A 57,001-nucleotide genomic window follows, 5' to 3' on the forward strand; every position below is an offset into this window, starting at 1 on the left:
CCACGAAAGGACGCGGCTCTTGCACCCGATCCTTGATCAACGACTTCACGCCCTGCCCAATCAACAGCGCGGCGAAAAGCAGCATCGCCAGACCGATGGCCGGCTTCAGCCGAAAGCGCAGGCACCACAAAAACCAACCGCAGAGGATCGCGCTGGTCAGAATGCCCCACGGCGAGGTCACGGTTTCGGTCACCCAGTACAGCGCTTTCAGCAGCCGGTCATTGCCGCCGGGTTGCCAGTGCCAGCCGGATACCCAGACCGCCAGCGGCATCAACAGCAGCAGCAACGCGCCGCCCGCCGTGCGTTTTGCTATCTCATACATTCCCGTTTTCCTCTGCGTGAATCAGGCTGCAGTGTAACAAGAGTGCAATATTGATAACACGCGAAAAATTAAACAGATAGACAACCTATCGCAATAATAGGTGGCCAGAAAACGCCATCTGCTGGTTTGCTGAGCACCGCCCGGCAAGAAGTTGTGGCAAAATAGCCGATAATTAACGAAATAGAGATCGGCGTAGCACGTTTTAGTCTTGGTCAATGCACTGACCGGACTTAGGATGCGCGACAATGATTGAATCGTAGGTTTTTGTGGAGAGTGACATGCAGCTTAAACGGGTGGCAGAGGCTAAACTGCCGACACCTTGGGGCGATTTCCTGATGGTAGGATTCGAAGAACTGGCGACCGGGCACGATCATCTGGCGCTGGTATTCGGTGATATTTCCGGTGAAGCGCCGGTGCTCGCACGCGTGCATTCCGAATGTCTGACCGGCGACGCGTTGTTCAGCCTGCGCTGCGACTGCGGTTTTCAGCTGGAAGCCGCGCTGGAGCAGATCGCCGAAGAAGGCCGCGGCATCCTGCTTTATCATCGCCAGGAGGGCCGCAATATCGGCCTGTTGAACAAGATCCGCGCCTATGCCCTACAGGATAAGGGCGCAGACACCGTGGAAGCCAACCATCAGCTCGGCTTCGCCGCCGACGAACGCGACTTCACCCTGTGCGCCGACATGTTCAAACTGCTGGGCGTCGACGCGGTGCGCTTGCTGACCAACAACCCGAAAAAGGTCGAGATCCTGACCGAAGCCGGTATCAATATCAGCGAGCGCGTGCCGCTGATCGTCGGCCGCAATCCGAAGAACGAACACTATCTGGCCACCAAGGCCGCCAAAATGGGCCATTTGCTCGACCAGAAGTGATCGCCGCCACGGTGAAAACCATCAGGGCGCCTTGCGGCGCCCTTTTTACTGCCCGATTTACAGCATTTTCCTGATTACGTAGTGCAGGATGCCGTCGTTTTCGTAGTAGGTCAGCTCATTGCCGGTATCGATGCGGCAACGGGTATCGATCACCTCCTTGCGCCCGTCGGCATAGGTGATATGTACCGGCACCGTCTGGCCCGGCTGCAGCTGTTGCAGGCCGCCGACGCTGATCTGCTCGTCCCCGGTCAGCCCCAGCGTTTTGCGCGTCACGCCCTGCGGGAACTCCAGCGGCAAAATACCCATGCCTATCAGGTTGGAGCGGTGAATACGCTCGAAGGATTCGGCGATCACCACCCGCACGCCCAGCAGGCGCGGCCCTTTCGCCGCCCAGTCGCGGCTGGAGCCGGAACCGTACTCTTTACCGGCGATCACCGCCAGCGGCACTTTCTCCTGCTGGTACTGCATGGCGGCGTCGTAGATAGACAGTTGCTGCTGCGACGGAATATGGCGGGTATAGCCCCCCTCCACGCCCGGCACCATTTCGTTGCGGATGCGGATGTTGGCGAAGGTGCCGCGCATCATTACTTCATGGTTTCCGCGGCGCGAACCGTAGGAGTTAAAGTCCTGCGGCGCCACGCCGTGCTCGCTCAGGTAACGCCCCGCCGGGCTGTCGCGCTTGATGTTGCCCGCCGGCGAGATGTGGTCGGTGGTCACCGAATCGGCCAGAATCGCCAGAATGCGCGCGTCCTTGATGTCCTGCACCGGATCCGGCTTCACCTTCATGGTGCTGAAAAACGGAGGATGGCGGATATAGGTAGAATCCTCCTGCCATTGATAGGTCGCCGAACCGGTCACCTGGATCGCCTGCCAGTTGGCGTCGCCATCGAACACTTCGCCGTATTCTTTGTGGAACATCTCGGTGCGCACTTCTTCCACCGCCTGAGCAATGTCCTGGCTGCTCGGCCAGATGTCCTTCAGGTAGACCGGTTGACCGTCATTGCCCTCGCCCAGCGGCTCTTTGGTCAGATCGATCTTCATGCTGCCCGCCAGCGCATACGCCACGACCAGCGGCGGTGAGGCCAGCCAGTTGGTTTTCACCAGCGGGTGGATGCGCCCTTCGAAGTTACGGTTGCCCGACAGCACCGCGCCCACGGTCAGATCGCCCTCTTTGATCGCCTGCTCGATAGGATCCGGCAGCGGCCCGGAGTTGCCGATACAGGTGGTACAGCCATATCCCACCAGGTTGAACCCCAGTTCTTCCAGATAAGCGGTGAGCTTGGCGCTGTCGAAGTAGTCGGTCACCACTTTGGAACCCGGCGCCAACGACGTTTTTACCCAAGGCTTGCTGCGCAGCCCTTTCTTGACGGCGTTTTTCGCCAGCAGGCCAGCCGCCATCATCACGCTCGGGTTGGAGGTGTTGGTGCAGGAGGTGATCGCCGCGATCACCACCGCGCCGTCGTGCAGCTCGTGCTGCTGCCCATCCAGCGTAAAGGGTTTGCTGTCTGCCTTGGTCTTGTGGCCGCCGATATCCAACTCGGTAGCGGCCCTGAACGCCTGCGGCACATTCGGCAGCGCGACGCGATCCTGCGGGCGTTTCGGCCCGGCGAGGCTGGCCTCGACCGTCGACATATCCAGCGCCAGCGAGCTGGTGAATACCGGCTCATCCCCCGGGTTGCGCCACATGCCCTGCGCCTTGGCGTAGGCTTCCACCAGCGCGATTTGTTCGGCGCTGCGGCCGCTGAGTTTCATGTAGCCGAGCGTGACGTCATCTACCGGGAAGAAACCGCAGGTGGCGCCGAACTCCGGCGACATATTGGCGATGGTCGCCCGGTCCGCCAACGGCAGATCGGCCAGACCGTCGCCGTAAAACTCGACGAACTTGCCGACAACGCCGTGCTTACGCAGCATTTGAGTGACGGTCAGCACCAGGTCGGTGGCAGTAATGCCCTCACGGAGCTTGCCGGTCAGCTTAAAGCCGACGACGTCCGGGATCAGCATCGACACCGGCTGGCCCAGCATCGCCGCTTCCGCTTCGATACCGCCGACGCCCCAGCCGAGAATGCCCAGGCCGTTGATCATGGTGGTGTGGGAATCGGTGCCCACCAGCGTATCCGGATAGGCCACGCGGCGACCGCTTTCGTCGCTGTGCCACACCGTTTGGCCGAGGTATTCGAGGTTGACCTGGTGGCAGATGCCGGTGCCCGGCGGCACCACGCGGAAACGGTTGAAGGCTTTCTGCCCCCAGCGCAGGAAGGTGTAGCGCTCGTGGTTGCGCTGCATTTCGATACGAACGTTGTCTTCGAAGGCGTTGTCATCGCCGAATTCATCGACGGTAACCGAGTGGTCAATCACCAGATCCACCGGTGACAGCGGGTTCACCTGGTCGACATTGCCGCCCAGCCGCCGCACCGCTTCACGCATCGCCGCCAGATCCACCACCGCCGGAACGCCGGTAAAATCCTGCATCAGCACGCGCGCCGGACGGTAGGCGATCTCACGGTCAGCATGGCCGGTTTGCAACCAGGCGACGATGGCCTTGAGGTCGTCAACCTGCACGGTATCGCCATCCACATGGCGCAGCAGGTTCTCCAACAGCACTTTCATTGATTTCGGCAACCGGTCGATATCACCCAGCTGCTTCGCCGCCAGCGGCAGACTGTAGTAGTAATATTCGCTATTCAGCGCAACCAGCTTATCCAGACTTGTTTCACGAAGATCGGACGACATAGCTCCTCCATTTCTTATTGTGATTAAAACAGGGTAATCAGTGAGGTCTTGTTTAAAGATACCACAAAGATAAGTTAACGTTTTGATAACAACACGATTTGATCACAGCGATAGGTGAGAACAATCAGCGGACAACATGTGGCGGTGACTCAATCACTTAATCGAATATGCCCTATGGTCTCTGACAGGCCTTCAACAACATGCTCGCCACTTATCTCGCCATTAAGCTGGTCCTGTGAGCCCAGCAGATTGCACGGCCGCTTTACTCGCAACTAAGACTATCCGGGAGAAAAACGTGGCAGAAACTAAAATCAATACACTTTCCACTGTTGAGGAATTAAGAACGACAGAACCCGACATGGATGGGCAAGTCGTGTTATTACGCAGCATCACCGATCGAATACTGCATTATGTCCATAAGGCCGGCGATAAAGCGCCAGATGATGGAACATTGGTGGTCGTTACTGCAAGCGGCAAACGCTGGCGGTTGGTCAGGGATGGCGACACGCTCCAACTCGCCTGGTTTAAAACCGCTGTCAACAGTTGGGACAATGCAATGGATGCGCTGCTCGGGTTCGCCGCAACCACCGGACGAAACGTTGCTAAAATCGTCTTTCCTCGTGGAACAGTGCAATTCAAGAAACCGATCATTCTGGATTATCGCAAGAACTGGTTCTTGGAGGGGCAAGGTGGGCACGGCGCTTCCGGCAGCGTACTCGATTTCAATATTCCTCGCAGTGCCGGCTATGGTGAATACGGCGCGATTCACTGTTGGGGAGAGCCTTTCGGATTTCAGCAGCTCACGCTGCGTGGCCTGATGGTGCAAGGCATCGGCACCCGCATCGTTGATCCTGCTCAGGATGAAGCCAGCCGGGCCTACTGTCACGGCGTTTATTGCCGCACCACGGGCACTTTGTGGGAGGACGTCGCCATTCAAAACTTCCGCGGTGCAGCACTGTACCTAGACAACGCGTTCGACAATAACTTCAACCGGGTCTCGATGTTTGCTTCCGGCCGAATGAAAGAAGGTTACAGTTACTCGAATCTGGATGATGTGGCCAATCCTGAGGCAACCGCTTATCCACCCTTGCTGATCACCAGTACTCGCCCGGGCGATCAAAGCAATTTCAACCGCTTCTTTGACGGCTCCATCGAGCTGAACAACGTAACGCCGTTTGTCGAGGTTAAAGGCGGTATTCAGATGCATTTTACGCGCCTGCACGCGGAACGCCCTGGCGGTAGTCTGGCTGAAGGACACTGGCCGCTAGGTACCTTCATGAAAGTGGGTGGCGAGGTTTGGCTCACTGAATGCGGCATCAGCAACTTCACCCGCGCCATCGCCTATGGCCCTTACGCCCAAATGGTGATCAACGGCTGCAATCGCCTTTCAGGAGATATTCATCCTTACGCTCCCAACGCCACCGGTAATGCGCGCCTAAAACTCGATAACAGCATCTGTAACGGCGTCTATATTTCAGACAGCATTCAGGGTGACTATCAAATCAGCAATTGCGTGCTGCAATACCTCAGAACGGCCATCATTTCAGGCTCGACATTGGTTACCAACTGCCGAATCAACGGCGATCTGAACGTTGCCGCTGCGGCACATGCGCCGCTAGGCTCTGCGGGAGGACTCAAAATAAGCAACAGTCAGGTTATGGGCAGCATTATCGCCGCAGCAACGGCGCAAAGGATCAGCGTTGCCGGCTGCCATATTTTTGGCGATCTGATATTACCCGGCGCCAACTGCAGTGCTGTACATAACGTAGTGCTCGGTACAGAATCCATCGCGGTAACGGGCAATAACATCAGCATCGGCAAGACGTCCCCAGCCGTCATTTATGTCGACAACAGCTATAACGAAATCACAGGAGCTGTTCAAAGGGGAACGTTAATTCTCAAACGTTCTTCGTTAGCAGCGCAATCTCCAGGCTGGATCTGCACCTTCGGCGGCGCAGCAGGCGCAGGTCTAAAAGTGGCTCCACTAGCAGCATTAGGCGCCGAAGAATGAAAGACTAAATCTGACTAATGTGGAAAAGGACGGGAAGGCATTTGCCTTCCCGTCCTTTGCGTTTATTCAGCCCACATTTTGCTTATTTTATCGGCAGCTTGATGTCCTTGAACATCGCTTCAATTTCTTCGTTGGAGCGCAGCGCCACTGCGCTGTCGACCACGTCGCGCGTCAGGTGCGGCGCGAAGCGCTGAATGAAGTCGTACATGTAGCTGCGCAGGAAGGTGCTGCGACGGAAGCCGATTTTAGTGGTGCTGTAGGTGAAGATATCGCGCGCATCCACCGTCACCAGATCCGGATCCTGCACCGGATCCACCGCCATGCTGGCGATCACCCCTACCCCCAATCCCAAACGCACATAGGTTTTAATCACGTCGGCGTCAGTGGCGGTAAAGACGATGCGCGGCGTCAGGCCGGCGCGGTTGAAGGCGGTGTCCAGCTCCGAGCGGCCGGTAAAGCCGAAGGTGTAAGTGACGATCGGGTAAGCCGCCAGTTCTTCAATGCTGATGCTGCTTTTGCCCGCCAAAGGATGATCGGGCTTCACCACCACCGCACGGTTCCAGTGGTAGCACGGCAGCATGATAAGATCGTCATACAGGTGCAGCGCTTCGGTGGCGATGGCGAAATCAGCGGTGCCCTTGGAGACCGCTTCGGCGATCTGCGTCGGCGAGCCCTGATGCATGTGCAGCGAGACACGCGGGTAACGCTCAATGAAGCCTTTGATCACGTTGGGCAAGGCGTAGCGAGCCTGGGTATGCGTGGTGGCGACGTACAGCGAGCCTTTATCCGGGTAGGTGTGTTCACCGGCGACGGCCTTGATGGCGTCTACCTTGGACAGCACTTCACGCGCGATGCGAATGATTTCCTGGCCGGCGGGGGTGACCTGGGTCAGGTGCTTGCCGCTGCGGGCGAAAATCTGGATGCCCAGCTCATCTTCGAGCATGCGCACCTGTTTACTGATGCCGGGTTGAGAGGTATAGAGCCCTTCTGCCGTCGAGGAGACATTCAGGTTGTGGTTAACCACTTCCACAATGTAACGAAGCTGCTGCAATTTCATATCTTATACCATCCTAGGTTAAACACTGCGGCTTACCCGCAGCCAGGTATATCGGTGTCGCCCCGGTATGCTGAAACTCACAAGCCATAAACCCCGTGTTCTACCCTGATGGTGAAGAAAACGCCGTTGTTAATAAGCTTTAATAATAAAAAAACTTTTTATATAACCACTATACCACGATGCAGCTTCAAGTATAGATCCGCGTCACACTATGATAACGATTATTTTGCATGGGTATCAACGTGAAACGGCGGTGTCGGAGGGATAAAAACAGCAAAGGATAGATCCGTTTACCCCTTTTCACCAATAAAAAAACCAGCCGCCAGGGCTGGTTTTTCATCTTGCGGGCAGGACATCAGCCTTACTTCTTGCCTTCGACCCACTTGCCGTCCACGTAGAACGCGGACCAACCGGTCGCCTTGCCGTCTTTTTCAGAGGAGACGTACTGCTGCTTGGTTTTACGGCTGAAACGCACCAGGGTTTTGTTGCCTTCGGCATCCGCCACCGGCGCATCGGCCAGGTAGCGCAGTTTCTCCGGCAGACGATCCTTGAAGCGAGCCAGTTCTTCCACCAGCGGCGCGCGGGTCTCGCGCGATTTAGGGAAGGTGTTGGCCGCCAGGAACACGCCGGCAGCGCCGTCACGCAGCACGAAATAGGCGTCGGACTTCTCGCACGGCAGCTCCGGCAACGGCACCGGATCTTCCTTCGGCGGCGCGACATCGCCGTTACGCAGGATCTTGCGGGTGTTTTTGCAGTTCTCGTTGGTGCAGCCCATGTACTTGCCGAAACGCCCCATTTTCAGGTGCATTTCCGAGCCGCACTTGTCGCACTCCACCACCGGACCATCATAGCCTTTCAGGCGGAACTCGCCCTCTTCGATCTCATAGCCGTCACACGCCGGGTTGTTACCGCAGACGTGCAGCTTGCGCTGGTTGTCGATCAGATAGCTGTCCATCGCCGTACCGCATTTCTGGCAGCGGCGGCGGGCGCGCAGCGCGTTGGTTTCCGCGTCGTCGCCTTCGAGGATGTTGAGCACTTCCGCTTCCGGCACCAGGTTGATGGTGGTTTTGCAACGTTCCTTCGGCGGCAGCGCGTAGCCGGAACAGCCGAGGAAGACCCCGGTGCTGGCGGTACGGATGCCCATCTTGCGGCCGCAGGTCGGGCAGTCGATGCTGGTCATCACCATCTGGTTAGGCCGCATGCCGCCTTCTTCCGGATCCTTCTCCGCCGTTTCAAGCTGCTCGCTGAAGTCGACGAAGAATTCGTCCAGCACCGCTTTCCACTCGGCCTGGTTGTTGGCGACCTCATCGAGGCCGTCTTCCATGCGCGCGGTGAAGTCATAGTTCATCAGCTCGCGGAAATTTTCTTCCAGGCGATCGGTGACGATCTCACCCATTTTCTCGGCATAGAAACGGCGGCTTTCCACCCGCACATAACCGCGATCCTGAATGGTCGAGATGATGGAGGCGTAAGTGGACGGACGGCCGATGCCGCGTTTCTCCAGCTCTTTCACCAGCGAGGCTTCGCTGTAGCGCGCCGGCGGCTTGGTGAAGTGCTGGCTCGGGATCAGTTTCTGCAGATCCAGCTCGCTGCCGATTTCGACGAACGGCAACGTGCGATCTTCATCGCCTTTGCGCAGAGCCGGCATAACCTTAGTCCAGCCGTCAAAGCGCAGCGTACGGCCCTTGGCGCGCAGCTGATAATCGCCGGCTTTCACCGTCAGCGTGGTGGAATCGTATTGCGCCGGCGTCATCTGACAGGCAACGAACTGACGCCAGATCAGCTGATACAGCTTCTGCGCGTCCGCTTCCATGTCTTTGAGCTGCTCGGCGAGCACGTTCACGTCCGAAGGACGGATCGCTTCGTGCGCTTCCTGCGAATTCTCTTTGCTGCTGTACTGATTCGGCGCCTTCGGCAGGTATTTATCGCCGAAGTTGTCGCCGATGTAGCCACGCACCATGTTGAGCGCATCCTGGCTCAGGTTGGTGGAGTCGGTACGCATATAGGTGATGTGACCGGCTTCATACAGCCGTTGCGCCATCATCATGGTTTTCTTCACGCCGAAGCTCAGGCGGGTGCTGGCGGCCTGTTGCAACGTGGAGGTAATGAAAGGCGCGCCCGGCTTGCTGCTGGTCGGTTTGTCTTCGCGATCCAGCACCGTGTAGCGGGCTTTTTCCAGCAACTTGACCGCGGCGTGCGTCTGCTCGCGGTTGACCGGCTTGAACGGTTTGTCGTGCGCATGGGTCACTTCCATCTGCAGCGCGGTGTCACCCTTCGCCAGCAGATCGGCATGCAGCTCCCAGTACTCTTCCGGCACGAACGCCTTGATGTCGCGCTCACGCTCAACCACCAGGCGCACCGCCACCGACTGTACGCGGCCGGCGGACAGGCCGCGGGCGATTTTTTTCCACAGCAGCGGCGAGACCATATAGCCCACCACGCGGTCCATAAACCGGCGCGCCTGCTGCGCGTTGACGCGGTCAATGTTCAGCTCGCCCGGCTGTTTGAACGCCTGTTGGATCGCGTTTTTGGTGATTTCGTTAAACACCACGCGGCTAAAGCGTTTGTCATCCCCACCGATCACTTCCCGCAGGTGCCAGGCGATGGCTTCCCCTTCGCGGTCAAGGTCGGTTGCGAGATAAATGTGGTCGGCGTTTTCCGCCAACGATTTTAACTCGGCGACCACTTTTTCTTTACCCGGCAGGATTTCATAATGCGCTTTCCAGCCGTGGTAAGGGTCGACGCCCATGCGATTTACCAGCGCCGCCTTCTCATCTTTTTTAACTTTTTTCTTGGCTTTGTCTTCGGTTGAGTCAGCGCTCTTTTTGCTGGCTGAGCCACTGGTCGGCAAATCACGGATATGACCGACGCTGGACTTCACCACGTAGTCACTTCCTAAATATTTATTAATAGTTTTGGCTTTTGCCGGGGACTCAACTATTACGAGAGCTTTACCCATATTTACCTTTACCTAATTTATTTCTTCTAAAAAGAAGTCTTTTATCTCGCCGTGCCGCGGCAATTCGTGTCTCTTTTTTTATATTGCGGCAGTCTGGCAAGAGATCAACAGATTTTTTTCTTTTGGTTGCCCAACTGCTCAACCTGAACGCAAGTTGTTGATCCTGCCTGCTATTCACCCATGCCCCAGAAGTATGGCTGCGTGATTTTTATTCATGGCGTAAACAAAACCTTCCACCCGACGCCGCAAAATCCCACACTGTACCTGATAAAAAGCGTCACGCAACCTAATTAGCACGGAAAGGCAGATTTCGCCAACCGGCCGCCGCCCATGGCCATCCAGACGGCAAATAAACCTTAGTCGGTTTGCGGATAAAAGCGAACCGGCGTTAGAATATGCGCAGCGTTTTTTGTTTGGAGTCTAATAAATGCACAAGAATACTGCACCTATCGGCCGCGAGGCCCTGCTGGCGGAAGCAAATAACATCATCCGCCAACACGAAGATTATCTGCACGGCATGATCGCCACCGACGTTGAACAAAAAAGCGGCGTTTTAGTTTTTCGCGGCGAATACTTTTTAGATGCCGATGGATTGCCCACCGCCAAAACCACCGCCGTATTTAATATGTTTAAACATTTGGCTCACCTGCTTTCGGAAAAATACCATTTGGTCGATTGAGAAAACAAAACGGGGGCGCCTGGCCCCCCGTTGATTCCTGCTCTTCTCGCCTTACAACAACGGCTTTTCCCCGCGCTGCCACCAGCGCAACAGCAAACGATCGACGCTTTCCGCCGCGCTGCCGGTGAAACGATCCATCAAACGTTTACGACGCGCATAGCGCACGGCGATCACTTCGTGGTTATCCAACTCGGCGATCAACAAATCGTCGCTGGTGCCGATGGCGTCGATCAGGCCTTTCTCTTTGGCCTGGGTCCCGAACCAGTGCTCACCGGTGGCGACGCTGTCGATGTCCAGCGACGGGCGCTGCTCGTGCACGAAGCGTTTGAACAGCTCGTGCGTTTCGTTCAGATCTTCGCGGAACTTCTCGCGCCCCTGCTCGGTATTTTCACCGAACAGCGTCAGCGTACGTTTAAACTGCCCGGCGGTATGCAGCTCCACGTCGATGTCGTTTTTCTTCAGCAGGCGGTGGAAATTCGGGATCTGCGCCACCACGCCGATGGAACCGATGATGGCGAACGGCGCCGCCACGATGCGATCCGCGACGCAGGCCATCATGTAGCCGCCGCTGGCCGCCACTTTATCCACCGCCACCGTCAGACGGATGCCGCCTTTGCGCAAGCGCTCCAGCTGCGAAGCCGCCAGGCCGTAGCCGTGCACCACCCCGCCCGGGCTTTCCAGACGCAGCAGGACTTCATCCTGCGCCGAGGCCACCGCCAGCACCGCGGAGATCTCTTCGCGCAGCGACGTCACCTCGTGCGCATCCATGCTGCCCTTGAAGTCCAACACGTACAGGCACGGCTTGGCCACTTCCACCGCGCCGGATTTGGCGCGCTGCTTCTTCAATTTGTCATCAGATTTGGTCTGCTTCTTGAACTGTTTCAGCCAAACCTTTTGCTCGGCAGTATCCATACGCGCCAGGCGCATATCGCGCTGCATTTCGCGATACTGCTCACCGAGATCGGTCAACTGCAGCTCCCCTTTCTGACGGCTCTTGCGTTGCCCCAGACTGACCGCCAGGATGGCCAACGCGGCGATGGCGAGCACCACCGTGGCGACCTTGGCCAGAAACAGGCCATAAACAGATATAAACTCCACAGATTCCGCCTTTATTTACAGGTTGTTAGTATGATTCTTTCCATTTTAGCCAACCGCAGCGCCTGCTGTCGCGGCTAAATGAAAATTCATTGCGTTCTGCACGTCACTATGGGGACGATTCAAGGCCGAACCAAGCCGCCGCCGCGCCGCTTTTGTTACAAAAGAATGCCATTTCAGCCTGCTACGCATTGAAAATGCGTACGGATTAAGGCATATAACACCCATTATTCATCAATATGATGAGACAGATTCGCTGCGCGGCCCGCAGAAGGTCGAGCTCTCGCTCCCGCCCTGACCGCGCGTTTCACCCTTGCTCCCCACGATACGCGGGAGAACAGCCACCCAGGCGAGGATTTATCGTGCATTACCAACCCAAACAAGATCTGCTCGAACAACGCATTATTTTGGTCACCGGCGCCGGAGACGGCATCGGCCGCGAAGCGGCGCTGACCTACGCTCGCTTCGGCGCCCAGTTAGTGCTGCTGGGACGCACCGAGAGCAAACTGCTGGCGGTACAACAAGAGATCGCGGCCCAGGGCGGCGCCCCGGCCCTGGTGGTCACGCTCGACTTGCTGCACGCCACGCCGGAGCAATGCCGGCAGATAGCCGACGATCTGGCACGCCAAATCCCGCGCCTGGACGGCGTGCTGCACAACGCCGGCCTGCTGGGCGACATTGCGCCGATGGCCGACCTGTCGATAACCATGTGGCAAGAGGTGATGCAGGTTAACGTCAATGCCACCTTTATGCTGACTCAGGCGCTGCTGCCGCTGCTGCTGAAATCCCACGCCGGGTCGCTGGTGTTCACCAGTTCCAGCGTCGGGCGCACCGGCCGCGCCGACTGGGGCGCTTATGCGGTGTCGAAGTTCGCCACCGAAGGCATGATGCAGGTATTGGCCGATGAATACAAAAATCGTAATTTGCGGGTAAACTGCATCAATCCGGGCGGAACTCGCACCAAAATGCGCGCATCCGCCTTCCCGCACGAAGACAAAAACAAGCTGAAAACCCCGGCTGACATCATGCCGCTGTACCTGTATCTGATGGGCGAGGACAGCCGGCGAAAAACCGGCATGAGCTTCGACGCCCAGCCGAACCGCAAACCCGGCGCGGCCGAATAATAAGGAGCGTTTCATGGCGGAAGATCGTCATCAACAGCGCCAGCAGCGCCTGAAAGAACAGGTCGATGCACGCATCGCCGCGGCGCAGGACACCCGCGGCCTGCTGCTGGTGTTTACCGGCAACGGCAAAGGCAAAACCACCGCCGCCTTCGGCACCGTCACCCGCGCGGTCGGTCACGGCATGCGCGCCGGGGTGATCCAGTTCATCAAGGGCGAGTGGCCCAATGGCGAAAAGAATCTGCTGCAGCAACATGGCGTTGAATTTCAGGTGATGGCTACCGGCTTCACCTGGGAGACGCAGAACAAGGCAGGCGACACCGCCGCCTGCCAGGCGGTGTGGCAGCACGGCAAACGCATGCTGGCCGACAGCGGCCTGGATCTGGTGCTGCTGGACGAAGTGACCTACATGTTGACCTACGGCTATCTGGAGCTGGAAGAGCTTAAAGAAGCGCTGCGGCAGCGCCCTGCGCACCAAACGGTGATACTGACCGGGCGCGGTTGCCATCGCGAGCTGCTGGAAATGGCGGATACGGTTACGGAGATGCGGCCGGTGAAACACGCGTTCGACGCGGGCATCAAGGCGCAACAGGGGATCGATTGGTAACAAAACGTTCTGGCCCCGAACGGGGCCAGAATGACGGGATTAGCTGCGTTTGCTCGGTTTGCCCGATTTACTCGGTTTGCTGCCCGGCGCACTGCGACGGCCGCTGCCGGCCACCTGCGAGTGACGCTTGACCGCGCGACGGATTTGGTTAGCCTTTACGCGGCGGCGCTCACGCTCCACCGGCATCTTGCTGACCGTTTCCGGTTTCAATTCAACCAGCTCGCGCAGGTAGTTGATCGCCGGCAGATCCAGCTCGGCCCAGCCGCCGCGCGGCAGGCCTTTCGGCAGATCGATATCGCCGTAGCGTACGCGGATCAGGCGGCTCACCTGCACGCCCACCGCTTCCCACAGGCGACGCACTTCACGGTTGCGGCCTTCGGTCAGGGTCACGTTGTACCATTGGTTGAGGCCTTCACCGCCCTGGAAGCTGATGGTGCGGAACGCGGCCGGGCCGTCTTCCAGTTGCACGCCTTTGCTCAGTTGCTTCACTTTCGCATCGTCGACCTGGCCAAACACGCGCACCGCGTACTCGCGTTCCACTTCACGGCTTGGGTGCATCAGACGGTTGGCCAGTTCGCCATCGGTGGTGAACAGCAGCAGACCGGAAGTGTTGACGTCCAGTCGCCCTACCGCCACCCAGCGCGAACCGCGCAGCTTCGGCAAGCGATCGAACACCGTCGGGCGGCCTTCAGGATCGCTGCGGGTACACAGCTCACCTTCCGGTTTGTAGTAAGCCAGCACGCGGCAGACCACCTCTTCGGACTCTTTGATCGACAGGACATGACCATCCAGACGAATTTTCATCGCCGGGGTCACTTCAACGCGATCGCCCAGCTTGGCGACCTTGCCGTCGACGCTGACGCGCCCGGCTTCAATCATGGTTTCGATTTCACGACGCGAGCCGTGCCCGGCGCGCGCTAATACTTTCTGTAACTTTTCGCTCATTGAGCAACCTCTAATGTCGCCTTCACAGGCGTCGGGGGGATAACCGCCGCGGCCAATCGCCGCAACGGTAATAATACGTTTATCAGGATCGAACCGCGCATTATACAGGCTTTCTAAGGTGTTGAAACCCACTTTATCGGCGGTGCCCCCAAGCGGCGTTCACGGCGCCAAGAAGTCCTCCACCACCCTCAGCACCGCGTCGGGCCGTTCCAGAATGCCGAGGTGAGTGCGGGCCTCTTCTAATCGCGCCACGGAGAAAAACGGCCGCTCGGCGGCAAATGCCTGCTGTTGCCGCAGATAGTCATCGCGGCGATCCAGCGAGTAAATATGCCGGCACGGCGGCGGCGCGCTCATCCCCGCCAGGCATTGCAGCGGCGAACCGAATTGCCGGTAGGCCTGTTCGATGGCCACGCCGGCGGCGCGCCAGAGCCGGTCATCCTCCTGCGCCATCTCGACCTCCAGATGGCGTTTGACCCGATCGTGGCGGATGCCGCCCTGCCAGAAGTCGAACAAGGCGTCGCGCGCCGCCAGCCACTGCTGCGGCTGCTGCATGCGGCTCACCGCCGCAAAGAACGCCGGCTCCGGCTGCGTCATGATCCAATCGAGAAATACCATGCCCCGCACCCGCTGCGGAAACGCTTCGGCCAACGCCACCGCCAGCCAGCTGGCGTGCGCCACCGACAGGGTGATCACGTTGTCCAAACGCAGCGCCTTCAGCAGTTGGCGCACATCCTCCAGCAAATCGTCCGCCGTCAGCGACATCTCCGCGGCTTTCGACGACAGGCCGTGGCCACGCCAATCGATGCTGATCGTCCGATAACGGTCGGCCGCCAGCGCGATGAACGGCTCAAACACGGTTTTCGGTTCGCACCAGCCGGGCAGCAACACCAACGTGAGCGGCCCTGAGCCGATATCCTGATAATCGAGCGTCATGTTGGCACTGTGAAATGCGGTCATATTACCTCCTGCGCGTCTCTCCCCGACCCGTTCGGGAATTACCGACGGGCTAAGGGTGACAGCGCAGCAGGCATTGATCTATTGAAGTTCGTGCGGAAAAGACCCGAGCGCACCTTATGAAAAAATGCGCACTTATTGGAATGGGAATTTAATGGCGCACGCAGGGATAGGCGGCGCTCAACGCCAGCATAATCACCGACGGTGCGGAATAATGCAGTTGCTCGGGATGTTCGTTCAAGTACTGCATTACCGCGTCGGCGGCTACGCCGATGCTCATTCCGGCCTCTGGGCAGATATTGCGATTGCCCTGCATGGAATAGGTATCGAATACGCCGGCGACGTATCCCATAAACATGCCGCCATTCAGCGCTTCGGCCACGGTGGCTTCACCGTTTTTATTTTTTACGTAACCGCCGGATTCCGCCAGCAAACCGCTGCCCGAATAAAAACCCGCATTTGCCATTGAGGAAAATAATAAGGCCGCTAAAAAAGAAACCTGTTTAATCATTGCTGCGCATCCTGCCCATTATCAATTCTGAAGTCTTAAAGAATAGCGGCTTTCACGCGAAATAGCGTCGCTTCAGCCGTTTTTCAGACAATGGGCAAGGGGGCGATATTTTACATCAGCGGAAAGGCGCCGCGTCGCCGGCGCCTTCGCGCACCACTTCCGGCGAGGATTCGGTCAGATCGATAACCGTGGTCGGCTGTTGGCCGAGGAAGCCGCCGTGGATCACCAGATCGACCACCTTGCCCAAATGATCGCTGATCTCTTCCGGATCGGACTCGGCGAAATCATTGCCCGGCAGCATCAGCGTGGTGGACATCATCGGTTCGTTCAACGCCTCCAACAGCGCCAGCGCGATCGGGTTCGACGGCACGCGCAGGCCGATGGTTTTGCGCTTTTCATTCATCAGGCGGCGCGGCACTTCTTTGGTCGCTTTCAGAATGAACGTGTAGTTGCCCGGCGTATTGTTTTTGATCAGACGGAACGCCGTATTATCGACGTGAGCATAGGTCGACAACTCGGACAGATCGCGGCACATCAGGGTAAAGTTGTGGTTGCCGTCCAGTTGACGGATGCGGCAAATGCGCTCCATCGCCGCCTTCTCTTCCAGCATGCAGCCCAGCGCATAGCCGGAATCGGTGGGATAGACGATCACCCCCCCTTTGCGCAGCACCTCTACCGCCTGGTTGATCAGGCGCGGCTGAGGGTTGTCCGGGTGAATATAAAAAAGCTGACTCATGACTTGCTCCTAAAATAATGCCCGCGCGCGTTACCACGCGCGTAAAATCAGACCGCCTTGCCCGGCTGCGGCCAATCGCGCCACACCGGCTCGACGCCGCCCGGCAGCCACAGCTTGCGCCCCAGTTCGATCCACGAGCAAGGTTGATGGAAATCAGAGCCTTGCGAGGCCAACAGGCGGTAGTCTTGCGCGTATTTCGCCAGCTGAGTGCGCTCATGCGGCGCCTGCTGACACTGCGCCACTTCCATGGCGTCGCCGCCGTGTTCGGCGAAATGCGCCAGCAAGCGTTTCAGCCATTTCGCGGTCAAATCGTAACGGCCCGGGTGCGCCATCACCGCCTGGCCGCCCGATTGATGAATCGCATCAATGGCTTGTTCTATTGTACACCACTGCGGCGGTACATAGCCGGTTTTCCCCTTGGCCAGGTATTTCTTGAACACCTGAGCCATATTGTCCGCCACACCGATCTCCACCAGGTAACGGGCGAAATGGCCGCGGGTCACCGCGCCGGCTCCGGCCAGGCGCTGGGCGCCGGCATAGGCGTCGGGAATACGCGCCTTGCCCAGCCGCACGCCGATCTCCTGCGCCCGCCGGTTGCGGCGTTCGGTTTGTTCCGCCAACAGCGCCACCAGCGCCGGATGCGCGACGTCCATACCCAACCCAACAATATGGATTTCATGATTTTCCCACAGCGTCGAGATTTCCACTCCATTGACCAACCGCAACGGCAACGCCTGCTCCGCGATGGCGGCGGCGGCCTCAGCCAGCCCGGCGGTCGTGTCGTGATCGGTGATCGCCAACACCCCCACACGCATCTCTACCGCCCGCTGCACCAGCTGCGTCGGCGTCAGGTAGCCGTCGGAGGCGGTCGTATGGCTGTGGAGATCGTACAGGGTAAAAGCGGTGGATTGAGGGTTACTGTCTGTCAAAACGGCTATCCGGCAATGGCTTGGTTTTCTATCATACCTGCGATCGGCGGCCGGACGGAAATCTATTCTGCCCCGGTTGGGCGCGCGGGCGGGATGATGAACAGAATTCACGCTGACCGCTAAAACATTGTACAAAAAGGGGGTTGACTTTGCCCTCGCGAACCAGTTAACTAGTACACAAGTTCACGGCAGTGCCCGTGTCGGATGAGAGTTAACAAAGAGAGTCTGCAAATGAACACATACATTTCTCTTCACGGTTGGTGGCGTACCTCCCTCTTGCGGGCGGTGTAATCGCGCATAGCTGTCATCTGACAATGCAGATTTCCTGAGCCCGCACCTGATGCGGGCTTTTTTATGGACAGAATTCACTGGAACCACCGATGATGAACATCAAACCACAATTGACATTACTGAAGGCGCAGGCCAGTTACCGGGGCGATCCCACCACCCTTTTCCACCAGCTGTGCGGCGCCCGGCCGGCCACCCTGCTGCTGGAATCGGCGGAAATCAACAGTAAACAGAATCTGCAGAGCCTGCTGGTGATCGACAGCGCGCTGCGCATCACCGCGCTGGGTCACACCGTCAGCGTGCAGGCGCTCACCGCCAATGGCGCGGCGCTGCTGCCGCTGCTGGACGAAGCGCTGCCGCCCGAGGTCAGCATTCAGGCGCGCCCAAACGGCCGCGAGCTGACCTTCCCGGCGATCGACGAGGTGCAGGACGAAGACGCGCGCCTGCGCTCCCTGTCGGTATTCGACGCGCTGCGCACGCTGCTGACCCTGGTCGACTCCCCGGCGGACGAGCGTGAAGCCGTGATGCTGGGCGGCCTGTTCGCCTACGATCTGGTCGCCGGTTTCGAAAACCTGCCGGCGCTGCGCCAGGATCAACGTTGCCCGGACTTCTGCTTCTATCTGGCGGAAACCCTGCTGGTGCTGGATCATCAACGCGGTTCCGCCCGATTGCAGGCCAGCGTCTTCAGCGAGCAAGCGAGTGAAATACAACGCCTGCAGCAGCGTCTGGCGCAATTGCAGACCGAATTGAAACAAACCCCGCAGCCAATCCCGCACCAAAAGCTGGAAAACATGCAGCTGAGCTGCAACCAGAGCGACGAAGAGTACGGCGCGGTGGTCAGCGGGCTGCAGGAAGCGATCCGTCACGGCGAGATTTTCCAGGTGGTGCCGTCGCGCCGCTTCTCCCTGCCGTGCCCGGCGCCGCTGGCGGCCTACCAGACGTTAAAAGACAACAACCCCAGCCCGTACATGTTCTTCATGCAAGATGACGAGTTCACCCTGTTCGGCGCTTCGCCGGAGAGCGCGCTGAAATACGACGCGGGCAATCGCCAGATCGAAATCTACCCGATCGCCGGCACCCGCCCGCGCGGCCGCCGAGCCGATGGTTCACTGGATCTGGATCTCGACAGCCGCATCGAGCTAGAAATGCGCACCGACCACAAAGAGCTGGCCGAGCACCTGATGCTGGTCGATCTGGCGCGCAACGATCTGGCGCGCATCTGCCAGGCCGGCAGCCGCTACGTGGCCGACCTGACCAAAGTGGATCGCTATTCGTTCGTCATGCACCTGGTTTCCCGCGTGGTGGGCACCCTGCGCGCCGATCTCGACGTGCTGCACGCCTACCAGGCCTGCATGAATATGGGCACCCTGAGCGGCGCGCCAAAAGTGCGGGCGATGCAGCTGATCGCCGCCTCCGAAGGCACGCGCCGCGGCAGCTACGGCGGCGCGGTAGGCTACTTTACCGCCACCGGCGATCTGGATACCTGCATCGTCATTCGCTCAGCCTACGTCGAAGACGGCATCGCCACCGTGCAGGCCGGCGCCGGCGTCGTGCTGGACTCCATCCCGCAGGCGGAAGCCGACGAAACCCGTAATAAAGCCCGTGCCGTGCTGCGCGCCATCGCCACTGCGCACCATGCCAAGGAGGTGTTCTGATGGCCGATATCCTGCTGCTCGACAACGTCGACTCCTTTACCTACAACCTGGTCGATCAGCTGCGCGCCAGCGGCCACCAGGTGGTGATTTACCGTAACCAGATCGCCGCCGAGGTGATCATCGAGCGTCTGGCACAGATGGAACAGCCGGTGCTGATGCTGTCGCCCGGCCCCGGCGCCCCTTCCGAAGCGGGCTGCATGCCGGAACTGCTGCAACGCCTGCGCGGCCGGCTGCCGATCATCGGCATCTGCCTCGGCCACCAGGCGATCGTTGAAGCCTATGGCGGCCAGGTCGGCCAGGCGGGGGAGATCCTGCACGGCAAAGCCTCGGCGATCGTTCACGACGGTGAAGGCATGTTCGCCGGCATGGCCAACCCGTTGCCGGTGGCGCGTTACCACTCGCTGGTCGGCAGCAACATCCCGGCCGATCTGACCGTCAACGCCCGGTTCGGCGAGATGGTGATGGCGGTACGCGACGATCGCCGCCGCGTATGCGGCTTTCAGTTCCACCCGGAATCGATTCTGACCACCCATGGCGCGCGCCTGCTTGAGCAGACCCTGGCCTGGGCGCTGGCGAAGTCATAAAAGGAACACGACGATGCAACCTATCCTTGAGAAACTGTACCGCGCTGAATCGATGAGCCAGCAGGAAAGCCAGCAGCTGTTCAGCGCCATCGTGCGCGGCGAACTGGAGCCGAGCCAACTGGCGGCGGCGTTGATCAGCATGAAAGTCCGCGGCGAGCGCCCGGAAGAGATCGCCGGCGCCGCCAAAGCGCTGCTGGAAGATGCTCAACCGTTCCCGCGCCCTGACTATCTGTTTGCCGATATCGTCGGCACCGGCGGCGACGGCACCAACAGCATCAATATTTCGACCGCCAGCGCCTTTGTGGCGGCGGCGTGCGGCGCGAAAATCGCCAAACACGGCAACCGCAGCGTCTCCAGCCGCTCCGGCTCTTCGGATCTGCTGGCGGCGTTCGGCATCCGCTTGGATCTGCCGGCGGAAGAGGCGCGCAAGGCGCTGGACGATCTTGGCGTGTGCTTCCTGTTCGCGCCGCAGTACCACACCGGCTTTCGTCACGCCATGCCGGTACGCCAGCAGTTGAAGACCCGCACGCTGTTCAACGTGCTGGGCCCGCTGATCAACCCGGCGCGTCCGCCGCTGGCGCTGATCGGCGTTTACAGCCCGGAACTGGTGCTGCCGATCGCCGAAACCCTGCGCGTGCTGGGCTATCAGCGCGCGGCGGTGGTTCACGGCGGCGGCATGGACGAGGTGGCGATCCACGCCCCGACGCACGTGGCGGAATTGAACAACGGCGAAATCTGCAGTTATCAGCTCACGCCGCAGTCCTTCGGATTGGAAACCTATCAGCTGGAGGCCTTGCTGGGCGGCACGCCGGAAGAAAACCGTGACATTTTGGCGCGGCTGTTACAAGGTAAAGGCGAGCCGGCGCACGCCGCGGCGGTCGCGGCCAACGTCGCGTTGCTTCTGAAGTTATTCGGACATGAAGACCTGCGCCAAAATGCGCGGCAGGCACTGGATATGATCAACAGCGGGCAGGCCTATGAGCGTGTCATCGCACTGGCGGCAAGAGGATAAATGATGCAGGAAACCGTGCTACACAAGATTGTCCGCGACAAAGCGCAATGGATCGCGGCGCGACAACAGCAACAGCCCCTGGCCGGCTTTCAGAATGACATCGTACCGAGCGAACGCAGCTTCTACCACGCGCTGCAGGGCACCCGTACGGCTTTCATTCTCGAATGCAAGAAGGCCTCGCCTTCCAAGGGGCTGATTCGCGAGAACTTTGATCCGGTGGAGATCGCCACGGTCTATAAAGATTTCGCCTCGGCGATCTCGGTGCTGACCGACGAGAAATACTTCCAGGGCAGCTTTGATTTCCTGCCGCTGGTGAGCAAAACCGTCAGCCAACCGGTGTTGTGCAAAGACTTTATCATCGACCCGTATCAGATTTACCTGGCGCGCTACTATCAGGCCGACGCTATCCTGCTGATGCTGTCGGTGTTGACCGACGAACAGTACCGCCAGCTGGCGGCGGTGGCCCACAGCCTCAATATGGGCGTGCTGACAGAAGTGATCAGTGAAGAAGAGCTGCAGCGGGCGATCGCGCTGGAAGCGCGCGTGGTCGGCATCAATAACCGCGATCTGCGCGATCTGAGCATCGATCTGGACCGCACCCGGCAGTTGGCGCCGCGCGTGCCGCATGGGGTGACGGTGATCAGCGAGTCGGGCATCAACAACTACGGGCAGATCCGCGAGCTCAGCCACTACGCCAACGGCTTCCTGATCGGCAGCGCGCTGATGTCGGAACCCGATCTGCGCGCCGCCGTGCGCCGTGTGATCCTGGGCGACAATAAAGTGTGCGGCCTGACTCGCCCGCAGGACGCCGCCGCCGCGTATCAGGCCGGCGCCATCTACGGCGGATTAATTTTCGTCGGCCGCTCGCCGCGCTATGTGGATATCGTCCGCGCCCGCGAAGTCATTTCCGGCGCGCCGCTGAAGTACGTCGGCGTCTTCTGCGACGCCCAGCTCGATACCGTGGCGCTGACCGTGGAGCGCCTCGGTCTGCAGGCGGTGCAACTGCACGGCGCAGAGGACCAGGCCTATATCAGCGCCCTGCGCGCCCGCTTGCCGGCCGATTGCCGCATCTGGAAAGCGCTGAGCGTGAAAGAACAGGTGCCGCCGCGCGATCTGCAGCATGTCGATCGTTATCTGCTGGACAACGGCGCAGGCGGCACCGGCCAACGCTTCGACTGGTCGGTATTGCAAGGCGAAGATCTGACTAACGTTATGCTGGCGGGCGGTCTGCGCGCCGACAACTGCGTCGAAGCGGCCAAGCTCGGCTGCGCCGGTCTGGACTTCAATTCCGGCGTGGAAAGCGAACCGGGCATCAAGGATCCCGCGCGCCTGGCCTCGGTCTTCCAAACCCTGCGCGCTTACTGAATACGGCTCTACATTAATAACGGATAATGACGGGAACTCTCATGACGCTGCTTAACCCCTACTTCGGCGAATTTGGTGGTCAATACGTGCCGCAAATTCTGATGCCGGCCCTGAAACAACTCGAAGAAGCCTTTGTCAGCGCTCAGCGCGATCCGGCGTTTCAGGCGGAATTCATCGATCTGTTGAAGAACTACGCGGGCCGCCCTACGGCGCTGACGCTGTGCAAAAATCTCACCGCCGGCAGCAACACCAAGCTCTATCTGAAGCGGGAAGATCTGCTGCACGGCGGCGCGCACAAGACCAACCAGGTGCTGGGCCAGGCCCTGCTGGCCAAGCGCATGGGCAAAACCGAGATCATCGCGGAAACCGGCGCCGGCCAACACGGCGTCGCGTCGGCGCTGGCCTGCGCGCTGCTCGGCCTGAAATGCCGTATCTATATGGGCGCCAAAGACGTTGAGCGTCAGTCGCCGAACGTGTTCCGCATGCGGCTGATGGGCGCGGAAGTGATCCCGGTGCACAGCGGCTCCGCCACGCTGAAAGACGCCTGCAACGAAGCGTTGCGCGACTGGTCCGGCAGCTATGAAACCGCGCACTATATGCTCGGCACCGCGGCCGGCCCGCACCCGTATCCCACCATCGTGCGTGAATTCCAGCGCATGATTGGCGAAGAGACCAAAGCGCAGGTGCTGGAGCGCGAAGGCCGCTTGCCGGATGCGGTCATCGCCTGCGTCGGCGGTGGCTCCAACGCCATCGGCATGTTCGCCGATTTTATCGATGACGCCGACGTTGGGCTGATCGGCGTGGAACCCGCGGGTCTCGGCATCGAAACCGGTCAGCACGGCGCGCCGCTCAAGCATGGCCATGTCGGCATCTATTTCGGCATGAAGGCGCCGATGATGCAGACCGCCGAAGGCCAGATTGAAGAATCCTATTCAATCTCCGCCGGGCTGGACTTCCCGTCCGTCGGGCCGCAACACGCCTACCTGAACAGCACCGGTCGCGCCGAATACGTGTCGATCACCGACGACGAAGCGTTGGAGGCGTTCAAGGCGCTGTCGCGCCATGAAGGCATCATCCCGGCGCTGGAATCCTCACACGCCCTGGCGCACGCGCTGAAAATGATCCGTGAAACGCCGCAAAAAGAGCAAATCCTGGTGGTCAATCTGTCCGGCCGCGGCGACAAAGACATATTTACCGTTCACGACATTTTGAAAGCACGGGGAGAAATCTGATGGAACGTTATCAGCAACTGTTCACGCGTCTGGAAAGCAGCAAGGAAGGCGCCTTCGTCCCGTTCGTGACGCTGGGCGATCCTAATCCGGCGCTGTCGCTGCAGATTATCGACACCCTGATCGAAGCCGGCGCGGACGCGCTGGAGCTGGGTATCCCCTTCTCCGATCCGTTGGCGGATGGCCCAACCATCCAGAGCGCGACGCTGCGCGCCTTCGCCGCCGGCGTTACGCCGACCCAGTGTTTCGAGCTGCTGGCGGCCATTCGTCAGAAGCACCCGACCATTCCCATCGGCCTGCTGATGTACGCCAATTTGGTGTTCCATAAAGGTATCGATGCTTTTTACCAACGCTGTGCGGAAGTGGGCGTGGATTCGGTGTTGGTCGCCGACGTGCCGTTTGAAGAATCGGCGCCGTTCCGCGCCGCGGCCGTGCGCCACGGTATCGCGCCCATCTTCATTTGCCCGCCGAACGCCGACGACGATCTGCTGCGTGAGATCGCTTCACACGGTCGCGGCTACACCTATCTGCTGTCGCGTTCCGGCGTCACCGGCACCGAAAGCCGGGCGCAGTTGCCGCTGCATCACCTGGTGAACACGCTGCGCGAGTATCACGCCGCGCCGCCGCTGCAGGGCTTCGGCATCTCCGAGCCCGAGCAGGTGAAGGCTGCGCTGCAGGCCGGCGCCGCCGGCGCCATCTCCGGATCGGCAATCGTCAAAATCATCGAACGGCACCATGCCAACCCGGCGGAAATGCTGACCAAGCTGGCGGCCTTCGTCAGCGCGATGAAGCACGCGACCCGCGCGTGATCCCCTTCGGCGAGCGCCTTGCCGGCGCTCGCTTTAACAGCTTGTTTCCCCTCAAAGTTTGTTCTATTTATTTACAGCAAAAATTTGAACAAACCCGCGTCTTGTCTCACAATAAACATTGTTCGCTATGCATTTCTTCGTTTGATTTGGGGAATGCGCTCGCTGCGGCGAAAAAACCGCATCGAATTTCAACCATAACATTGCATGGAGAGTAATTTATGAAGCTGTTTAAAACCCTTTCGGCCTTGTGCATGGCAGCCGTTGTGGCGGTCGCGGTGAGCGCTTGCGCACCGACGGCGAAATCAGAGGGAACAGGCGGTTATATCGATGACACCGTGGTCACCACCAAAGTGAAATCGGCGCTGCTGGCGGATAAAAACATCAAGTCGCGCGAAATCAGCGTGGAAACCTTTAAAGGACGCGTGCAGTTGAGCGGCTTCGTGACGTCAAGCGATGACGCCAATCGTGCGGTGCAGGTCACACGCGGCGTGGCCGGCGTGAAATCTGTTGAGAACGTCATGCAGGTTAAATAATACCGACACAGGGAGGCGCAATGCCTCCCTGTTTGCGGCCTTCATCAGAAGCGATAACCCGCCCCAAACATAAACACCCACGGATCCAATCGCGTATCGAAGCTGTGGTGCCCACCGTTCGCGTCGTTGAAACGCGTTTTGGTTTCGATGTTCATCCACCACACCGACATGTTCAGCATCCAGTGCTCATCCAGGTTGTAATCCAGACCGGCCTGCGCCGCCACGCCCCAGGAGTCTTTCAGATCGAGGTTGCTCAACCCGGCGCTTTTGCCGTAGTCGTTGAACTTCTCGTCGAAGAAAGTGGTGTAGTTAACGCCGACGCCCAGATAAGGACGCAGTTTGTCCTGCTTGTCGCCGAAGTAGTATTGCGCCATCAGCGTAGGCGGCAGTTGATGAACGGTCGCCAGATCGGTGCCGCCCAGGGTAACCTTGTGGCGGAACGGTGTCGCGGCCAACAACTCAACGCCGATGTTGTCCGTCACCATATAACCGAAGGTCAAACCGAGCTGGGTATTGTTTTTCGCATCCAGCGATCCCAAACCCAATACGTTGTCCGAGCCCGCATTTGGACGCACCGTCGCGGTGCCCGCACGGAACAGGAAATCACCGGCCTGATGCGCACTTGCCAACATAGGCGCCATCATCGTCGCCAATACCACCAGAGTTGTCTTTTTCATTATCCATTCCATTTGTGTGGTTAATCTCTCGAGGGGGAATATACCTACTTTCGGGTATTTGTGATCCCATCGAGATCACATCTTATGTGTAAAATTTTAAAATCCCACCAAAAACAAGGTTACCTAACCGCTTAATAAATCAAGGATTGATCTGCATCAAAAAAACGATTTTGTTGCAAATTATCTACATGTTCAAATTTCAGTTGCGGAAAAAAATACGGCTGAGGTAATTTCATCTTCCGTGTTGGTTTTGGTTGGTGCCGTGAGGAGTCGGCGGGCAATCAAGATGAGCGAAATCCTTAATCCCTGTGTCAGCTGCGGCGCATGCTGCGGTTATTTTCGAGTGTCATTCTATTGGGCCGAAGCCGAAGACGGCGGCGGCACCGTTCCCCTTTCCCTGACGGAGCCTCTGACCCCGTTCCTGCGCTGCATGCAGGGGACCAACAGCAAGTCTCCGCGCTGCACCGCGCTGGACGGCGAGATTGGCAAAGCCGTGTCGTGCTCGATTTATCTTAATCGGCCCAGCCCGTGCAGAGAGTTCGATCAGTCCGGTGAAAACGGCCTGCGCAACGAAGCCTGCGATCGCGCTCGCGAACGCTACGGCCTGCCCCCCTTGCCGGTGCCCTTGCCGCTGTCGTTGCCTGAGACGACGATCGTTGAAGAAATAGACGTAGTGCAATTCGCGGGGTGCCACAGCGGCGTGGAACAGGGTACAATCACCCACTGATTTATCTCTGTTTTCTCGACGCCAAGGAGTCTGCATGCCTATCACGGCCAACGCTTTGTACCGTGACAGTTTTAACTTTTTACGCAATCAACTGGCCAGCATCCTGATGCTGGCGCTGTTGACGGCGTTTATCTCGGTGCTGCTGAACCAAGCTTTCAGCCCCGATGCCGAACAGTTGGCGACGCTGGCCGCCTCCACCAGCGATTTCGCGTCGTCGACCGGCATGGGCATTCAGGACGTGATCCAGCAGATGACGCCGGAACAGCAGATGGTGTTGCTGAAAGTGTCGGCCGCCGCCACGTTCTCCGCGCTGGTCGGCAACGTGCTGCTGGTCGGTGGGATGCTGACGTTGATCCGTCTGGTGTCTCAGGGGCAACGCACCAGCGCCCTGCGCGCGCTCGGCGCCTCGGCGCCCGATCTGCCGCGCCTGCTGCTGCTGCTGTTTATCTGCACCTTGCTGATCCAGCTCGGCCTGACGCTGTTCGTGGTGCCGGGCGTGATCATGGCTATCGCCTTCGCGTTGGCGCCGGTGATCGCCTCCGTCGACAAGAAAGGCGTCTTCGCTTCGCTCAAGCTGAGCAGCAAATTGGCCTTCGCCAATGCGCGCGTGATTGTGCCGGCGATGATGCTGTGGTTGGCGGCCAAGCTGCTGGTGCTGTTTTTAGTGAGCCATCTGTCAGTGCTGACGCCGAACGTGGCCAGCGTCGTGCTGACCGCGTTAAGCAACCTGGTCTCCGCCCTGCTGCTGATCTATCTGTTCCGTTTGTATATGCTGCTGCGCGGCTGACGCCGGCGCAACAAATGCCCAGGGGCACGCTTCGGCGCGCCCCTTTTTGTTTACCCCACCGCGGCGGCTTCCGCCTGTTCCTTACTCTGAATCAGCTTCAGCGCCAGATAGAGATCCGGCACCAAAATCAGCTCCTTGTCCCGCCCCAACCGATTGATGCGGAACCAGCGCGTCAGTTCAGTGCGGCGCCCGGCCAACACCAGTTTGACGTTACGCTGCAACAGATCGCGTTTCAGTTCGTCGATGGCCGCCAGCACGCTGATATCGGCATGGGTAAAGCTGGCCACCGCGTCCACCACCACCCAGCGCGGCTGGAATGGCGTACTGTCGACCAAATTGAGAATGCGGCGTTTGAAGTAGGCCACGTTGAAGTAGGTCAGCGGCGAATTGAAGCGATACATCATGACGCCGGGCACCGCCTTCACCCCATTGTTGTTGCCCATGGAATGGATCATGCCTTCGTCGTTAACGCCCAGCAGCTGTTCCGTCGGCCGAAAGACGGTGTGCAGAAACTGCATCAGCCCCAGCAACACCGCCAGCCCGATGCCGCTGATCACCCCGACCAACAAGACGCTGAGGAAGGTAAATATCGCCAGGCGGAAAGCCTGCGCGTTGCGGCGGCGCAAGATCCAGATGCCGCGAATATCCAGCAGCGACCAAGCCGCATACATCAGCACCACGCCCAATCCCGCCACCGGAATAAACTGCAGCGGCGCCATCAGGAACAGCAAGACGAAAGCGATCACCGCGGCGGCGATGATCGACACGAGCTGGCTCTTGCCGCCGTTGGCGTCATTCACCGCGGTGCGCGAATCCGCCCCGCTGATGGCGAAGCCTTGCGACAATGCGGAGACGATATTCACCATCCCCAGCGCGCGAAACTCAGCGTCAGCGTTGACCTCATAGCCGTTTTTGGCCGCGAAACTGCGGGCGGTCAGCATCATGCTGACAAAGCTCACGACCGCCAGGTTGAGCGCCGGGATCACCATGTCGCGCAGCAGCCCGGGCTGAAAGTCCGGCCACTGGACGATCGGTAACACGCCGCTGAAACCGCCCACCGTCACCACGCCATACTGCTGCAATCCGCCCGCCCAGGTGACGAACGCCGCCAGCACGATGGCGAACAGCGGCGCCGGCCAGTTAGGCCGCCATTTTTTAAATCCGAGCAGCGTCACCAGCGTCAGCAAGGACACCGCCATCGTCAGCCAGTCGCTGTGCAACAGGTTGGCCGGCAGCGCGTAGATGCGCTCGATCAGCTGCGCCGGTCGCACTGTGAACCCCAACACCTTGCCGATCTGATCGACGATGATGGTCAGCGCCACGCCGTTCAGCAGCCCGCTGAGGATCGGCCGCGACAGCAGATCCGCCAGCGCCCCCAGCTTGAACCGGCTGGCCAACAGGCACCAGCCGCCCATCATCGCGGTCATCATGATGGTCAACTGCCAATGGCGTTCCATATTGCCCGCCGCCAGCGGCGTCACCACCGCGGCGATCACCGCACAGGTGGCGGCATCGGGCCCGACGATCAGCTGGCGTGACGAACCGAACAGCGCATAGGCCACCATCGGCAAGATACAGGAATAAAGCCCCACCACCGGGCTAACCCCGGCCAGTTCGGCATAGGCGATGGCCACCGGCAAGGCGACGGCGGCGACGGAAAGACCGGCGCGCATATCCGGTTTGAGCCAACTGCGTTGATAGCCCAATAAATGCGTCAAACCAGGCGTCAGGGCCTGGAGAGATTTCCACTGCATGCTGTTTTCCGCGGTAAATTATCTGGTTATTATGGCACTTACTATGCGATCTGCGGCCAGCGCTGGCAATGCGCCCGTGCTTTCTTGCGTAAGTTTATGCAAATTCCTGCTTTCGCGGCAGAAATCCGCCGGCCAAACGCCGATAATCGGCAGCGCCCGGCGGTACACAGAACTCGCCGAATCCGGTATAGTCGGCCGATGAACAGATGATGGATTGATTTATGAAGCAGTTTCTTGATTTCCTCCCGTTAATTGTCTTTTTCGCTTTTTACAAGCTGTACGACATTTACGTCGCTTCCGGCGCATTGATCGTCGCCACCGCGCTGGCGCTGGTGTTCACCTGGGTGAAATACCGCAAGGTCGAGAAGATGACGCTGATCACCTTCCTGATGGTGCTGGTGTTCGGCACCCTGACGCTGGTGTTCCACAACGATTTATTCATCAAGTGGAAAGTGACGGTGATTTACGCGCTGTTCGCGCTGGCGCTGCTGATCAGCCAGTGGGTGCTCAAAAAGCCGCTGGTTCAGCGCATGCTGGGCAAAGAGCTGACGCTGCCGGACAAAGTGTGGAGCAACCTCAACCTGGCCTGGGCCCTCTTCTTCCTGGCCTGCGGCCTGGCGAACATCTATGTCGCCTTCTGGCTGCCGCAAAGCGTCTGGGTCAATTTCAAAGTCTTTGGCCTGACGGTGCTGACGCTGGTATTCACCCTGCTCAGCGGCATCTATATTTACCGGCACATGCCGGCAGAACAGAAAAAATAGTTACAAATTTGTTAATGCCTGCGGCGCTTGCCGCGGGCAGTATGATGTGATTCCCTCCTTTTAAAAGCAGACTGCTATGACACAACAACGACCTTTACCCAGCGGCGAGCTGGTGCTGCGCACGCTGGCGATGCCGGCCGATACCAATGCCAACGGCGATATTTTCGGCGGCTGGCTGATGTCGCAAATGGACATCGGCGGCGCTATCCAGGCAAAAGAGATCGCCGAGGGGCGCGTAGTGACGGTACGCGTAGACGGCATGACCTTCCTGAAACCGGTGGCGGTAGGCGACGTGGTTTGCTGCTATGCGCACTGCATCCGCACCGGGCGCAGCTCGATCACCATCAATATCGAAGTGTGGGTAAAGAAAGTCTCCTCCGCCCCAATCGGCCAGCGCTACCGGGCGACCGAAGCGGTGTTCACCTACGTGGCGGTCGATGCGGAAGGCAACTCGCGCGCGCTGCCTGAGGGTAAAATGAATTTCCGCGTCGGCTTCGAAGAGTAAGCCTGCGGCTGCGCCGCAAATGCAAAAAGGGTCGCCGAGGCGACCCTTTTTTTCTTGGCGCAAACCGAAATCAGTTCATTTCGGTGGTGCCGTTCAGCTTGAAACGAATATTGACGATAAGATCCTTCGCTTCTTTGGCTTGATACCGCCATTTGCGCAGCGCCTGTTTCACTTCTCGCTCGAACATGTTGCGCGGCTCAGCCGACAAGATGCGCACGTTGGTCACGCGGCCATCGCTGTCGACATCGAACTGCACCCGCACGTTGCCTTCGATCTGCAAGGCTCTGGCGCGCGGCGGATAAATCGGTTCCGCACGGCTGATCGGTTTTGGCCCGACCTCGCGCGAGTTGCCCTGTACCGGCGCGGCGGGCGCTTGTTTCACCGGCGCTTTATCGATCGGTTTGGCCGGCGAGTCGTTATTGAACGGCGAAGGCTCGCGCGGCTCGACCTTCTTCGGCTCCGGTTTCACCGGTTTTTCTACCTTCGGCTTTGGCTTGGGCTTCGGTTTCGGCTTGACCGGCTCCGGTTTCACAATCGCCTTCGGCGGCGGCTCCACAATAGGTTCTGGTTCAGGTTCCGGCTCAGGTTCCACCTGCGGCGGCTCCGGTTCTGCCGGAGCAGGCGGCGGCGGTTCAGCCATCGCGGCGGTGTTGACCATCATGACGCTGATCGGCGCCTCTTCAGGCTTTGGCAGCTCAACCACTTCTTTTACCGAAGCGTAAAGCAGTCCCGCCACCAGGGCGCTGTGCAGGCCTACGGACAGGACGAAAGGCACGGATATACGGCGATTAAGGAACATCTTTTTTAGCGGCATAATGATTCTGTTTCCTCTGGTTCGCCAAGTTTAAATGCAAATAGCAATCATATTCAATAACGAAAGGCAAACTATCGCTTTAATCGTCAGTCTCCGCGGCGAAAACCAGCAAACTCATAAGGATATTAACCTGAACGTTGCTTTTTTACCGCCGAATCAACACGCTTCGTTAACGTTCAGACGGCGCTAAAAAATAAAAAACCCGCCGTAGCGGGTGGATTGCGGTGATTAAGCGTTATTCTTCATCACCATAGTAGAGCACGCCCAGTTTGATCAGCGGCCGCCCTTGCGCTTTGCGGTGCAGGTTGGTGTCGCGCAGCGAATAGACACAGCCGCAGTATTCCTGCTGATAGAAGCGTTCGCGCTTGCTGATCTCTATCATGCGGGCCGCGCCGCCCTTCTTGCGCCAGTTGTAATCCCAATACACCAGATCGGGATACTTTTCCGCCGCCCGAATGCCGCAGTCGGTAATCTGCTGCATGTTCTTCCAGCGCGAGATACCGAGCGAGCTGGAGATGGTGTCGTAACCGTGCTCATGCGCATACAGCGCCGTGCGCTCAAAACGCATGTCGAAGCACATGGTGCAGCGAATGCCGCGCTCCGGCTCATGTTCCATGCCCTTGGCGCGTTCGAACCAGTTGTCGGTGTCATAATCGGCATCGATGATCGGCACCCCGTGCTTTTCGGCGAAACGGATGTTCTCTTCCTTACGCAGCAAATACTCTTTTTGCGGGTGAATGTTGGGGTTATAGAAGAAAATAGCGTACTCGATGCCGGACGCCTGGATCGCTTCCATCACCTCGCCGGAACAGGGCGCACAGCAAGAATGCAGCAGCAGTTTGCTTTTGCCCGCAGGCAAATCGAGTTTTTCCCTTACCAGTTCCGTCATGTCCTCACCTCAATGGCATATCTGTTTAAGCGCGCCGCACTATACGAATAAAAAGTAGCGGCTTCAAGGCATAAGCGCCAATCCCCCCCATAAATTCACCGCGCGCCGTTCCCCTGCCGCGCCTTTTGCGCTACCTTGGTAGCACCGTTTTATAGCCATGATTTTACAGGTGAAATATGCTTTATCTGATCTACGCGCAAGACGTTCCCCACTCACTGGAAAACCGTCTGGCGGTGCGCCCGGCACATCTGGCGCGCCTGCAGGCGCTGCGTGACGCCGGCCGTCTGGTGGTCGCCGGCCCCAACCCGGCCATCGACAGCAACGATCCCGGCGCCGCCGGCTTCACCGGTTCAACGGTGATCGCCGAGTTCGCCTCACTGGCGGAAGCCCAGGCCTGGGCGCAGCAGGATCCGTACGTCGCCGCCGGCGTCTACGCCGACGTGACGGTGAAGCCGTTCAAGCAGGTGTTCTGATCTCCAGCCCTCCGAATACCGGGAACGCCCGTTTGCGCGCCGTTCCCGGATCAATGCGTGCTCTTGCCCTAACCCGTCGGTAGAAAAAATGCCTTCTCTCCAGGGGCTGACGCGCCGCCCGCCTATACTCTCCTGAACCAGCGGCATCGCCGCGAACTCCGGAGAATGATGCGAGTCGACGTACACGCTCACCTGTGGAGCACAGAGTATCTGGATCTTTGCAAGCGCATGGCGTGAACGAAGTCGTCGCCTATCGGCAATTGGGCACTGGCCGCAGCGAGCACGAACTCGACGCTGCGTTACGCGAGCTGGACAATACGGTTCTTTAACGTTGTGTTTCACGCAGGCCAGCGACAGCCGTGCAAAACGCTGCGTCCCCAATGTCGCACACCCCTCGTAATAACGGGATGTGCGACATGCCGTGAACCGGTCAATGTTGGGAAACTGCGTCAGACCTGTCGCAGGTAAACATCCGTAATGCGCAAGTCAAAGTTGCTTTTCATTTCGGTGACGTCAATAAGCAAGAAAGCGTGCGTAGCCCAGTCCGGCGCTCGCTCGAAGGCAGGAGGCTGCGTAGGATAACCCTGCATTTGGCCTGGGATGATAACGCTCTTCAGATCAGATTCATTGCCGCTAAATTGATAGGTGTAAACGTGACCGGTTTGCTGCTTGAGGATTTGGGGTTCAACGTCTTGTTGCGGACCATATTCGCGCAGCTTCGCCCATAGGATTTTGACCTGGCAGCGTTGCCCATCACCCGCGTAAGTGTTGGCGCGAACATGGTGAATAACGCTGCCGTAACCTTTCAGGCGGATGGTTCCCAGCACCGCCTGGAACACACCATTTCCAGCGGCCGCGTTGCGCCCCAATGAAACGAAATCGGCCTGGCGAATAAGGCTGAAATTGGTGCTGTTAGTCGTACCCCACCCGTAGCGAGATTTGCGTACCGTATTAACGCCTCCCGGCGGCAGAACCCAAACTTCCTCAGTCCATTTGTCGCTACCGTTGCTATACGTCGTGCCATCCAGCCAGTTATCCTGTACGGCGGCATCGGTTCGCACCTGAGTTAGCAGATAGGGCCAGGAGATAGGCAATTGCGTATTACGCAAAGAAACAGAGCCCGTGCCATCAATCCACCCACTGACGTTGGTGTCACCACCTTGTTGCATCTGACCGATATTGACCTTATCAAAGACCACTCGCGCCAAATCACCCACATAGAATGGGTTAGAGGTTGTCGGATAAGCCGTTGGGCTACCGCCGGCTTTGAAGGTAAACAGACCGCCGATAATGTTGACCTTGCAACGTTTGGCATCCGGGATGTTAAGGATGTAATTTTGCGGGCCATAGCCTTCAATGTGACAATCGCGGAAAATATGTTGCCCCCCCTCGATATGCATATACTTTCCGACATGGCTGGTTGAGGTTTGCGGCCCATTCTTACCGTAAATGTAATCAAAGGAACAGTTTAAGAAATAGCTGTAGCCCCCCTGTAATTTCACACCGCAATTGCTCTGAGCGAAAATGCAGCTGTGGAAATTCATCTCTTCACCGGAATTGGAAGTATTGTCGGGGAAGTAATAGCAAATGTCGCAGTGATTGAAACTAAAGCCATACATGCGCAGGAAGTAGAAATCGGTAGTACCGGTTATGCCATATGCAAAACCTTCGATCCCTCCGCCGATAAAGGTCAGCGAATTGCGACCATAGCTAGCCGAGAGCGAAGTAGAAAACGTCATGCCATCGACAAATGAATTGGCGCCAGGGCCAATCATACGCAAATTTTTCACGCTGAGATTGCCCTGGGTATAACCGGCGTTGTTTTGCCATTGAATCGCGATTTTACGTTCGGTGGCGTTGCCCTGTGTCATGGCGCTAAAATCCAGCAAGGCGCCGGAGAAATCGTAATCGACGGTTTTCAAATCCAGCTTCAGCGTTTCCGTACATTTAAATTGCCCGCTCCCGAACTGCAGATTCCCATTTTTCAATACGCGTGAACCGCTGGATACAGCCTGCGAACTGGCATAATCGTGAGCAGCTTGAATGGCAGCGGCATCCTCTGAAATACCGTCACCTTTCGCACCGAACATATAGGGCGACACCGTGCCGGCAACGTCCAGGACGCGCACCCACAACCAAGCGGCGTTGGGGCGGATGAACATCCCGCCATCATCCATCGGTGTCGATTGTGCTTTGGCGACGAAGATACCGCCGCCGAGGGGCTGACGATTGCTGGCATTCCAATCGCCATAGTATGCGGTCACGGCGATCAATTCACCGACTGCGCCAGGAAGAGTGTTTCGTAACGTAGCGATATCAGGGCAGGTATTCATCATATTATCCTCATAGTGTTACTGTATTTATATACAGCCATGTAACTCTATGAACGAATGAACCGCTCATCAATAGCGGGAGTGTTGTTCTATTGCCCACCGAACATACCGGTCTAGTGGAAGTAACGCCTCCTTCCGCTCCTTTTATCCCCCCATACAAAGTCAGAGAAATGCCGTTACGCGACGAGTTCTCCCCGCACCACCACCTTGCCCGGCTTGATCTCGGGGTCGGCAATACGACAGAGCGCCAGATTCAACGTTTGCCAGGCGATCTCTTGCAAGTCGTGTAACACGCGCGGGAAATGAAAACCGTAGGTCGCGGCATGTGAAACCTCACCGCTTCTGAACAGCGCCACGTCCTGCATCAACGGCAGCCGATGTTCGATGCAGGCCTTGATAATGCCCAGAGAGATCTGGTTATTACAGCCAACGAAAAAGTCCGGGGCGCGGTTATTGGCCAGCCGACGGCTCGTCTCTTACCAGGCAACATCCATACAGAAACTGTTGTTCGGCAGCGATTTTCCGTACCAGCCGGGCGAACTGTTTCAAACCACGGTCGACGACATCCGGCGAGCGGGTTTGCCGGAGGAAGACGTGAACGCCATTTTGGTTCGCAATGCGGCTGCGCTGTTTGGGCTGCAGGATGTGAAGCGGCCCACATAGGTTTGGCCGCGTTTACTGCACGATATGTTCACCCTCCTGAAAATACTCACCGATAACGCTTTCCAGCATCGCCACCGCCGATTGACCGGCGGCAGCGGCAGAGCGCAGCAGCTGCACTTCGTGCGGAGCGACCGACGGCAATTCGTCGAGGATCCGCATCGCCGCCGTCACGCGTGCGCGGTCGAGCAGCGTGACGGCCAATCCTGCCTCGACGGCGGCAGCCACCACGCTGGCCGAAGGGCTGCTCACAACCACTCGCCAATGCCTTCCCGCCCCGCTCAATGCATCGATCATAGCCTCTCGGTAAGGGCAATCGGCGGCATGCAACGCCAATGGTATCGGTTGGGCCATATCCAGCGCCAACCGGCGGCCGCCAACCCAAACCGGCGCAGTCACCGCAAGCGGCATCTGGCGCAGTCCCCCCATCGGCAGCACCGCCAACGCCAGCTGTAGCCGGTTGCGTCCGATCTGTTCAACCAACGCCTGGCTGGCGGCCGTAGAAACCTCCAGCATCACCGCAGGAAAACGGGTGGCAAACGCCGGCAGCACATCGCGCATGACATGTGATGCGTATTCATCAGGCACTCCCAGCTTGATGTGCCCACTCAGCGGTGCGCCCTGCAGCTCACGCAGAATATCGTCGTGGGCATTCAACAGCCCGAGCGTCGAGGCCAGCAGTTTGTCGCCTAAGGGCGTCAACACGACGGACTGATTGTCGCGCTCCAGCAAGCGGCCGCCCACGACCTGTTCCAGACGCTGAATATGAACGCTCACCGCGGCTGGGCTGCGATGAACAAAGGCCGCCGCCGCACGAAATTGCCCCAAACGGGCGATAGCGTGAAAAGTGCGCAAAAGATTAATGTCCAGGGTTGGTCGCATGGTTTAACTCCATTAAACAACTGAACGAAAATTATTCGATTTATTAAATTATAGCGGCTCACTACCCTTGGGGAAAAAGGAGAAGATCACCATGCCCCTGTCAGAATTTCGTCCACCTTCCTGCCGCGATAAGGTGGGCGACAAAGCCGCCGTCTGGTTGCCGGCAGCGGAAGTCCTGCTGATCGTCGCCTGGAGCTCGGGCTTTGTCGGCATCCGTTTCGCCGCCGATTACGCGCCGGTGTTGCTGGTGGCGTTCTGGCGCTGTGTCGTGGTCGCTTTACTGCTGATGCCGTTTAGCCTTCGCGCCATCAGGCGCTCCTCGCCGCAGTCGGTAGCCGCTCATGCCGGGATCGGGCTGCTTGCCATGACCGGATACCTGACCGGCGTCAGTAAAGGCATCGAGTACGGCGTGCCGACCGGGTTGGCCGCGCTCATCGCCGATTTGCTCCCTCTCGGCACCGCACTCTTGAACATGCTGTTTCTACGCCGGCTGCCCGATGGCCGCGTCTGGCTCGGCCTGGCATTAGGCTCTCTCGGGGTGATATTGGCGACGGGCGGTGCTATTTCCTGGGGAAGTGCGCCATTGTGGAGCTACCTGTTGCCGCTGGCGGGGATGCTGTCACTGGCACTGGCGACGCTGTGGCAGCAACGGCTGCCGCAGGCGCAAGCGGTGAGCCTGCCCGCCAGGTTGGGGATACAAAGCGCGATTTCAGCGCTGGCTTTTGCCCCACTGGCAGGCGCAGAAAGCCCGCTGCTGCCAACCATGACGACAGGGTTGGTTATCGGCGTGCTTTGGACCGCGCTTTTGGCCACCCTGGCCGGTTACGGTTTGTATTGGTTCTGCCTTAGGCATACCTCTGCATTGCGTGTGACGAGCCTGCTGTTCCTCAGCCCCTTCGTCACCTTCTGCTGGGCAGGGTTAATGTTCGATGAGCCCCTTTCCTGGCCCATGCTGCTGGGCGCAGCAACGGCGGGGAGCGGCTTGTGGCTGCTTATCCGCCCCCCGATGAGGGGCCGGATTGAACGCACTGAAATGAATAATGGCAGATAAGGTTAACGAAGATGCCGGCTACACGTTGCCGGCACCGTTACACGACGAGTTTTCCCCGCACCACCACCTTGCCCGGCTTTATCTCGGGATCGGCAATACGGCGGATCGCCAGATTCAACGCTTGCCAGGCGATCTCTTGCAAGTCGTGTGACACACAGGGGAAATGGAAACCGTAGATCTCGGCATGTGAAACCTCATCGATGCTGAACAGCGACACGTCCTGCATCAACGGCAACCGATGTTCGATACAGGCCTTGATGATGCCCAGCGAGATCTGGTTATTGCAGCCGACGAAAAAATCGGGGGCGGGGTTATTGGCCAGCCAGCGGCTCGTCTCTTGCCAGGCGACATCCATAAAGAAATCGGCATACCGCACGTCGAGCGAAGCCACCTTCCCTTGCAATGCCGCCTGCAAGCCAGTGACCCTGTCACGCGCAACGTTGGAATTCTCCGGCCCGGAGATCACCACCACCCGCTGCGCCTGCTGTTCCAGAAGCCAACGCCCCGCCTGAAGGCCGCAATCCAGATTATCAATATACACCCCGCTGCAGTGGTGACTCTCCAATTCCCGATCGATCAACACCACCGGTATATTGAGCGTTTCCAGACGTTTGAGGTAGGAAGGCCGGTACAGATGATCGTTGGAAATGACCGAGAGAATAATCGCATCGACGTTGTAGCCAATGAGTTTGTCGATGATCCTGTCTTCGCTTTCCTGAGACTCATAGGAGTCGAACACCAGCGTGTCGTACCCCATCTTTTGCGCTTCAAGCGTCATCAGGCGCGTCAGGCCGCCAAAGAATGGGTTGGCCATGTCGGGGTTGACGATGCCAATGGTTCTGCTGCTTTTCGCCCGCAGATTGCGCGCCGCGGCATTGACCACGTAACCGAGTTCGGCGGCGGTCTCCCGAATTCTCCTCAACGTTTCCGGATGGACCTTGTCCGGCTGTGAAAATGCCCGCGAAGCGGTTATTTTGCTGACGTTCGCCTGTGCGGCGACGCTAGCCAGCGTCGCTTTCCGTCCTCGACCCACGGCCAAATGCAGCTCCTTAGCTTGAAGGTATCATTTTGTATCATTCCCGGCATCATGACAGAACTTTGTTCTTGGCGCTAATGGTTTACGCCGGCAAGACGGTTAATTCGCGGATCGGTAAAAATATCCAGCTCGTCACGGCTCTCGGAAGAGAACTCAGACACCACCGCGCCCTGCTTCCCCGCCTGAAACCAGTGACGGGTATTGGGCGCAATGGTGTATTGTTCCCCCGGCCGCAAGAGGATATAGCGATGACAGGTATACCACTGCTCCGCGCCCTCCGGCACCCGGCATACCGGTTGGCCGCCGCGATCGTTGGGCGTCAGACTTTCATCATCGACAAACAAAAACACCTCTCCCCAGCGGCAACGGAACGTCTCTTGCTTGCCGGGCGTGCCGGCAAAGGGAGGGTGTAAATGTTCCGGGCAAGTCTGCCCAGGAAACAGCACCAGCTCTTTCGCGCAATACCGAGGTGAGTTGACGTAGGTCAGCAGCTGCAACCCGGAAGCGGGATAGTCGGCCAGACCAAACGTCGCAATTTCAATGCGTTGCTGTTCTTCTTCGGTCAAGATAATGTCCGCCTGGCGCAAATACTCCAGCGTAGCGGCTCTGGCGCTTTGTTGTTTGTTCATCATTCCCCCGGCAAAGTAACGGTATCGATATCAACAGGCCGATATTAAAACCGTCATTGCCACGCCGATTTTGTGACCACCGTCGCTATATTGAATAACAACCCGCCAGCAAAATTAACTCTCGTCGAGTAATTCCAACATTGATCACAGTTTAACCACCCGCATTAGCTCACTATCGCCGCATTGAAATGATATCGTTACCATAAAAATGATTCACCAGGAGGCAATATGAAAGCATTAGTGCTGGCCAAAGCGGGGGAAATCGCTATCGAGGACGTCCAACTGGCCGAAACGCTGGGGCCCGACGATGTAAAGATAAAAATTCATTCCGTGGGCATCTGCGGCAGCGATGTGCACTATTACCAGCATGGCCGCATTGGCCCGTTTGTGGTCAAAGCCCCGATGGTGCTCGGCCATGAGGCCGCCGGCGTGGTGCTTGCGACAGGTGAAAACGTCACTCACCTCAGCGTCGGCGATCGCGTTTGCATGGAGCCCGGCATTCCCGACCTCAACTCGGCGCAGACGCGCGCCGGGATTTACAACCTGGACCCCGCCGTTCGCTTCTGGGCGACGCCGCCGGTGCACGGCTGTTTGCGCGAAACCGTCATCCACCCCGCCGCATTCACGTTCAAACTGCCGGACAACGTCAGTTTCGCTGAAGGCGCCATGGTTGAACCCCTGGCCATCGGCATGCAAGCGGCCACCAAAGCCGGGATCAAACCCGGCGATATCGCGCTGGTGATCGGCGCTGGGCCGATCGGCGTGGTCACCGCCCTCGCGGCGCTGGCGGGTGGCTGCTCGGACGTCATTATCTGCGACCTGTTTGACGAGAAACTCGCCGTGGCGGCCAGCTATGAAGGGCTGCACGCCGTCAATATCAAAACCGGCGACCTGGCGGGTAAAGTGGCTGCGTTCACCAGCGGCAATGGCGTCGATATCGTGTTTGAATGCAGCGGCGCAAAACCGGCTATCGCTACGCTGGCCGAACATGCGGCGCCAGGGGCAACCGCCGTGCTGGTCGGCATGCCGATCGACGCCGCGCCGATGGATATCGTCGCAGCGCAGGCCAAGGAAATCACCTTCAAGACCATTTTCCGCTACGCCAACATGTATCCGCGCACGCTGCGGCTGTTGAGCAGCGGCAAATTGCGCGTCCAGCCGTTGATAAGCCAAACCTACAAATTCTCCGACAGCGTGGCCGCCTTCGAGCGCGCGGCGGCGGGACATGCCTCGGACATCAAAATCATGCTGGAAATGGAGTGATCCTATGGCGCTCTATGCTGGCATAGACTGCGGTACGCAAGGCACGAAAGTCGTGATTGTCGACAGCACACAGGGCGTGATCCTCGGTGAGGGCAGCGCCCCTCACCGCCTCATCAGCCAAGCCAATGGCCGGCGCGAGCAAGAGGCCGACTGGTGGATTGAGGCGTTGGTCACCGCGTTTCATCAAGCCGTGACTAACGCCGGTATTGATGCCGGGGAAATTAACGCTCTCGGGGTCTCGGGCCAACAGCATGGATTTGTGCCGCTGGACGCAGATGGCAACGTGCTGCACAGCGTCAAGCTGTGGTGCGATACCGAAACCGCGGAGGAAAACGAACTGCTGCTGCAGCGGCTCGGCGGCGCCAAGGGTTCGCTGGACAAGCTCGGCCTGCGGCTCGCCACCGGTTATACCGCGTCAAAAATCCTTTGGTTCAAGACGCACCATCCGGCGCTCTGGGCAAAACTGCACACCGTGCTGCTGCCGCATGATTATTTGAACTTCTGGTTGACCGGGGAGCGTGTAGCGGAATATGGCGATGCTTCCGGCACCGGGCTGTTCGATGTGCGCGCCCGTAGCTGGAGTCAAGCCGCCGTCAATCTTATCGATGACAGCGGCCGTTTATGGCATGCCCTGCCGCCGCTCAAAAGCGCGGAATGCTACATCGGCACGGTGCGCCCCTTCGCGGCGGAAAAGCTCGGCCTTGGCCCGGCAGTTCGGGTCTCGACCGGCGGCGGCGACAACATGATGGCGGCCATCGGTTCCGGCAACATCGAGGCCGGCACCGTTACCCTGAGCCTCGGCACCTCCGGCACGCTATTCGCCTGGTCCGCCGCGCCCGTCGTGGCGGAATCCGACATGATTGCCGGTTTCTGCTCCAGCACCAACGGGTGGCTGCCCTTGATATGCACCATGAATGTCACCTCGGCCACCACGGCCATGCAGACGCTGCTGGACGAAGATCTTGACGGCTTTAACCGCTTATTGGCGCAGGCGGCGCCGGGTGCCGGCGGCGTCGAGATGCTGCCGTTCTTCAACGGCGAACGCGTTCCCCCGCTGCCCCACGCGCGCGCCAGCCTGCATAACCTCGATAGCGACAATTTTACTCGCGCCAATCTCTGCCTGGCGGTGGTTGAAAGCGCCACCTACGGCCTGCGCTATGGCATCGAGCTGTTTCGCCGCCAGGGCATCGAAACGCGCGAGATCCGCCTCACCGGCGGCGGCGCCCGCAGCGCCGCCTGGCGACAAATCGTCGCGGACGTGATGGGGTGCCCGGTGGTCTGCCTGAATGTCAAAGAGACCGCCGCGCTGGGCGGCGCCATTCAAGCGATGTGGGCGACGTCGTTGGCCGATCGCCCGCACCAGAACGCCACCGGGCTCTTGGCAGAACTGTGCCAACGCTTCGTTTCCCTGGATGAAGCCACGCGCACGACGCCAAACGCCGACAGGCAAACGCAATACGAGACGCTTTATCAACGGTACCTGCAGCGTTTGCAGCGGACATACCCGGAGGTTCAATCGTGACGCGAGATCCCCATACGCAAGCCCCTGCCTACCTGCTGGAAGTCAGCGGCGTCAGGAAAGCCTTTGGCCCGGTCGTGGCGCTCAAGAACGCCGAGTTTTGCCTGCGGCGCGGATCCATCCATGCCCTGTGCGGCGGCAACGGCGCGGGGAAATCCACCTTTCTCAGCATTCTGATGGGCTTTATTCAACCCGATGGCGGCGACATTTTTATCAATGGGCAACGCTGTGAATTTCATCATCCCCGGGAAGCCCTCAATGCCGGCATCGCCATCGTGCAGCAGGAGCTGAGCGCGATCCCGGATCTGACGGTGGCCGAAAACATTTGGCTGGGCCGCGAGCCGAGACGCCTGGGTTTCGTCGACTTTGCGACACTCAACCAACGCACCACCCGTCTGCTCGAGGAACTTGATTTCAAGATCGACGCCCGAGAAAAAATGCGCAACCTGAGCGTCGCCGAGCAGCAACTGGTCGAGATCGCCAAAGCGCTGTCGCACGCCAATGCCGACATCATCATCATGGATGAACCCACCTCGGCGATTGGCGAAGAGGATGCGCAAAAAATCTTTCATACGCTTCAGCAACTGGCGGCGAAAGGTAAAGGCATTATCTACGTCTCCCACCGTTTGTCCGAGATATTCCAAATCGCGGACAGCTACACCATTTTCCGCGACGGCGCCTATATCCATGAAGGCTATATCGCTGACATTACCCGTGAGCAGCTGATCGAACACATTATCGGCGGCGAGTACGACAGCGAGTTCGCCAAGTTCAATCAACCCGGCGAAGAGGTCTTGCTGGAGGTCAACGGCCTGTGTTGGCGCAGCAAGATAAAGGATATCAGCCTGCAACTGAAGCACGGTGAGATCCTGGGCATCTACGGCCTGGTGGGATCGGGCCGCAGCGAGTTTCTCGATCTTATCTTCGGCATTCAGCATGCCGACGCCGGCACGATTCGCTTGGGCGACAAGACGCTGAACCGCCATTCCCCGCGAGAGGCCATCGACAGCGGCATTGCCTACGTGACGGAAGATCGCAAGGAAACCGGCCTGGTGCTGTGCCGTTCCGTCAGTGAGAACATCAATATCGCCTCTTTTGCCGGCATCAGCCGAATGGGGTTCGTCAGCGAGAAACGGGAGCAGGCGCGAACCCGCGACATGATCCAGCGCTTTAACGTTAAAACCCACGATGGCGAACAGCCCGTGGGCAACCTGAGCGGCGGCAACCAGCAAAAAGTGGTGCTGGGCCGCTGGGCGCTGTTGGATCCGGAGGTGTTGTTGCTCGACGAGCCGACGCGCGGCATTGACGTCGGCGCCAAGAAAGAGATCTATCGATTTATGTCGGAGTTCGCCTTGCAAAACAAGGGGATCATCATGGTTTCCTCCGAGCTTTCGGAAATTATCGGCATGAGCGATCGCATCCTGGTGTTTCGTGACGGGCAGTTGGCCGGCGAGCTTGCGGCAGCCGATGCGACTCAGGCAGCACTGATGAAACTTGCGGTTTAACAGAGAGAGAAAAACAAAATGAGCAGCGCCCACTCCTTATCACCAGGAATGTCATTTTTCACCCGCAATAAGCGCCGTATGCACAAATACGGCATTATCATCGCCTTTTTCGCGCTGTGCCTGATCGTGGCGCTGATTGGCGAATATCAGGTCGCCCAGGGAGCCTGGAGCAGCAATTATTTTCTCAGCAATGAAAACACCCTGATCGTACTGCGCCAGGTCTCGATCAACGGCATTCTGGCGATAGGTATGACCTTCGTCATCATCACGGCCGGCGTCGATCTCTCCGTCGGCTCGGTGCTGGCGTTAAGCGGCATCGTCGCCGCCCGTTTCGCCACCAACAATAGCGGATTGGCTATCGGCGATACCGCGACCGCCGTCATGGCGCCGCTGATCGTGGCGCTGGGGATCGGCATCGTCTGCGGCCTGGTGAACGGCACCGTGTTGGCTCGCTACCGGTTGCAGCCGTTTATCGTCACCATGGGCATGCTCTCCGCGGCGCGCGGGTTAACCATGTTGACCACCAACGGCAATCCAGTATCGCAATTGAACAGCGATTTCCGCTGGTTAGGCAATGGCTATGTCGGCGGCGTTCCGGTGCCCGTCATCATCTTCATCGTGCTGTTCGCCCTCGCCTGGCTCGTGCTGAATAAAACCCTCTTCGGGCGCTACATCTACGCCGTCGGCGGCAACCCGAAAAGCGCGCGCACCTCGGGGATTAACGTCACGCGCATCAAAATACTGGTGTATACGCTGTGCGGCGCGCTGGCCGGCATCGCCGGCCTGATCCTCACCGCGCGCACCGGTTCGGCGCAAACCAACGCCGGCGCTGGGTATGAGCTGGACGCTATCGCGGCGGTGGTGATCGGCGGCACCAGCATGGCCGGCGGCGTCGGTACGCTGGTCGGCACTTTCTTCGGCGTGCTGATTATCGGGGTGATGAATAACGGCCTCGATCTGCTCGGCGTGCAATCGTATTACCAACAAATTATCAAAGGCGCATTGATCGTTCTTGCCGTATTGCTCGACCCATCGCGTAAGCAACAGCGCGATTAATAACATCAGACCCAACTCTACCAGGAGAAAACCATGAATAAGACCAAGATAGCGTTGTTTGCCTCTGCCATGATGCTCGGCAGCCTGTCGGCGGCTCAGGCCGCCCCGGTAAAAATCGCGGTATTGATGTACGGCAACAAAGCCGAGTTCGTGCAATTGATGGAAAGGTTCGGCAAGGAACACCCGGCGGTGAAAAGCGGCGAAGCCGTGCTGACCTTCTACGATGGGCGTTATGATGCATCGGTGCAAAACGATCAGGCCGCCACCGCTATCCAGACGCGCGCCGATGCCATTATCGTCAACCCGATGGATTTTGAGGCCAATATCGATATCGTCACCAATGCCAACGAAGCCAAAATTCCGGTGGTGGTCACCAACGCGCGCCTGAACACGGACGCGATGACGTCTGAAGTGGTGTCTAATGACGAGCTGGGCGGGTATCTGGAAGCCAAAGCCGTCCTGGACAAACTCGACTGCAAGAGCCGGAAGGTGAACGTGGTGATTATCGAAGGCCCGAAAGGCGGCAGCGGCGAGATCCAGCGCGGCAAAGGCAATGATAAAGCGATTGCCGAGTGCGGCGCCGGCCAGGTCACGGTACTTGAGCGCAAAACGGCCAACTGGTCACGCGCGGAAGCGCAGCCGCTGATGGAAAACTGGCTGCAGAAACACCGGGGTAAAATCAACGGCGTGATTGGCCAGAACGACGAGATGGCGCTGGGCGCTATCGAAGCGATCAAAGGCGCCGGCCTGAATGTGAAGGACTTCGCGATTGCCGGCGTTGACGGCGTCTCTGACGCGATTCATGCGGTGCAGGCCGGTGAAATGGTCTCTATTCTGCAAGATGCCAAAGGCCAGATGCAGGGTTCCATCGACGTCGCGCTGCGCGCCGTGAAAGGGGAAAGTTATCAACCACAGTCGGATATCTGGAAACAGTACGCCAAAGATCTGAAATGGGAGGGCGGCACGCAGAAGCATTATTATATTCCGTGGACCGTCGTCACCGCAGAGAATGCCCAGCAACTGTTGGACGCGCGCAAGTAATGTCCGGCGCCCCCTGTACTCAGGGGGCCTTTGCTCCGAAGCTTGCCGCAGGCAAAAAAAAGCCAGCACGGAGGGGCTGGCTAAAAAGTTCTTCGAGGGAATATCTTGTGCGATAAACATACGCCTTTCGCCGCACGCTTTACTAGCTATCAGTGCGATAGGCGCTGCCCGTTAAAATCAACGCCTGCATATCGGCGAACATCGTTTCCCATTCCGCCTGGCCGATATCCATCAAACCGAAATAACGCAGCATAAAGGCGCCTTCGGTGGCCAAAAACGCCAGCCGCGCGCGCTTACCCTCTTCGGTAGTCAAATCCAGCCCGGCGATGCGGCTGCGGTACCATTCGCGCGTGCTCGCCAGATGCTCCGGCGTTTGAATCAGCGTCGCCATCAACCCGGCGGCCTTGGCGCTGGCGGTCTGATCCGAACTTTGCGTCGCCAGCATATGCGCCCGCACGCCGGTCTGCGGCGAAGGATCGTCGCCGGCGATCTCCGCGAACAGCGTTTCATAGGCGCTGCCCCAGCGATCGAACATCGCGTCGATCAGGGCGTCTTTGCTGCCGAAGCAATACTGCACCCCGCCCTTGGAGATCCCCATCGCTTTGGCGACGGCGTCGATGGTCAAACCGGCGGCGCCCTGGGTGGCGACAATCTCTTCGGCGGTGTCCAAAACCTTGTCGCGATCGATGCTGCGTTGACGTCCCATTAAGAAACCCTTCTTTTCAATACGAACGTATGGATATATATTATCACCAGTATACCACCCGGCATCGCCGGAGGGTTACCGCAATGGCGGCGCCTTCGCGCCGCCCACGTAAACTGGATTATGACTTATGTACGCCAAGAACCGCTGGTTGATCCTGACGATGGTCGCCAGCGCCCTTTTCCTGATTGTTATCGACATGACGGTGCTCTATACCGCTCTGCCACGTTTAACCCAGGCGCTGGACGCCAGCGCCTCGCAAAAACTCTGGATCGTCAACGCCTACCCGCTGGTGGTCGCCGGGCTGCTGCCCGGCGCCGGCATGCTGAGCGATCGCGTCGGCCATAAGCGGCTGTTTCTCGCCGGGCTGCCGGTGTTTGCCGTCGCTTCGCTGTGCGCCGCCTTTTCGCCCACCGCCGAATGGCTGATCGCCGCACGGGTGTTCCTCGCCGTTGGCGCGGCAATGATGATGCCCGCCACGCTGTCCATCGTGCGCCACGTCTTTACCGACGAACGCGAACGCGCGCTGGCGATCGGCATCTGGGCCTCGGTGGCCTCGGGCGGCGCGGCCATCGGCCCGGTGGTCGGCGGCCTGCTGCTGGAGTATTTCTGGTGGGGATCGGTGTTCCTGATCAACGTACCGGTGGTGTTGCTGGTCTGGCCGCTGGCGTGGAAACTGATCCCCCGCTGCGGCGGCGATAACCCGCGCCCCGCCGATATCGTCGGCTCGGTGCAGATCATGATCGGTCTGGTCGGCGCTATCTATGCGCTGAAGGAACTGAGTAAGCCGGCGCCTGACGTCAGCGCGTTGCTCGCAGCGGCCCTGATCGGCATCCTGTTCCTGGCGCTGTTCGTGCGTCGCCAGCAGCGCAGCGCCCACCCGATGATCGATTTCTCCCTGTTTCGCAACCGGCTGTTCGCCGGCGGCATCGGCGTGGCGCTGCTGTCGATGGTGGCCCTGATCGGCGTCGAGCTGGTGCTCAGCCAACGCCTGCAGCTGGTGCTCGGCCTCAGTCCGCTGCAGGCGGCGCTGTTCATCTTGCCGATCCCGCTGGCCTCGGCGCTGGCGGGGCCGATGGCCGGTTTACTGTTGCCGCGCTATGGCGAACGCAGCATCATCCTCGGCGGTTTCGCCCTGACCGCCTTCGGCATCGCCGGCCTCGCCCTGTTGTATCAAAGCAGCATGGCGCTGCAGCTGGTGAGCCTGGCGTTGGTGGGCTTTGGTCTCGGCGGCGTGATCACCGCCGCGTCCACCGCCATCATGCTGAACGCGCCGGAGGAGAAATCCGGCATGGCGGCGTCGATCGAGGACGTTTCCTACGAGCTGGGCGGCGTGCTGGGCGTGACGTTGCTCGGCGGGCTGATGACGGCGGTCTACAGCCATAGTCTGGCGCTGCCGGCGGAGCTGCCGGTCAGCGAGTTGGCCTACGACAGCATCGACGAGGCGTTGCGCCTGGCGGCCGGGATGGCGGCCGATCGCGCGCAGCAGCTGACGCAGTTGGCGCGTTTGGCCTTCGATCGCGCGTTTATCATGGTGCTGATCGCCGCCGCGCTGTTAATGGCGCTGGGCGCCGGCGTGGTAAAACTGGCGCTGCGCAAGTAACCGATAAAAGCGGCTTTTTTCGCCTGCGGATCCTGCGTAAACTGATTCGGCAATTTGCTCGACGGATTTATCGTCATCGGTTTGAGCGATGGCAATGATGCCTGTTATCGTGTTTAACCCTGCGATAAATCCGGTTACTGTAACAGCTATGGAAATTGATTCTGTCTACCCTTGGAACGAATAATCAGGAGAAGATTATTATGGCAACGGCGAAGAAAGCAGCGAAAACCCATATCGGCCTCGACAGTAAACAATCGGCAAAACTCGCCGAAGCGCTAAATGCGCTGTTGGCGAATTATCAGGTGCTGTATATGAACGTGCGCGGCTATCACTGGAATATTACCGGCCCGCAATTCTTTGAGCTGCACGCGAAATTCGAAGAAACTTACAACGATCTGCTGACCAAGGTGGATGAGCTGGCGGAACGCATTCTGACGCTGGGCTCGCAGCCGCGCCACGCTTACAGCGACTATCTGAAAACCGCCGATATCAAGGAACACACCAATGTGACCGATGATAAGGGCACGCTGCGCGGCCTGTTGGAAGGGTATTCAATCTTGCTGCAACAGCAGCGTGAACTGCTGACGGTCGCGGCGGACGCCGGCGACGAAGGCACCGCGTCGCTGATGAGCGATTACATCAAAGAGCAGGAAAAACAGGTCTGGATGCTCAACGCCTACCTCGGCAAATAAACCCAGGCGCCATAACAAAACAGTCCCTCACGGGACTGTTTTCGTTTTACCACTCGCAGGATACCGCAAACAGCAGCGCGCGCCGATGCTGATCGTCCAGGCGACGGCGCACCCGGATAATATGGCGATTGCTGCAAGACTGGCGCTCCAACCAACGATGCCGACGGCGTTGGCTCTGCCGCAACATTCGCCAACGGCCCACTTCATTTCTACTGCGTCTCATAATTCCGTCACTCGTTCGTCTAATGCCAACCGCGGGCATTATAGCCCTTTCAGCCCGCGATCCAAGTCGCCGTTATCGGCAACATCGCAGGCGCCGCGCCGCTAAAAGCCGCCCTTTCGATTTCGGCAAGTGCCTTAACTTCATCATATTTATGTAACATAAGCGCCGATAAAAGGTTTCGCCTTGACCGATCTGTGCGTACACTCATCATTGGTGGTTTGCGAACGGGATTTTTCGCCTTTATGACAACATTTTATACCGTAATCAGTTGGCTCATGGTGTTCGGCTACTGGCTGCTGATCGCCGGCGTGACGATGCGCATTTTGATGAAACGCCGTGCGGTTCCCTCTGCCATGGCCTGGTTGCTGGTTATCTATATTCTGCCGCTGTTCGGCATCGTCGCCTATTTATCGTTCGGCGAGCTACATCTGGGCAAGCGCCGGGCCGAGCGCGCCAAGGCCATGTGGCCGTCGACCGCGCGCTGGCTGAAAGAGCTGAAAGAGAGTCGCCGCATCTTCGCCACCGAATACAGTAAAGTCGCCGAACCGCTGTTCCAGCTGTGCAACCGCCGCCAGGGCATCGACGGCGTCAAGGGCAACCAGCTGCAGTTGCTCACCACCACCGACGACACGCTGAAAGCGCTGATCCGCGATATCGAGCTGGCGCGCCACAACATCGAAATGGTGTTCTATATCTGGCAGCCCGGCGGCCTGGTCGATCAGGTGGCCGAATCGCTGATGGCCGCCGCGCGGCGCGGCGTACACTGCCGTCTGATGCTGGACTCCGCCGGCAGCCTGCAATTTTTCCGCAGCCCCTACCCGGCGATGATGCGCAACGCCGGCATCGAAGTGGTCGAAGCGCTGAAGGTCAACCTGCTGCGCGTATTCCTGCGCCGCATGGATCTGCGCCAGCACCGCAAGGTGGTGCTGATCGACAACTACATCGCCTATACCGGCAGCATGAACATGGTCGATCCACGCTATTTCAAACAGGATGCGGGCGTCGGTCAATGGATCGATCTGATGGCGCGCATGGAAGGCCCGGTGGCCACCACCATGGGCATCGTCTATGCCTGCGACTGGGAAATTGAAACCGGCAAGCGCATTCTGCCGCCGCCGCCGGACGTCAACATCATGCCGTTCGAGCAGGAAAGCGGCCACACCATTCAGGTGATCGCCTCCGGCCCCGGCTTCCCCGAGGAAATGATCCACCAGGCGCTGCTGACCGCGGTTTATTCCGCGCGCGAACAGCTGATCATGACCACGCCGTACTTCGTGCCGAGCGACGATCTGCTGCACGCCATCTGCACCGCCGCTTTGCGCGGCGTCGAGGTCAGCATCATCGTGCCGCGCGACAACGATTCGATGATGGTGCGCTGGGCCAGCCGGGCGTTCTTCTCCGAGCTGCTGGAAGCCGGCGTGAAAATCTATCAGTTCGAAGGCGGCCTGCTGCATACCAAGAGCGTGCTGGTCGACGGCCAGCTCAGCCTGGTCGGCACCGTCAATCTGGATATGCGCAGCCTGTGGCTGAATTTCGAAATCACCCTGGTGATCGACGACGACGGCTTCGGCAGCGATCTGGCCTGCGTGCAGGAAGATTACATCGCTCGCTCCAAGCTGCTGAACGCCAAAGAGTGGCTGAAGCGGCCGTTCTGGCACCGCCTGGTCGAGCGCCTGTTCTACTTTTTCAGCCCGTTGCTGTAAAAGCCGCGGCGAGCGTGCTTTAATAGCGCCAAATCATTTGTTATCAGGATTTTTTTATGGATTTGAATAACCGCCTTACCGAAGACGAAACGCTGGAACAGGCCTACGACATCTTCCTCGAATTGGCCGGCGACAATCTGGATCCGGCGGATATTCTGCTGTTCAATCTGCAGTTTGAAGAGCGCGGCGGCGCAGAACTGTACGACCCCTCCGAAGACTGGAGCGAGCACGTGGATTACGACCTGAACCCGGACTTCTTCGCCGAAGTGGTGATCGGTCTGGCGGACAGCGACGGCGAGCCGATCAACGACGTGTTCGCCCGCGTGCTGATCTGCCGCGAGAAAGACCACAAGCTGTGCCACATTCTGTGGAAAGAGTGATTCGCCGCCAGCGCATCGGATAAAAAAAGCCCCGCTTATTCAGCGGGGCTTTTTGTTGCCGGCTAGCGGCGCATTACAGCGGATCGACCTTCAGGCACGAAACCGCATGACGGAAACTGCCCTCCAGCAGCGGACGCGTCTTGGCGCACTCCGGCCCGGCGATCGGGCAGCGAGTGCGGAACACGCAGCCGGACGGCGGGTTGATCGGCGAAGGCAGCTCCCCTTCCAACAGCTGGATCTGCTTTTCCTTCTCCTTGTCCGGATCCGGGATCGGCACCGCCGACATCAGCGCCTTGGTATAAGGGTGCTGCGGATTGTGGTACACCTCGTCATAGGTGCCCAGCTCCACCGCATGGCCCAGATACATCACCAGCACGCGATCGGAAATGTGTTTCACCACCGCCAAATCGTGGGCGATAAAGATCAATGACAGCCCCATTTCGCGCTGCAGCTGCTGCAGCAGATTCACCACCTGCGCCTGAATCGACACGTCCAACGCGGAGACCGGCTCGTCGCAGATCACCAGCTTCGGTTCGAGGATAAGCGCGCGCGCGATGCCGATACGCTGGCACTGGCCGCCGGAGAACTCGTGCGGATAACGGTTGATCAGATTAGGCAGCAGGCCGACCTTCAGCATCATCGCCTTGACCTTGTCCTTCACTTCCTGACGCGGCATTTTCGGGTAGTAGGTACGCAGCGGCTCGGCGATGATTTCACCGATGGTCATGCGCGGGTTGAGCGAAGCCAGCGGATCCTGGAAGATCATCTGGATATCGCTGCGGGTTTTGCGCCAGTCGGCGTCGCTCATGCCCAGCAGATCTTTACCCAGCCAGGCGACGCGCCCGCTGGTGGCCTTCACCAGGCCGATGATGGCGCGCGCGAAGGTGGATTTGCCGCAGCCGGATTCGCCGACCACGCCCAGGGTTTCCCCCTCGAACAGCCGCAGCGTAACGCCGTCGACCGCCTTCAGGGTTTTCGGCGGCTGCCAGAACCACTGCTTGTCGTCATGAATGTCGAAATGCACTTTCAGATCGGCCACTTCGAGCAGCACTTTCTTGTCGGTTACTGCTGTCATACCAACGCCTCCACCGGTTTAAAGCAGGCGCGCAGGCGCCCTTCCCCAAATTGCTCCAACGGTGGAGCGCTCGCGCACTGTTCCATGGCGTACGGGCAGCGCGGCTGGAACGGGCAGCCTTTCGGCAACCGCAGCAGGTTCGGCGGGTTGCCGGGAATGGTCAGCAACGCCTCGCCTTCGGCGTCGAGACGCGGCACCGCGTTCAACAGACCGATGGAATACGGGTGGCTCGGCTGGTAGAACACCTCGCGCGCGCTGCCGTATTCCATGGTACGCCCGGCGTACATCACCAGCACCTTGTTGCAGATGCCGGCCACCACGCCCAGATCGTGGGTGATCATGATGATGGCGGTGTTGAACTCGCGCTTCAGCTCGTTGAGCAACGTCATGATCTGCGCCTGGACGGTCACGTCCAGCGCGGTGGTCGGTTCATCGGCGATCAGCAGCTTCGGCCGGCACAGCAGCGCCATGGCGATCATCACGCGCTGGCGCATGCCGCCGGAAAACTCGTGCGGGTACATGCGCATGCGCTTGCGCGCTTCCGGCATTTTCACCGCGTCAAGCATGCGTACCGACTCTTCGAAGGCTTCGCTTTTACTCATTTTCTTATGCAGCATCAGCACTTCCATCAGCTGTTCGCCAACGCGCATATAAGGGTTCAGCGAGGTCATCGGGTCCTGGAAGATCATCGAGATTTCCTCGGCCCGCAGTTTGTTGAGCTGATTTTCCGGCAGGTTGAGGATTTCACGGCCGTTGAATTTGGCCGAGCCGCCGATGCGGCCATTGCTGGCCAGCAGCCCCATCAGGGCGAACGCGGTCTGCGATTTGCCGGAGCCGGATTCACCGACGATGCCCAGCGTTTCACCGGCGCGCAGATCGAAGTTCAGATCGTTCACCGCCGTCACGTCGCCGTCCGGGGTGGAAAACGTGACGCGCAGGTCTTTCACGTCCAGCAGCGGCGACGATTTGACGCCGGCGGCGGTTTGCAGTTGAGGATGTTCAATGGTGCTCATGGTTGCACTCCTTAACGATCTTTCGGGTCGAGGGCGTCACGCAGGCCATCGCCGATAAAGTTGAAACAGAACAGAGTGACGACCAGGAAACCCGCCGGGAACAGCAGCAACCACGGTGAAACTTCCATTGAGTTGGCGCCGTCGCTGAGCAATGCGCCCCAGCTGCTCAACGGTTCCTGCGTGCCCAGCCCCAGGAAGCTGAGGAAGGATTCGAACAGGATCATGCTCGGCACCAGCAGCGAGGCATACACCACCACCACGCCGAGCACGTTAGGCACGATATGCCGCAGCACGATATTGCGCGTGGAGACGCCGCACACCAGCGCCGCTTCGATGAACTCCTTGCGCTTCAGGCCAAGGGTTTGCCCGCGCACGATACGCGCCATATCCAGCCACGACACCATGCCGATCGCCACGAAGATCAGCAGGATATTCTGACCAAAGAAGGTCACCAGCAGGATAACGAAGAACATGAACGGGAAGGAGTTGAGGATCTCCAGCAGGCGCATCATCACCGAGTCGACCTTACCGCCCAGATAGCCGGACATCGCGCCGTACAGGGTGCCCACCACTACCGCCACCAGCGCGGCGGCCACGCCGACCATCAGCGAGATGCGCCCGCCGATCGCCACGCGCACCAGCAGATCACGCCCGGAGGAGTCGGTGCCGAAGTAGTGCCCCGATTCCATGCTCGGCGCGGCGGACATCATCGCCCAATCCGTATCGTCGTAGGCAAATTGCGACAGCATCGGCGCCAGCACCACAAACAGCGTGATCAGCGCCAGAATGAACAGGCTGCCGACCGCCGCGCGGTTGTGCATAAAGCGCCGACGCGCGTCTTGCCACAGGCTGCGCCCTTCCACTTCCAGCTTCTCGCTGAAGTGCTCCAGAGCTTCGCTGTTCTTTTTAGTCAACATCATTCGCGTGCTCCAGATTAATAACGGATTTTCGGATCGATGACCGCATACAGCACATCGACGATCGCGTTGAACAGAATGGTCAGAGCGCCCACCAGAATGGTCAGGCTCAACACCAGGGAGTAGTCGCGGTTCAGCGCGCCGTTAACGAACAGCTGGCCGATCCCCGGCAGACCGTAGATGGTTTCGATCACCATCGAGCCGGTGATGATCCCGACGAACGCCGGGCCCATGTAGGACAGTACCGGCAGCAGCGCCGGCTTCAGCGCGTGGCGGAAAATGATGCGGCGCATCGGCAAACCTTTGGCGCGCGCGGTGCGAATGAAGTTGGAGTGCAACACTTCAATCATCGAGCCGCGCGTGATACGGGCGATGCTGGCGATATAGGCCAGCGACAGCGCCACCATCGGCAAGATGATGAACTTAGGCGCGCCGCCGTTCCAGCCGCCGCCCGGCAGCCATTTCAACGTAATCGCGAAGATCAGCACCAAGAGCGGCGCCACCACGAAACTGGGTATCACCACCCCGGTCATGGCGAACCCCATCACCGTATAGTCCCATTTGGTGTTTTGATTCAACGCCGCGATCACGCCGGCGCTAACGCCCAGCACCACCGCCAACAGAAACGCGGCCAGACCGAGCTTGGCAGACACCGGGAAAGAACTGGCCACCAAATCGTTGACCGAATAGTCCTTGTATTTAAAGGACGGGCCGAAGTCTCCCTGCGCAAGCTGCGCCAGATAATGACCGTACTGTTTCCAGATCGGGTCGTTCAAATGGTATTTGGCTTCGATATTCGCCATGACTTCCGGCGGCAATGCGCGTTCCCCGGTAAATGGACTGCCGGGCGCGAGGCGCATCATGAAGAATGAGATGGTAATAAGGATAAATAGTGTCGGGATCGCTTCCAACAAGCGACGAAGTATAAATTTCAGCATTGCCCTAACCCTGTGCGACAGCCTGATGACGGCTTATTATTCTCAACATGGGCCGGCGGCCTGCGCCGCCGGCTCTTACCGTATCAATGCTTGATGATGTACAGGTTTTTGTCGTACACGTTATCAAGCGGGTCTTTGCCGGTGTAGCCACCAACGTAAGGTTTCACCAAACGGGCGTTCACGTAGTAATACAGCGGAACGATGGCGGAATCTTTATCCAGCTGAACTTCCGCTTTCTGATACAGATCGGCGCGCTCGTCTTTGGTCTTCGCGGTCAACACGTTGGCCATCAGCTTGTCGAACTCGGCGCTCTTGTAGTGCGGGGTGTTACTGCTGCTGTCGGACAGCATCATGTTCAGGAACGAGCTCGGCTCGTTGTAGTCGGCGCACCAGCCGGCGCGCGATACGTCATAGGTGCCCTGATGGCGGGTATCCAGGAAGGTTTTCCACTCCTGGTTCACCAGCTTCACGTCCACGCCCAGGTTTTTCTTCCAGATGGAGGCGGCGGCGATCGCCAGCTTCTTGTGCAGATCGGAGGTGTTGTACAGCAGGGAGAAGGTCAGCGGTTTACCCGGGCCGTAGCCGGCGTCCGCCAGCAGTTTCTTCGCCACTTCGTTGCGTTTTTCCTGCGTCCAGCCGAACCACTCCGGCGGGGTCAGCTTGGCGCCGTCGGTGTATGGCGGCGTAAAGCTGTAGGCCGGCAGATCGCCCTGGTTTTTCACCTTGTTGACGATGATGTCGCGGTCCATGCCCAGCTTCAGCGCTTCACGCACGCGCGCATCGGTGAACGGCGCCTTCTGGTTGTTGATTTCGTAATAGTAGGTGCACAGATAAGGATCGACGTGCACCTCTTTCGGGATCTCTTTCTTCAACTTCTGGAACAGTTCGATCGGCATGTTGTTGTAGGTCATGTCGATTTCACCGGTGCGGTAGCGGTTAACGTCGGTCACTTCCGACGAAATAGGCAGGAACGTCACTTTATTGATGATGGTTTTGGCGTTATCCCAGTATTCCGGGTTACGTTCCAGTACGATGCGTTCGTTGACAACCCAGTCTTTCAGTTTATAGGCGCCGTTGCTGACGTAGTTGGCCGGCAGCGTCCACTTCTCGCCAAACTTCTCTACCGCGTCCTTATAAACCGGTTTCATGGCGTAGTGCGGGGTCATTTCAACCAGATAAGGCACCGGCTCGCTCAGGGTCACCTGGAAGGTGTGGTCGTCGATGGCCTTCACGCCTAGCGTCGACTTGTCTTTTTTACCGGCGATGATGTCATCGACGTTTTCCACATGGGCGTACTGCAGGTAGCTGGCGTAAGGCGACGCGGTTTTCGGATCCACCACGCGCTGCCAGCTGTAGACGAAATCTTGCGCCGTCACCGGCTTGCCGTTGGACCATTTGGCGTCTTTACGCAGGTGGAAGGTCCAGACTTTGAAATCCTTGTTATCCCAGCTTTCCGCGACGCCCGGCACGATGGAACCGTCCGGGCTGTTGTTCGCCAGGCCTTCCATCAGATCGCGGGTCACGTTGTTTTCCGGCACGCCCTCGATTTTATGCGGGTCAAGCGACTGCACTTCGGAACCGTTGTTTTTGACGATTTCTTGCTTGTCGGCCAGTTGCACGCCTGCAGGAACGTCGGCCGCGAAGGCGGAGGTGGTTGCTGTGATGCCGAGCGCGGCGATGACGCCGGCGGCAATGAGGGTTTTCTTCGTGATGTTGGTCATACTTATCGACTCCAGTTTTTTATTATCACAGGCTCTTCGTGGAACCTGCGTTGCCCGTAAGCGGACTCTGTTTTCCCGCCGCTGCGGAACGAATGCGGCGGCGGGCCTTCCCCATATTCCCCTGCGGTTCAGCGTGAGGAATACCCCTTTTACTGCTTGATGATGTACAGATTTTTAACGTCGGTATAGTCCAGCGGATCTTTGCCGGTGAACCCGCCTACCGTCGGTTTGATCAAACGCGCACTGACGCGGTAATACACCGGAATCAATGCGGAGTCTTTGTCCAACTGCGTTTCCGCCTGTTGGTAGAGCGCGGCGCGCGCGGCTTCATCCGGCGCCTTCAGCGTGGCGGCCATGATGGCGTCGAACGCCGGGCTCTTGTAAAACACGGTGTTGATGCTGCTGTTGGACAGCACCAGGTTCAGGAAGGCGCTCGGCTCGTTGTAATCCCCGCACCAGGTGGCGCGCGCCACGTCGTACTGCCCCTGATGGCGGCTTTCCAGCGAAGTCTTCCACTCCTGGTTGCGCAGCGTGACGTCGGCGCCGAGGTTCTTCTTCCACATCGATGCGGCGGCGATCGCCTGCTGTTTGTTTTGATCGGAGGTGTTGTACAGCAGCGAGAACTTCAGCGGCTTGGCGGCGCTGTAACCCGCTTCCGCCAGCAGTTT

At 58.8% G+C, this 57,001-nt stretch carries 52 protein-coding genes, 2 pseudogenes and 1 other annotated feature (2 of these 55 only partly in view); of the genes and pseudogenes, 27 read left to right on the top strand and 27 right to left on the bottom strand.

Annotated elements, in window-relative coordinates; translation table 11 throughout:
* A protein-coding gene (gene pgpB, locus ACSBQS_RS09345) for a phosphatidylglycerophosphatase B (protein ID WP_047026012.1) crosses the window boundary here: on the bottom strand, window positions 1-322 show its 5' portion. 443 nt of this gene lie to the left of the window's left edge; only the first 322 of its 765 coding nucleotides appear in the window; its start codon is at window positions 320-322; the stop codon falls past the left edge of the window.
* Between the two features lie 278 nt (window positions 323-600).
* Between pgpB and ribA the strand changes: the two genes are divergently transcribed.
* A complete protein-coding gene (ribA, locus tag ACSBQS_RS09350; RefSeq protein ID WP_019452695.1) occupies window positions 601-1,194 on the top strand; it encodes a GTP cyclohydrolase II in 594 nt (197 codons plus the stop codon).
* A 57-nt stretch (window positions 1,195-1,251) separates the two neighbouring features.
* On the opposite strand, the gene acnA is transcribed toward ribA, so the two are convergent.
* Entirely contained in the window at window positions 1,252-3,924 is a 2,673-nt protein-coding gene (gene acnA, locus ACSBQS_RS09355) for an aconitate hydratase AcnA (protein ID WP_046898945.1), read from the bottom strand.
* 295 nt (window positions 3,925-4,219) lie between these two features.
* Between acnA and ACSBQS_RS09360 the strand changes: the two genes are divergently transcribed.
* Window positions 4,220-5,935 carry a hypothetical protein gene (locus ACSBQS_RS09360; protein ID WP_197666145.1) on the top strand — a complete coding sequence of 572 codons (1,716 nt, stop codon included), beginning with the start codon at window positions 4,220-4,222 and terminating at the stop codon, window positions 5,933-5,935.
* 82 nt (window positions 5,936-6,017) lie between these two features.
* On the opposite strand, the gene cysB is transcribed toward ACSBQS_RS09360, so the two are convergent.
* Together cysB and topA are read right to left on the bottom strand one after the other, a co-directional pair.
* The gene (gene cysB / locus ACSBQS_RS09365; RefSeq protein WP_004930690.1) at window positions 6,018-6,992 is read right to left on the bottom strand and encodes an HTH-type transcriptional regulator CysB; all 975 of its coding nucleotides are present in this window, start codon (window positions 6,990-6,992) and stop codon (window positions 6,018-6,020) included.
* Window positions 6,993-7,353: 361 nt separating this feature from the next.
* Complete coding sequence (topA, locus tag ACSBQS_RS09370; protein ID WP_042784671.1) at window positions 7,354-9,951, bottom strand: type I DNA topoisomerase; 2,598 nt, start codon at window positions 9,949-9,951, stop codon at window positions 7,354-7,356.
* Window positions 9,952-10,378: 427 nt separating this feature from the next.
* Here topA and ACSBQS_RS09375 point away from each other — a divergent pair, with 427 nt between their 5' ends.
* A complete protein-coding gene (locus tag ACSBQS_RS09375; RefSeq protein WP_033650243.1) occupies window positions 10,379-10,630 on the top strand; it encodes a YciN family protein in 252 nt (83 codons plus the stop codon).
* Between the two features lie 51 nt (window positions 10,631-10,681).
* Here ACSBQS_RS09375 and sohB read toward each other — a convergent pair whose 3' ends face one another.
* Window positions 10,682-11,728, bottom strand: coding sequence for a protease SohB (gene sohB / locus ACSBQS_RS09380; protein ID WP_033650242.1), 1,047 nt, complete (start codon window positions 11,726-11,728; stop codon window positions 10,682-10,684).
* 359 nt (window positions 11,729-12,087) lie between these two features.
* On the opposite strand from sohB, the gene ACSBQS_RS09385 reads away from it, so the two are divergent.
* Complete coding sequence (locus ACSBQS_RS09385; RefSeq protein ID WP_033643264.1) at window positions 12,088-12,849, top strand: YciK family oxidoreductase; 762 nt, start codon at window positions 12,088-12,090, stop codon at window positions 12,847-12,849.
* A gap of 13 nt (window positions 12,850-12,862) precedes the next feature.
* Window positions 12,863-13,453 (top strand): cob(I)yrinic acid a,c-diamide adenosyltransferase, encoded by a 591-nt coding sequence (gene cobO, locus ACSBQS_RS09390; RefSeq protein WP_033643265.1) that lies wholly within the window; start codon window positions 12,863-12,865, stop codon window positions 13,451-13,453.
* A 39-nt stretch (window positions 13,454-13,492) separates the two neighbouring features.
* On the opposite strand, the gene rluB is transcribed toward cobO, so the two are convergent.
* From rluB to rnm, 5 genes are all read right to left on the bottom strand, one after another.
* Window positions 13,493-14,398: a 23S rRNA pseudouridine(2605) synthase RluB gene (gene rluB / locus ACSBQS_RS09395; protein ID WP_033643266.1), complete on the bottom strand. Its 906-nt coding sequence runs from the start codon at window positions 14,396-14,398 to the stop codon at window positions 13,493-13,495.
* Window positions 14,399-14,557: 159 nt separating this feature from the next.
* Window positions 14,558-15,355, bottom strand: coding sequence for an alpha/beta fold hydrolase (locus tag ACSBQS_RS09400; protein ID WP_197666144.1), 798 nt, complete (start codon window positions 15,353-15,355; stop codon window positions 14,558-14,560).
* A gap of 148 nt (window positions 15,356-15,503) precedes the next feature.
* A complete protein-coding gene (locus ACSBQS_RS09405) occupies window positions 15,504-15,863 on the bottom strand; it encodes a Rap1a/Tai family immunity protein (protein WP_070913657.1) in 360 nt (119 codons plus the stop codon).
* Between the two features lie 115 nt (window positions 15,864-15,978).
* Entirely contained in the window at window positions 15,979-16,599 is a 621-nt protein-coding gene (locus tag ACSBQS_RS09410) for an L-threonylcarbamoyladenylate synthase (RefSeq protein WP_033643268.1), read from the bottom strand.
* Between the two features lie 47 nt (window positions 16,600-16,646).
* Window positions 16,647-17,528, bottom strand: a complete 882-nt coding sequence (gene rnm, locus ACSBQS_RS09415; protein WP_108680873.1) for an RNase RNM — start codon at window positions 17,526-17,528, stop codon at window positions 16,647-16,649.
* A gap of 252 nt (window positions 17,529-17,780) precedes the next feature.
* Window positions 17,781-17,884 (top strand) — a sequence feature (Trp leader region).
* 24 nt (window positions 17,885-17,908) lie between these two features.
* Here rnm and ACSBQS_RS09420 point away from each other — a divergent pair.
* The 6 genes and pseudogenes from ACSBQS_RS09420 to ACSBQS_RS09445 all read left to right on the top strand — a co-directional run bounded on the left by ACSBQS_RS09420 (window position 17,909) and on the right by ACSBQS_RS09445 (window position 25,003).
* Window positions 17,909-19,471 (top strand): anthranilate synthase component 1, encoded by a 1,563-nt coding sequence (locus ACSBQS_RS09420; protein ID WP_042784677.1) that lies wholly within the window; start codon window positions 17,909-17,911, stop codon window positions 19,469-19,471.
* Window positions 19,471-21,067 (top strand): annotated as a pseudogene (gene trpD / locus ACSBQS_RS09425) (bifunctional anthranilate synthase glutamate amidotransferase component TrpG/anthranilate phosphoribosyltransferase TrpD). Before ACSBQS_RS09420 ends, trpD begins: the two are co-directional and overlap by 1 nt.
* 3 nt (window positions 21,068-21,070) lie before the next feature.
* On the top strand, window positions 21,071-22,432 hold the full coding sequence (gene trpCF, locus ACSBQS_RS09430; RefSeq protein ID WP_198036341.1) for a bifunctional indole-3-glycerol-phosphate synthase TrpC/phosphoribosylanthranilate isomerase TrpF: 1,362 nt from the start codon (window positions 21,071-21,073) through the stop codon (window positions 22,430-22,432).
* A 26-nt stretch (window positions 22,433-22,458) separates the two neighbouring features.
* Window positions 22,459-23,664: a tryptophan synthase subunit beta gene (gene trpB, locus ACSBQS_RS09435; protein ID WP_170852993.1), complete on the top strand. Its 1,206-nt coding sequence runs from the start codon at window positions 22,459-22,461 to the stop codon at window positions 23,662-23,664.
* Window positions 23,664-24,470, top strand: coding sequence for a tryptophan synthase subunit alpha (gene trpA / locus ACSBQS_RS09440; RefSeq protein WP_033650237.1), 807 nt, complete (start codon window positions 23,664-23,666; stop codon window positions 24,468-24,470). Before trpB ends, trpA begins: the two co-directional genes overlap by 1 nt.
* A 218-nt stretch (window positions 24,471-24,688) precedes the next feature.
* Complete coding sequence (locus ACSBQS_RS09445) at window positions 24,689-25,003, top strand: BON domain-containing protein (protein ID WP_016927515.1); 315 nt, start codon at window positions 24,689-24,691, stop codon at window positions 25,001-25,003.
* 44 nt (window positions 25,004-25,047) lie between these two features.
* Here ACSBQS_RS09445 and ompW read toward each other — a convergent pair whose 3' ends face one another.
* Window positions 25,048-25,680, bottom strand: a complete 633-nt coding sequence (gene ompW / locus ACSBQS_RS09450; RefSeq protein WP_019452715.1) for an outer membrane protein OmpW — start codon at window positions 25,678-25,680, stop codon at window positions 25,048-25,050.
* Window positions 25,681-25,966: 286 nt separating this feature from the next.
* On the opposite strand from ompW, the gene ACSBQS_RS09455 reads away from it, so the two are divergent.
* On the top strand, window positions 25,967-26,407 hold the full coding sequence (locus tag ACSBQS_RS09455) for a YkgJ family cysteine cluster protein (RefSeq protein ID WP_033643277.1): 441 nt from the start codon (window positions 25,967-25,969) through the stop codon (window positions 26,405-26,407).
* A gap of 34 nt (window positions 26,408-26,441) precedes the next feature.
* Window positions 26,442-27,194 carry a YciC family protein gene (locus ACSBQS_RS09460; RefSeq protein WP_033643278.1) on the top strand — a complete coding sequence of 251 codons (753 nt, stop codon included), beginning with the start codon at window positions 26,442-26,444 and terminating at the stop codon, window positions 27,192-27,194.
* 50 nt (window positions 27,195-27,244) lie between these two features.
* Here the strand turns inward: ACSBQS_RS09460 and ACSBQS_RS09465 are convergent, their stop codons facing one another.
* On the bottom strand, window positions 27,245-28,948 hold the full coding sequence (locus tag ACSBQS_RS09465; RefSeq protein WP_434990368.1) for a SulP family inorganic anion transporter: 1,704 nt from the start codon (window positions 28,946-28,948) through the stop codon (window positions 27,245-27,247).
* Between the two features lie 221 nt (window positions 28,949-29,169).
* Between ACSBQS_RS09465 and ACSBQS_RS09470 the strand changes: the two genes are divergently transcribed.
* Together ACSBQS_RS09470 and yciA are read left to right on the top strand one after the other, a co-directional pair.
* Window positions 29,170-29,709, top strand: coding sequence for a septation protein A (locus ACSBQS_RS09470; protein WP_033643280.1), 540 nt, complete (start codon window positions 29,170-29,172; stop codon window positions 29,707-29,709).
* 76 nt (window positions 29,710-29,785) lie between these two features.
* Entirely contained in the window at window positions 29,786-30,214 is a 429-nt protein-coding gene (gene yciA / locus ACSBQS_RS09475) for an acyl-CoA thioester hydrolase YciA (RefSeq protein WP_004932085.1), read from the top strand.
* A 70-nt stretch (window positions 30,215-30,284) separates the two neighbouring features.
* Here the strand turns inward: yciA and tonB are convergent, their stop codons facing one another.
* Window positions 30,285-31,028, bottom strand: coding sequence for a TonB system transport protein TonB (gene tonB, locus ACSBQS_RS09480; protein WP_033643281.1), 744 nt, complete (start codon window positions 31,026-31,028; stop codon window positions 30,285-30,287).
* Between the two features lie 235 nt (window positions 31,029-31,263).
* On the bottom strand, window positions 31,264-31,917 hold the full coding sequence (locus ACSBQS_RS09485; RefSeq protein ID WP_033643282.1) for an epoxyqueuosine reductase QueH: 654 nt from the start codon (window positions 31,915-31,917) through the stop codon (window positions 31,264-31,266).
* Window positions 31,918-32,093: 176 nt separating this feature from the next.
* Between ACSBQS_RS09485 and ACSBQS_RS09490 the strand changes: the two genes are divergently transcribed.
* Entirely contained in the window at window positions 32,094-32,390 is a 297-nt protein-coding gene (locus ACSBQS_RS09490; RefSeq protein ID WP_033643283.1) for a YciI family protein, read from the top strand.
* 449 nt (window positions 32,391-32,839) lie between these two features.
* Here the strand turns inward: ACSBQS_RS09490 and ACSBQS_RS09495 are convergent, their stop codons facing one another.
* Both ACSBQS_RS09495 and ACSBQS_RS09500 read right to left on the bottom strand, forming a co-directional pair.
* A complete protein-coding gene (locus tag ACSBQS_RS09495; protein ID WP_434990372.1) occupies window positions 32,840-34,726 on the bottom strand; it encodes a hypothetical protein in 1,887 nt (628 codons plus the stop codon).
* Window positions 34,727-34,899: 173 nt separating this feature from the next.
* Window positions 34,900-35,223 (bottom strand): annotated as a pseudogene (locus ACSBQS_RS09500) (LacI family DNA-binding transcriptional regulator); the annotation flags it as partial.
* A gap of 4 nt (window positions 35,224-35,227) precedes the next feature.
* Here ACSBQS_RS09500 and ACSBQS_RS09505 point away from each other — a divergent pair.
* On the top strand, window positions 35,228-35,386 hold the full coding sequence (locus ACSBQS_RS09505; RefSeq protein WP_232092536.1) for an amidohydrolase family protein: 159 nt from the start codon (window positions 35,228-35,230) through the stop codon (window positions 35,384-35,386).
* 12 nt (window positions 35,387-35,398) lie between these two features.
* Here the strand turns inward: ACSBQS_RS09505 and ACSBQS_RS09510 are convergent, their stop codons facing one another.
* Window positions 35,399-36,265, bottom strand: coding sequence for a LysR family transcriptional regulator (locus ACSBQS_RS09510; RefSeq protein WP_172755781.1), 867 nt, complete (start codon window positions 36,263-36,265; stop codon window positions 35,399-35,401).
* Window positions 36,266-36,356: 91 nt separating this feature from the next.
* Between ACSBQS_RS09510 and ACSBQS_RS09515 the strand changes: the two genes are divergently transcribed.
* Window positions 36,357-37,316, top strand: a complete 960-nt coding sequence (locus tag ACSBQS_RS09515; RefSeq protein ID WP_434990375.1) for a DMT family transporter — start codon at window positions 36,357-36,359, stop codon at window positions 37,314-37,316.
* Between the two features lie 37 nt (window positions 37,317-37,353).
* Here ACSBQS_RS09515 and ACSBQS_RS09520 read toward each other — a convergent pair whose 3' ends face one another.
* Window positions 37,354-38,355, bottom strand: a complete 1,002-nt coding sequence (locus ACSBQS_RS09520; RefSeq protein WP_033643286.1) for a LacI family DNA-binding transcriptional regulator — start codon at window positions 38,353-38,355, stop codon at window positions 37,354-37,356.
* A gap of 71 nt (window positions 38,356-38,426) precedes the next feature.
* A complete protein-coding gene (locus ACSBQS_RS09525) occupies window positions 38,427-38,981 on the bottom strand; it encodes a D-lyxose/D-mannose family sugar isomerase (protein WP_042784691.1) in 555 nt (184 codons plus the stop codon).
* Window positions 38,982-39,209: 228 nt separating this feature from the next.
* Here ACSBQS_RS09525 and ACSBQS_RS09530 point away from each other — a divergent pair, with 228 nt between their 5' ends.
* Genes ACSBQS_RS09530 through ACSBQS_RS09550 form a run of 5 tightly spaced genes read left to right on the top strand, consistent with a single transcriptional unit; the run spans window position 39,210 to window position 45,365 of the window.
* Window positions 39,210-40,244: an NAD(P)-dependent alcohol dehydrogenase gene (locus tag ACSBQS_RS09530; RefSeq protein ID WP_103101075.1), complete on the top strand. Its 1,035-nt coding sequence runs from the start codon at window positions 39,210-39,212 to the stop codon at window positions 40,242-40,244.
* 4 nt (window positions 40,245-40,248) lie between these two features.
* On the top strand, window positions 40,249-41,766 hold the full coding sequence (xylB, locus tag ACSBQS_RS09535) for a xylulokinase (RefSeq protein WP_197666140.1): 1,518 nt from the start codon (window positions 40,249-40,251) through the stop codon (window positions 41,764-41,766).
* Window positions 41,760-43,268, top strand: coding sequence for a sugar ABC transporter ATP-binding protein (locus ACSBQS_RS09540; RefSeq protein WP_405053201.1), 1,509 nt, complete (start codon window positions 41,760-41,762; stop codon window positions 43,266-43,268). The genes xylB and ACSBQS_RS09540 overlap by 7 nt, the downstream gene beginning before the upstream one ends.
* Before the next feature lie 18 nt (window positions 43,269-43,286).
* Window positions 43,287-44,324 (top strand): ABC transporter permease, encoded by a 1,038-nt coding sequence (locus ACSBQS_RS09545; protein ID WP_033643291.1) that lies wholly within the window; start codon window positions 43,287-43,289, stop codon window positions 44,322-44,324.
* A 33-nt stretch (window positions 44,325-44,357) separates the two neighbouring features.
* Window positions 44,358-45,365 (top strand): substrate-binding domain-containing protein, encoded by a 1,008-nt coding sequence (locus tag ACSBQS_RS09550; protein WP_116286259.1) that lies wholly within the window; start codon window positions 44,358-44,360, stop codon window positions 45,363-45,365.
* A gap of 142 nt (window positions 45,366-45,507) precedes the next feature.
* Here ACSBQS_RS09550 and ACSBQS_RS09555 read toward each other — a convergent pair whose 3' ends face one another.
* Window positions 45,508-46,071, bottom strand: a complete 564-nt coding sequence (locus ACSBQS_RS09555; protein ID WP_042784698.1) for a TetR/AcrR family transcriptional regulator — start codon at window positions 46,069-46,071, stop codon at window positions 45,508-45,510.
* Between the two features lie 127 nt (window positions 46,072-46,198).
* Here ACSBQS_RS09555 and smfY point away from each other — a divergent pair, with 127 nt between their 5' ends.
* Window positions 46,199-47,671, top strand: coding sequence for a multidrug efflux MFS transporter SmfY (gene smfY, locus ACSBQS_RS09560; protein WP_047574936.1), 1,473 nt, complete (start codon window positions 46,199-46,201; stop codon window positions 47,669-47,671).
* Window positions 47,672-47,871: 200 nt separating this feature from the next.
* Complete coding sequence (locus tag ACSBQS_RS09565) at window positions 47,872-48,363, top strand: Dps family protein (protein ID WP_019452735.1); 492 nt, start codon at window positions 47,872-47,874, stop codon at window positions 48,361-48,363.
* 46 nt (window positions 48,364-48,409) lie between these two features.
* Here the strand turns inward: ACSBQS_RS09565 and ACSBQS_RS09570 are convergent, their stop codons facing one another.
* A complete protein-coding gene (locus tag ACSBQS_RS09570) occupies window positions 48,410-48,586 on the bottom strand; it encodes a YciY family protein (protein ID WP_025159792.1) in 177 nt (58 codons plus the stop codon).
* Window positions 48,587-48,828: 242 nt separating this feature from the next.
* Here ACSBQS_RS09570 and cls point away from each other — a divergent pair, with 242 nt between their 5' ends.
* Together cls and ACSBQS_RS09580 are read left to right on the top strand one after the other, a co-directional pair.
* The gene (gene cls, locus ACSBQS_RS09575) at window positions 48,829-50,289 is read left to right on the top strand and encodes a cardiolipin synthase (protein WP_033643295.1); all 1,461 of its coding nucleotides are present in this window, start codon (window positions 48,829-48,831) and stop codon (window positions 50,287-50,289) included.
* A 56-nt stretch (window positions 50,290-50,345) separates the two neighbouring features.
* Window positions 50,346-50,669, top strand: a complete 324-nt coding sequence (locus ACSBQS_RS09580) for an HI1450 family dsDNA-mimic protein (RefSeq protein WP_004932139.1) — start codon at window positions 50,346-50,348, stop codon at window positions 50,667-50,669.
* Window positions 50,670-50,742: 73 nt separating this feature from the next.
* Here ACSBQS_RS09580 and oppF read toward each other — a convergent pair whose 3' ends face one another.
* The 6 genes from oppF to ACSBQS_RS09610 form a co-directional block, all read right to left on the bottom strand.
* A complete protein-coding gene (oppF, locus tag ACSBQS_RS09585; protein ID WP_019452737.1) occupies window positions 50,743-51,744 on the bottom strand; it encodes a murein tripeptide/oligopeptide ABC transporter ATP binding protein OppF in 1,002 nt (333 codons plus the stop codon).
* Window positions 51,741-52,757, bottom strand: coding sequence for an ABC transporter ATP-binding protein (locus ACSBQS_RS09590; RefSeq protein WP_089191882.1), 1,017 nt, complete (start codon window positions 52,755-52,757; stop codon window positions 51,741-51,743). Before ACSBQS_RS09590 ends, oppF begins: the two co-directional genes overlap by 4 nt.
* Before the next feature lie 11 nt (window positions 52,758-52,768).
* Window positions 52,769-53,677, bottom strand: coding sequence for an oligopeptide ABC transporter permease OppC (gene oppC / locus ACSBQS_RS09595; RefSeq protein WP_033643297.1), 909 nt, complete (start codon window positions 53,675-53,677; stop codon window positions 52,769-52,771).
* Between the two features lie 14 nt (window positions 53,678-53,691).
* Window positions 53,692-54,612, bottom strand: coding sequence for an oligopeptide ABC transporter permease OppB (gene oppB / locus ACSBQS_RS09600; protein ID WP_004932150.1), 921 nt, complete (start codon window positions 54,610-54,612; stop codon window positions 53,692-53,694).
* 83 nt (window positions 54,613-54,695) lie between these two features.
* Window positions 54,696-56,333, bottom strand: coding sequence for an oligopeptide ABC transporter substrate-binding protein OppA (gene oppA, locus ACSBQS_RS09605; protein ID WP_033643298.1), 1,638 nt, complete (start codon window positions 56,331-56,333; stop codon window positions 54,696-54,698).
* Between the two features lie 149 nt (window positions 56,334-56,482).
* Window positions 56,483-57,001, bottom strand: the end of a protein-coding gene (locus ACSBQS_RS09610) for an ABC transporter substrate-binding protein (protein WP_197666138.1). 1,119 nt of this gene lie beyond the right edge of the window; the window shows 519 of its 1,638 coding nt (coding positions 1,120-1,638); its start codon lies beyond the right edge, outside the window — the gene reads right to left on this strand; it ends in the stop codon at window positions 56,483-56,485.

The organism is Serratia sp. H402Y, assembly GCF_051172415.1.
Classification (GTDB): domain Bacteria; phylum Pseudomonadota; class Gammaproteobacteria; order Enterobacterales; family Enterobacteriaceae; genus Serratia; species Serratia ureilytica.

What these genes read in the sequence shown, in the direction of transcription:
- ACSBQS_RS09525 (WP_042784691.1), bottom strand. Translation starts at nt 38,981, where the DNA reads ATGAACAAACAACAAAGCGCCAGAGCCGCTACGCTGGAGTATTTGCGC.
- topA (WP_042784671.1), bottom strand. Translation starts at nt 9,951, where the DNA reads ATGGGTAAAGCTCTCGTAATAGTTGAGTCCCCGGCAAAAGCCAAAACT.
- ACSBQS_RS09405 (WP_070913657.1), bottom strand. Translation starts at nt 15,863, where the DNA reads ATGATTAAACAGGTTTCTTTTTTAGCGGCCTTATTATTTTCCTCAATG.
- oppA (WP_033643298.1), bottom strand. Translation starts at nt 56,333, where the DNA reads ATGACCAACATCACGAAGAAAACCCTCATTGCCGCCGGCGTCATCGCC.
- ribA (WP_019452695.1), top strand. Translation starts at nt 601, where the DNA reads ATGCAGCTTAAACGGGTGGCAGAGGCTAAACTGCCGACACCTTGGGGC.
- ACSBQS_RS09465 (WP_434990368.1), bottom strand. Translation starts at nt 28,948, where the DNA reads ATGCAGTGGAAATCTCTCCAGGCCCTGACGCCTGGTTTGACGCATTTA.
- ACSBQS_RS09580 (WP_004932139.1), top strand. Translation starts at nt 50,346, where the DNA reads ATGGATTTGAATAACCGCCTTACCGAAGACGAAACGCTGGAACAGGCC.
- ACSBQS_RS09485 (WP_033643282.1), bottom strand. Translation starts at nt 31,917, where the DNA reads ATGACGGAACTGGTAAGGGAAAAACTCGATTTGCCTGCGGGCAAAAGC.
- ACSBQS_RS09460 (WP_033643278.1), top strand. Translation starts at nt 26,442, where the DNA reads ATGCCTATCACGGCCAACGCTTTGTACCGTGACAGTTTTAACTTTTTA.
- ACSBQS_RS09400 (WP_197666144.1), bottom strand. Translation starts at nt 15,355, where the DNA reads ATGACCGCATTTCACAGTGCCAACATGACGCTCGATTATCAGGATATC.
- trpA (WP_033650237.1), top strand. Translation starts at nt 23,664, where the DNA reads ATGGAACGTTATCAGCAACTGTTCACGCGTCTGGAAAGCAGCAAGGAA.
- trpCF (WP_198036341.1), top strand. Translation starts at nt 21,071, where the DNA reads ATGCAGGAAACCGTGCTACACAAGATTGTCCGCGACAAAGCGCAATGG.
- tonB (WP_033643281.1), bottom strand. Translation starts at nt 31,028, where the DNA reads ATGCCGCTAAAAAAGATGTTCCTTAATCGCCGTATATCCGTGCCTTTC.
- ACSBQS_RS09590 (WP_089191882.1), bottom strand. Translation starts at nt 52,757, where the DNA reads ATGAGCACCATTGAACATCCTCAACTGCAAACCGCCGCCGGCGTCAAA.
- ACSBQS_RS09565 (WP_019452735.1), top strand. Translation starts at nt 47,872, where the DNA reads ATGGCAACGGCGAAGAAAGCAGCGAAAACCCATATCGGCCTCGACAGT.
- ACSBQS_RS09375 (WP_033650243.1), top strand. Translation starts at nt 10,379, where the DNA reads ATGCACAAGAATACTGCACCTATCGGCCGCGAGGCCCTGCTGGCGGAA.
- oppF (WP_019452737.1), bottom strand. Translation starts at nt 51,744, where the DNA reads ATGACAGCAGTAACCGACAAGAAAGTGCTGCTCGAAGTGGCCGATCTG.
- cobO (WP_033643265.1), top strand. Translation starts at nt 12,863, where the DNA reads ATGGCGGAAGATCGTCATCAACAGCGCCAGCAGCGCCTGAAAGAACAG.
- ACSBQS_RS09455 (WP_033643277.1), top strand. Translation starts at nt 25,967, where the DNA reads ATGAGCGAAATCCTTAATCCCTGTGTCAGCTGCGGCGCATGCTGCGGT.
- ACSBQS_RS09515 (WP_434990375.1), top strand. Translation starts at nt 36,357, where the DNA reads ATGCCCCTGTCAGAATTTCGTCCACCTTCCTGCCGCGATAAGGTGGGC.
- ACSBQS_RS09555 (WP_042784698.1), bottom strand. Translation starts at nt 46,071, where the DNA reads ATGGGACGTCAACGCAGCATCGATCGCGACAAGGTTTTGGACACCGCC.
- ACSBQS_RS09545 (WP_033643291.1), top strand. Translation starts at nt 43,287, where the DNA reads ATGAGCAGCGCCCACTCCTTATCACCAGGAATGTCATTTTTCACCCGC.
- rluB (WP_033643266.1), bottom strand. Translation starts at nt 14,398, where the DNA reads ATGAGCGAAAAGTTACAGAAAGTATTAGCGCGCGCCGGGCACGGCTCG.
- acnA (WP_046898945.1), bottom strand. Translation starts at nt 3,924, where the DNA reads ATGTCGTCCGATCTTCGTGAAACAAGTCTGGATAAGCTGGTTGCGCTG.
- ACSBQS_RS09490 (WP_033643283.1), top strand. Translation starts at nt 32,094, where the DNA reads ATGCTTTATCTGATCTACGCGCAAGACGTTCCCCACTCACTGGAAAAC.
- oppB (WP_004932150.1), bottom strand. Translation starts at nt 54,612, where the DNA reads ATGCTGAAATTTATACTTCGTCGCTTGTTGGAAGCGATCCCGACACTA.
- ACSBQS_RS09530 (WP_103101075.1), top strand. Translation starts at nt 39,210, where the DNA reads ATGAAAGCATTAGTGCTGGCCAAAGCGGGGGAAATCGCTATCGAGGAC.
- trpB (WP_170852993.1), top strand. Translation starts at nt 22,459, where the DNA reads ATGACGGGAACTCTCATGACGCTGCTTAACCCCTACTTCGGCGAATTT.
- ACSBQS_RS09510 (WP_172755781.1), bottom strand. Translation starts at nt 36,265, where the DNA reads ATGCGACCAACCCTGGACATTAATCTTTTGCGCACTTTTCACGCTATC.
- ompW (WP_019452715.1), bottom strand. Translation starts at nt 25,680, where the DNA reads ATGAAAAAGACAACTCTGGTGGTATTGGCGACGATGATGGCGCCTATG.
- ACSBQS_RS09495 (WP_434990372.1), bottom strand. Translation starts at nt 34,726, where the DNA reads ATGATGAATACCTGCCCTGATATCGCTACGTTACGAAACACTCTTCCT.
- ACSBQS_RS09550 (WP_116286259.1), top strand. Translation starts at nt 44,358, where the DNA reads ATGAATAAGACCAAGATAGCGTTGTTTGCCTCTGCCATGATGCTCGGC.
- ACSBQS_RS09420 (WP_042784677.1), top strand. Translation starts at nt 17,909, where the DNA reads ATGATGAACATCAAACCACAATTGACATTACTGAAGGCGCAGGCCAGT.
- yciA (WP_004932085.1), top strand. Translation starts at nt 29,786, where the DNA reads ATGACACAACAACGACCTTTACCCAGCGGCGAGCTGGTGCTGCGCACG.
- xylB (WP_197666140.1), top strand. Translation starts at nt 40,249, where the DNA reads ATGGCGCTCTATGCTGGCATAGACTGCGGTACGCAAGGCACGAAAGTC.
- ACSBQS_RS09445 (WP_016927515.1), top strand. Translation starts at nt 24,689, where the DNA reads ATGAAGCTGTTTAAAACCCTTTCGGCCTTGTGCATGGCAGCCGTTGTG.
- oppC (WP_033643297.1), bottom strand. Translation starts at nt 53,677, where the DNA reads ATGATGTTGACTAAAAAGAACAGCGAAGCTCTGGAGCACTTCAGCGAG.
- ACSBQS_RS09410 (WP_033643268.1), bottom strand. Translation starts at nt 16,599, where the DNA reads ATGAGTCAGCTTTTTTATATTCACCCGGACAACCCTCAGCCGCGCCTG.
- ACSBQS_RS09470 (WP_033643280.1), top strand. Translation starts at nt 29,170, where the DNA reads ATGAAGCAGTTTCTTGATTTCCTCCCGTTAATTGTCTTTTTCGCTTTT.
- cysB (WP_004930690.1), bottom strand. Translation starts at nt 6,992, where the DNA reads ATGAAATTGCAGCAGCTTCGTTACATTGTGGAAGTGGTTAACCACAAC.
- smfY (WP_047574936.1), top strand. Translation starts at nt 46,199, where the DNA reads ATGTACGCCAAGAACCGCTGGTTGATCCTGACGATGGTCGCCAGCGCC.
- cls (WP_033643295.1), top strand. Translation starts at nt 48,829, where the DNA reads ATGACAACATTTTATACCGTAATCAGTTGGCTCATGGTGTTCGGCTAC.
- ACSBQS_RS09570 (WP_025159792.1), bottom strand. Translation starts at nt 48,586, where the DNA reads ATGAGACGCAGTAGAAATGAAGTGGGCCGTTGGCGAATGTTGCGGCAG.